Origin of the sequence: Herpetosiphon geysericola (assembly GCF_001306135.1) — a bacterium.
Lineage (GTDB): Bacteria > Chloroflexota > Chloroflexia > Chloroflexales > Herpetosiphonaceae > Herpetosiphon > Herpetosiphon geysericola.
Genome location: NZ_LGKP01000013.1, coordinates 1 through 57,671, shown reverse-complemented (window position 1 = coordinate 57,671; position 57,671 = coordinate 1). Strand labels below are relative to the sequence as shown.

Genomic DNA, 57,671 nt, shown 5'->3' with positions numbered 1-57,671 from the left:
TGATCGGTCAACAGCAAACTTAGCGCGAATCCGCTTAATCAATCCAACGCCAGCTCGCAAAGTTGGCTTGCTCTGGCAACGCGATGTCTACCGCTGTCATGCAACCCAAGCGTTTAGCGAGCTTGTGCAAACCGCTACTGCACATTTGCGAGAAGCTTAAGTATGGCCGTGTTCGCCAGCATAGGCATGTTGCAGTGCAACCAGATTCAATTTCATCATGGCGAGCATGGCTATTGGCTACGATAGCCGACTTGAAAGCCATCGCGGCGATAGAGTGCAGCAGGATCAGTTGCCGTGTTATTCCAAATCGGCCCATTTGCCTGCGAAACAACGACCAAAGTTTGGCCTGGAGCCAATGTGCCACTCAGGATTGCATGGCGCTGATTGCCAGTCATCGAACAAATCCACCAGTTGTTTATATCGACTGCTTGGTTCGAGGTATTGCGAATCGTCACGGTTTCTGGATTGCCAGCCTTATTGACATTGGTAATCGCAACTGGATAGTTAGGAGCCGCAGAACTGGCCGCGCCATCACAACTTGGGTTGACCGTGCCCAGCGTAGGCGTTGGCGGAATTGAGGTTGGGGGAATCGGCGTAGCAGTTGGAATTGGCGAAGCGGTTGGGATGGGAGTTGGGGTGGCGGTTGGCGGTGGCGGCGCTTTGACCACGATTGGCAAATAGTTATCAAGGCTAATAGGCGCAGCAGTTGGAATTGCGGTGGGCGTGAGCGTTGCCGTGGGAGTTAGTGCAAGCGTAGGCGTTAGCGTTCCACCACCAAGCCTAGCCATTGCTGGTGCTGAATTTGCGGTGGATTGACCAGCAAGCGCATGCTGAATCAGCAATAATCCCCCTACAATACTGAGGCCAACAACCAAAAGACGACGAAGCATAAAAGCCTTCCTAGATTGCATTCCATTGCGGGATACAAGCTAAAGCACACGCAGCACAATTTGTTCACACTGCGTGGCATGCTAACTGTAAGCGTCCGTATTCTAGCGCATGTCTTCCTAGTTGACACATCAGGTTTGCTTGGTGTAGCATGCTAGCACTAATTGAATTCCGACCACCAAATTTTGGGGACGGCCATCATATAGACCGACAGGTCTATTGATGCCGTCCCCTTTTTGTTGGAGCGGTCAAAGGAGTAGTCGCAATGCAGATTCAGTTCCAAGCACTCACCCAGGCCATGGTTGAGGCACTGGCCACCATCGATGCTGAGCAGGCAAGCATCACCAGAGCCTATGCAAACGCCGCCATTATCCCAAATGCCCAAATTCGGGCCATCGTCGAGCAAGAAGCGCAGCAGCTGGTTGGAGTGGTAGTCGAAGGCACGGCGATCGCTGATGGCCGCTGGTGGCTCTACGATCTGATCATCGATCCGCAGTTGAGACGAAGGGGCTATGGCCGCGCGACAATTGCCGCCTTGCTTACAGAGCGCGCCGCTGACTATAGCATTCAACAGTTATATGCAACCTATCCAACCAGCAATCAGCTGGCTCAACAATTTTTGGCAGCGCTTGGGGCACAAGCTAGCCCAAGCGACCCAGCGGAAGCGCTAACTGTGGCGCTGGCAGTACCACCACGTTCGAAACCGAGCGCAACAATCAGCCTGCAACCAATTACCCTCGCCAACGCACGTGCCTGTTTGGCATTAAGCGTCGCGCCCCATCAACAACAGTTTGTCGCCAGCACCGCAGCCTCGTTGGTCCAAGCACACTTCGAGCCACATTGGGAAACCCAAGGCATTTACGCTGATACAACGCTGGTTGGCTTCATGATGTATGGCAATGATCCAGACTACGGCTGGGGGTTACTGCGGCTCTTGGTTGATGCAATATTTCAGGGTCGGGGTTATGGACGGATGGCAATTCAACTCATGTTGGCAACAATTCGTGCAGCTGGAGGTCGCTCGGTAGCAGTCAGTTATGAAGATGCGAACCATGTCGCCCGCCGTTTGTATCAATCGCTAGGCTTTGTGGAAACCGACGAACAGCCATTCGGCGAGCCATTTGCCGTTTTGCAGCTTGATCAATAAAGCGGCAGGTTAAAAAAACCCCTTGCTTGTTCGCTCCTAGCAAGGGGCAAGTTGTGCAACACTGTGCTTCGCTATGCAGATTACTTGCGTTCCTCATGTGCAGCATGGTAGCCAGCAGGAAAGCGATCAGCAACGAGGTTTAGAGCAATGCCATGTTCAAGCCATGCCTTAAGCCCTGCCAGCACCAAACAAAAGCCTTCGGTTGAATCAACTAATTGTTGCTGAATAGCCTCAGCTGTTCCTGTAAAGCCACTTTCAGCAACCTCTACATAGGTTGTTTGGTTGGGCAGTGCTTGCAAAGACCAAGTAACCTGGGCTAGACCAGCATAGCCAGGCCATTCAATCACAAGTTGGCTTGGTGGCTGAACAACAAGCGGCGTTACCTCAACCGCAACATCATACATAGCCCATTCCCATGTAACCGTTTTGCCCTGCTCAAGCCAACCACTACTTGCAGTAAACCAAAATTGGGTGGTCAGCGCAGGATTGACGAGCGCTTCAAACACGAATTCAATCGGTTTACGAATCAGCATACCAGTTTTTGAATGTAGGTTTTGGCTCAAATGTAGCTCGCTCATTGTCTGCTCCTTCATCATTAACCAATCGGTACATCTTTGCTGAGATGACTCATTATGAGATCATATGTTCGTAAAATACAAGTGTTTAGCGCTAATGTTGGCGACTATTGTCCTCGCCAAATCATCAAGCATCGATTATCGTACTAAGTATCGATGATTATGGTTGGTTATGATGTTCACTATTGCCCTCCATACCTGGATCAATAAAGGAAATACTTATGCGGCGGATAACGACTGTTAGCGAGGTTGAAGCGCTGATTGGTTCACCTAACGAATTGGTTTTGATGAAAACGGTTACGAGGCTCGACGACGATTGCCTTGCGATTCTGGCGATTGCTCCCATCGCTGGTTTAGGCTTTCATGATGCAGCAGGCCAGTCGCAGACAACAATTATTGGCGGAACTGCTGGCTTTATGCGGGCCGAATCAGCAACCCAAATAACCTTTGATCGCCCAAGCACGCTCGCGCTCTCCGAGCACTATCCCAGTGTTTCGTTGCTCTTCTTTTTGCCCGGAACCCACGGCGAAACGCTGCGGGTCAATGGCAAGCTGGCTGAAATTACGCCAAGCCAGATAACGCTTGCGGTAGAAGAGGCGTTTGTACATTGTGCCAAGTGTATTTTACGTTCAAAGCTTTTTGATGCGAGCACAACGATTACGTCAGGTAATTTTGGTACTCAGCCCAGCGCAACCAGCCTCAACGATCCGCTCATTAGCCAATTTTTGGCTCAATCGCCGTTTGTGCTGCTTTCATCGTGGGATGCCAATGGCGGCAGCGATACCAGCCCCAAAGGCGATACAGCGGGATTTGTGCGGGTACTTGATGACCACACGCTGGCGATTGCTGATCGCAAAGGCAACCAGCGGGCAGACACCGTGCGCAATCTGTTGCAATCGGACCAGATTGGGCTGGCATTTTTGGTTCCAGGCCGTGAGGAAGTGTTGCACATCAACGGCACTGGCTATCTCACCGATGATCTAGCGCTATGTGCAAGCATGGCCTTAGGCGAAAAGCCGCCGCATGCAGCCTTTGTGATTGAAGTGCAACACATCAGCTTACAAACCAACTCAGCCTTGCAACAAGCCAAGCTGTGGGATGCAGCCAGCCAAGTGGCCCAAGAAGCCTTACCAACCCCCAATTTGTTGGCAATCGTCGCCCGCCACATCACCAAAAACAAACAGTATGCCGCTCAAACAGCGCTCAACCCAGCAGTTGATCAAGAATTAACCTTTGCTGCTGGCGAAGCAATCATCAGCCCAAGCGTGCGACAAGCCTACCAGCAATCGCTTGAGAACGAAGGCTATTAAACAAAAAGCCCGCCAGTCGGTGTGACTGGCAGGCTTGCGATTGAAACGTGAAAGGTTATTTGCTTGCTGCGACTGGTTGCAGACCAAAGCGTTTGGCAACTTCTGGCGTAATCAAGCCTAGTAAGGCATAACCAAGGCCAGTAATAATGATGCCCAGAACCAAGAAGCCAAGCCCAAGGGCGATTGCGCCATACGAAGCGCCAAGTGCCATTGCTGAAAGGCTCAGTGATGTTACCAGCCCAGCAGCCGTCAATTGGGTGTTGCGAGCTTGGTTGGCAACTGGTTTGCCATTCGCATCTTTCAAGGCTTCGTCAGCATTGTTCGTACCAGCTGGTGCACCATCGGGAGTCGAGAAGCGACCCATTTGCGCATACGACAGACCTTGTGAGCTATCAGCTGCGTGGTGTTGAATGATGTCGGCCATGCTCAAGGCAGTTGCAATATCGTTGACTGGTGCATTTGGAATCGATGCATCTTCAGGTGTCGTGATTTGTTGCGCTTCAAGTTTATCGCCAACAAAATTATTGATATAGATGCCGGCCCCCATCGTCACTGCGCCACCTAAGGCAAAAATGATCCCGACGACAATGACCAGTTTAGGAAACAAACGTAAGGCTTTCATAACATCCCCCTATATTTGAATGTTGTTGTATATCGCACCGCTGTTTGACTATTGCTTGTTATCGATTTCACTGTTCGAACGTTGTTTGTTATCGATGTATGCAGTATATAGTCGAAAGTAGCATTGCTAAGTTAAGAGTCGACAACCACAGGAGAACGCGTCACTTACCTATAATCAAGTGCTGTTTAATCGTTCATTTTCACGAACGTGTAGCCCAAAACCGCTGGTTTCTCGCTGAAGAAGGAGCGTCAATGGATTCGAATTCAATTGCATTGATCGCTGAGATTGACCATGAGTTACGTCATCGATCGCATGCGGCGTTGCTGCTCTTAGAGAAGATTAGGCCGCATGACGAGCCAGCTCAACAAGCAACCTATGATTTGTTGCATCGCTATCTACAACAAAATGTAGCTCTCGCCGAGTCGATCCACGCTTGGCTATTGGCTCGTATGAATAATCGAACTGCTGATTAATTGGTTTGTTCAGCAGACATATCTTTATTAAACTCAAGCGGCTCCAGCATGGCCAAGGCTTTGGTTGCCATGCGCTGAATCAGGGTGCGTAATGCTGGTGGTTGCAACACAACCAAGGGCACATCAAGCTCCAATAGCAAAAAGGCTACCCACTCCAAATGCCCTGCGCCCCGCCGCAACAGTACGCCCTGCGCGGTTGCCTCAAGCGTCGCGATCTGTGGCGAAATCAGCTGTTGGGCGTGATCGAGACTCGTTTTGAGCAATACCTCGACGTGCTGCTGATCAGGGGCAGCATTCAAGGAAGCAAGTAGTATATCGACGATATTAATTGACGCTGGGCGCTCGAAATTGGTGGTTAACGAGGCTAGGTTGCGAATTCGATCAAGGCGGAAGATGCGGATGGCGCTGCGCAAATGGCAATAGCCAACCACATACCATGCTCCCTTATTAAACACAATGCCATATGGATCGATGCTGCGTGTGCTGAGCTGCTCGCTATAGGAGCTATATTCAAGCTGCACCTGTTGTTGTTGCAGCACCGCTAAACTGAGCTGCATCAGCCAAGCAGGCTCGATCCGCTGCCGATGAAAGTCATGCTGAATGCTAATTGCCGCCTGAATTGCCCGAGCATGGTGAATTAAGTGCGCTGGCAGCACGCGCTCGATCTTGGCCAAGGTTGTTTCAACAATCGCCCGATCAACCGGAAATTGCAACTCGCGAATCGTCAATAAGCCCAAGGTCAGGGCATGCGTTTCCGCTTCGCTGAATAAGAGCGGGGGCACGCGCTGAGCGGGCTTAAGCTGATACGCGCCGTAGATGCCACGTTCGGCCTCAACCGGAATGCCCATATCTTGCAGCTGTTGAATATAGCGGCGCACAGTGCGCTGATCAACTTCAAGCCGTTGGGCCAGCTCGGCTCCGCTAATTTGTTGGCGCGCTTGCAAGAGTTCGAGCACCGCCAAAAGCCGCAATGTTGGTGAATACATCGTAATTGCTCCAAATTAGGGCCAATTCTGTCCTAATTTTATTTTATGCTCAGGCTATCAATCAATAGCAAGGAGCAGCATAATGAGCTATGTACCAGCAGGCTATGCCACCGTCAATCCATTTATTATTACGAATGATGCTCAGCACTTGAGCCAATTTCTACAAACGGTTTTTGGGGCGCAGGCAGTTGAGGCCGCCCATACGCTTGATACTGATGGCCTCTGGCTGCATTCTGAATTTAAAATTGGCGATTCGACGCTGATGGTCGTTGATCGCAAGCCAGATTGGCCATGGACACCAAGCTTTTTGCAAATTTATGTTGTCGATTTGGCCCAAACGTTGCAAACCGCAGTTGCCAATGGGGTCACGATTGTGACCGAGCCAACCCCAATCTTTGGCGAGCTATTCTCGCGCATCCTCGACCCATGGCACAATCTGTGGTGGGTGTATCAGGTGCTCGAAGCCGAACCGATGTGGGAATCAAGCTCATCCGAGGGTGATAGCTGGAATACCGAATCGCCGGAATTAGCCTATATTTATACAACATTGATGGAATTTATGCCTCGTTTAGGCCAACCTAAAGCCCAGTAATTCGCTTAGCACAACGCAGGATGCTGCTAAAATCAAGCTAGTATCCTGCAAGGATGAATCAATCAGCCATTCCACAATAGCAGCCGCTTAATCATTGCTTAATTAGTTGTATAATAAGCCTTGCTGTTTTGTGGAAAGGAATATCTATGCGTTTTGGTCGTTCATGGGTGATCATTTTTGCAGTGGTAAGCATTGCCCTGATTAGTGTGATCACGGCAACTGCAATGGTTACACCCAGCGTCAGCTCATCTGATGGGCTATGGGCGAATGTTGCTGAACAGAGCATTCAACAAAAAGGCTCGCGCGAAATTATTCCAACGGTCTATCGCACGGTTAGCCTCGATTTGGCCTTGCTCGAACAACACTTGAGCCGCGTGCCACAAGAAGCCCAAACTAAAGTTCAAAAATCTGGGCTGATTTTGGATTTGCCCTTGCCCAACGGCCAATTTGGTAAATTCCGAGTCGTCGAATCGCCAATTATGGCGCCAGCCTTGGCCGCCAAGTTTCCCGAAATTCGCACCTTCTTGGCCCAATCAATCGATCAACCAAGCACCAGTGCGCGGCTTGATCTGACGCCACGCGGCTTTCATGGCATGATTTTGAGCGAATCAGGCCGGATTTTTATCGACCCCTACAGCCGCAACGACACCAGCAACTATATTGTGTACGATAGCCGTAACTTTATGGCTGATCCCAATAAGTTGGCCGAACGCACAGGCATCGATTACGAGCCAAATCTATTGGATAACGCCCCATTAACCGTGCCAGAACGCTATTCAATTGGCGAAACCTTGCGCACCTATCGCTTGGCCATGGCCGCCACTGGCGAATATACCGCCTTCCACGGTGGCACAGTCAGCGGTGCAATGGCGGCAATCGTCACCAGCATGAACCGCGTCAATGGCATCTACGAACGCGATCTGTCAGTGCGCATGGAATTGATCGCCAACAATGATCTAATTGTCTATACCAACGCCAGCAGCGACCCCTACACCAACAATAGCGGTAGCACGATGCTTGGCCAAAACCAAACCAACTTAACCAGCGTGATCGGCAGCGCCAACTATGATATTGGCCACGTCTTCAGCACTGGTGGCGGTGGGGTTGCCTCATTGCGCTCAGTCTGTTCAACCAGCAACAAAGCTCGTGGCGTAACTGGCTCAGGCTCACCAGTTGGCGACGCATTTGATGTTGATTATGTTGCCCACGAAATTGGCCATCAATTTGGTGGCAACCACACCTTCAACGGCACAACTGGCAGCTGTGGCGGCAGCAATCGCTCAAGCGGTGCGGCCTACGAACCAGGCAGCGGCTCGACGATTATGGCCTACGCAGGCATCTGTGGCTCCGAAAACTTGCAGCCAAACAGCGATTTTGATTTCCACGTCAAGAGCTTGGAAGAAATTTCGGCCTTCATCACCACTGGTGGCGGCGCAACGTGTGGCACGACCCAACAAACTGGCAATACCCCACCAGTCGCCAACGCAGGCAGCGATTACACGATTCCTGCTAACACACCATTTGAATTGACCGCCAGCGCGACCGATGCAGAAGACAATAGCCTGACCTACGATTGGGAACAATATGATTTGGGAGCTGCTTCGCCACCAAATACCGATAACGGCACCCGCCCAATCTTCCGCAGTTTCAATTCAACTGTGAATAATGTGCGCACCCTGCCTAAACTCAGCGATATTTTGAACAACACCAGCACCATTGGCGAAGCATTGCCAACCACCAACCGCACCTTGACCTTCCGCTTGACTGTGCGTGACAATCACGCTGGGGCTGGTGGCTATGGCTTGGATACAGCGGTGCTGACGGTCAACAATAGCGCTGGCCCCTTCCAAGTAACTGCGCCAAATACAGCAATTGCTTGGACAGGCGATGCTAACGAAACCGTCACCTGGGATGTAGCCAATACCACAGCGGCGCCAATTAACTGTGCCAATGTGAATATTTTGCTCTCAACCGATGGCGGCACCAGCTTCAATGCCTTGGTGAGCAATACGCCAAATGATGGCAGCGAAACCGTGGTTGCCCCAAACGTCAATGCAGCTGCTGCGCGGATCAAAGTGCGTTGTGCAGATAATATCTTCTTTGATATTTCCAACGCCAACTTTACAATCAACGGGGTCAATATCACGCCAACGCCAATTACCCCAACGGCGACGGCAACCACAACCCCAACTCGCACACCAACCGCAACGCCAGCAACGGTTAGCCCAACCGCAACCAACACCGCAACCCCAACGGCGAGCGTTACTCCAAGCGCCAGCGTCACGCCAAGTGTAAGCGTCACGCCAACGCCAACGGAGCAAAAGGTCTACTTGCCAATCGCAAGCAAGCAATAAGCTGCTTAACAACCATCCAACTCCCCAATTGTACGTAGTATGCTGCGTACAGTTGGGGAGTTTTTTTATGCCTGTTATTTGTTGGTTCCGACGCGATTTACGCTTGGCTGATCATCGCGCCTTGCATGCTGCGGTCGCGGCAAGCGCTGGCGAGGTCATTCCAGTTTTTATTTTCGATGATGCGATTTTGCACGATGGCTATGTGGGAGCAGCCTTAACTGGCGTGACCCTCGCCATGCTCACAGCGCTCGATCACGATTTGCGTCAGTTGGGCAGCCGCTTGATTGTGCGCCATGGCCAACCGCTAGCCGAATTGCAAGCCCTCGTGCGCGAAACTCAAGCCAGCGGCGTATATTGGAATCGCGATTATTTGCCGTATGCAATTAAGCGCGATACTGCGGTCAAACTCTGGCTACGCCAAGCAGGCCTGCAAGCCCATTCGTTTCACGATAGCGTTTTAGTCGAGCCTGAAGGGCTAAAAACCAAAGGCCAGCAAAAGCCGTATCTGGTGTTTGGATCATATGTCAAGCGCTGGAGCGAATTGGCTTATGCGCAGGCCGAGCAACTTGTGCCAGCGCCCACCAAGCTTGTTCCTCCGGATGCTGATTTAAGCAGCTTGCCAATTCCAAGTTTGGCCGATTTGGGTTTTGAATTGCAGCAAACGCTGCCTACGCTTGGCGAAGCAGCAGCCCAACAGCGCTTAAGCCAATTTTTTGATCGGCGACGCAGTTTATCGGTCTTGAAGTATGACGATGCCCGCGAGCTACCCGCCGAAGCTGGCACCTCGCAGCTTTCGGTCGATTTGCGCATGGGCAGCATTTCGATACGCCAATGTCTGCAACGCGCCGTCGATCTGCTGACCGAGCCGCTCAGCGCGGAGCAGCGCCAAGGCGTCGATACCTGGATCAAAGAATTGGCATGGCGCGATTATTACACCCAATTGATCTATCACAATCCGCAGATGCTCAAACAGTCGCTCGATCCGCGCTACGATCAGATTGAATGGCGCAACGATCCTGCCGAATTTAGCGCATGGCAACAGGGCCAAACTGGCTATCCAATTGTCGATGCAGGCCAACGCCAGCTCAACCAAATGGCGTGGATGCACAATCGGGTGCGGATGATCAGCGCCTCGTTTTTAGTCAAAGATTTGCTGATCGATTGGCGGTGGGGCGAGCGCTATTTTATGCAGCAATTATGCGATGCAGACCCGACCGCTAATAATGGCGGCTGGCAGTGGGCGGCAGGCTCAAGCGGGCCATCGGCTCAACCCTATTTTCGCATTTTCAACCCAATTGCCCAGAGCAAAAAGCACGATCCGCACGGCACATACATTCGGCGCTTTGTGCCCGAGCTAGCCAACGTGCCGAATCGCTATATTCACGAGCCATGGACAATGCCGCAAACCCTGCAAGAACACCTTGGCTGTGTGATTGGCCGCGATTATCCAGCGCCGCTGGTTGATCATGGTTTTGCCCGCGAACGAGCACTTGCCGCCTATCGCGAAGCCTTGCAGCAACCAGCAGAGGAATAATTATTCAACTTGATGTTGGCGTGGCCAAGGGCGTAAAAACTCCATATTGCCATCATCGAGCCTACCCAGCCGCAACATGAGCAAATCGAGCAGGTAATTTTGATAGAGCTTCCATGGGCGGTTGCGGCCTTGGCGTGGCAAATGACTGATCACTCGTTGCACATAACTGGAAGTAAAATTCAGCGCTGGCTCGCTGGCCATGGCTGGATTAAAATTCTTGGGCACACAATACGCATAGCCATGGCGATCCATATACTTCAACAAACGGCACACATACATCGAAGTTAATTCGCATTTGAGCGTCCACGAAGCGTTGGTATAGCCAAAAGCCAAAGCCAAATTCGGCACATCGCTCAGCATCATGCCTTTGTAATTCAGGGTTGTGCCCAGCTCGACCTTGCGCCCATCAACCAGCACTTCAATCCCGCTGAGCAAGCGCAAATTCAGGCCAGTGGCAGTCACAATTAGATCAGCACTCAAGGTTTGGCCCGATTTAAGCTGAATGCCGGTTGGGGTGAAATGCTCAATCTGATCGGTCACAACGCTGGCGTGGCCCGCTTTCAAGGCCTTGAAAAAATCGCCATCAGGCACTAAACACAGCCGTTGATCCCATGGATTGTACTTTGGCGTAAAGTGCAGTTTAGCATTGTAGCTTTCGCCAAGCTCCTGCTGGGCCATTTTGATCAAAGCGCGTTTGGCAACGCTCGGCAAGCCACGCATCAACAGATAATAGAAGATACTTTGGATAATCGCGCGCCAGCGAATCACATGAAAGGCCAATGTGGCTGGCAACCAACGCCGAATGCGCTCAGCACTTTGATCATGGGCTGGCTGAGCCACAACATAGCTTGGCGAACGTTGGAGCATCGTCACATGGGCTGCTTGCTTGGCCATTGCTGGCACCAAGGTAATTGCGGTTGCGCCACTGCCAATTACAACCACGCGTTGATCGCGATAATCGAGCTGCTGTGGCCAGGCTTGGGGATGCACCACCCGCCCTTGGAATTGGCTTAAACTCGGCCATTCTGGCGTGTAGCCTTGGCTATAATCGTAGTAGCCACCGCACATATAGAGAAAATTACAGCGATATTGCACCCAATCGCCTTCAGCCAAGCGCTCAACCTCGACCGTCCAAAGCGCTTGCTCCGACGACCAACTGACCCGCCGCACCATCTGCCCAAAACGAATCTGCTGATCAATGCCATAGATTTGGGCAGTTTCACGAATATAGTGTAAAATCGAGGCCCCATCGGCAATCGCCTTGGAGCTGTGCCAAGGCCGAAAGGCGTAGCCCAGCGTATACATATCCGAATCCGAGCGAATGCCAGGATAGCGAAACAGATCCCATGTGCCGCCAATGGCCGTGCGGCCTTCCAAAATAGCATAGCGTTTGTTTGGGCAGCGAGTTTGCACATAATAGGCAGCGCTAATGCCCGATAAACCAGCTCCAACAATCAACACATCAAAATCAAGTGTTTGCATTGCCAACCTCATCAAACCAATAGCCCATTATACCAAGCGTTGGGCTATTCAAGCCATGGAAAGCCATCTGGATTGGCGGTAGCGCGCTCGATCAGGGTTGCAAGATTGTGGCTACGCACCTGATCAAGAAATGGGAAATCGTAGGGTTCAACCGTAAGTTTGGCAATTGGCGCAACCTCGTGCACACTCGCCCATTCCATAATTTGCAGCGTCATGCCGCGTTTATAACTGCGTGGTTTGGCCACAAAGCCAGCGCGCGTCAGAATGTAAATCGTGCCTGCCCGCCATGGCTGGCGCTGATGCGCCTGATCATCGATGGAGAAGAAATAATGGGGATCAGCGAAGCTACCATCTTCATTAACACTGCGAAAACAGGCATTCAACAACGAAACCTCTGCTTGGCCGCGCTCAAGAATGGCATAAAAAATGGGCCAAATACCATCAGAGGCCGCATACACTGCCAACTGGTTACCAAACTCGACAATATCGCTCGCTTGACGTGGCACAAGCGTCGCTAAATTTGGGTTGCCAGAGCCATGAAACAGCACCGGCTTGTGTTCTGCAAGATAGGCCAAAAATTGCCAGCGCGGCGAATCAACCAATGCGGTTAGGTCGATCAGCGTGGATGAGGCTTCGATTGTGGCCCAAATTGCCTCGAATTGGGCAAGTTGGCTCGGCTCGTTTGGCAAGCTAGGCCGTCGTAAGTAGTAACTAGGCTGCATACTCCTCCTTTGCAAATTGCGCTTGGCTACTGGTGTTTTGGCTGCCTTTAGCGTTTAAACCCAGCCAAATCTATACCAAAATTGAAACTTAAAAATGATTGACAAATCTCAAGCGATCAACTACCCTATACCGTGAAAGAAGGGGATTTCCCCATACACTAACTCAATCAATGTTGTCAAATTCATAGCAATCGTCACTACTCATGCTCAATCCACCCATAAACGGGTTTGGGTTAATTATGCAGCATGGTGTGGGCAGATGCGCAACAGTTCATAGCATGCATTTGTGCCCGCGTTGGCAATGCTATTGGGCAGTAGCAGGAAAGGAAGCCGTTGATGGGCAAAACCAAACATCTGCGCTGGTTGCTTGCTGGCCTTGGATTGCTGCTCGGCGGCATCATTATCGCTGCCATCTTGCCCGAAACATGGTTCGCGCGCCCAACCACAACCGATGTGTGTGGCAATGCGATTGTGCCCGTGCCCATGGCCACCCAACGTGCCATGCAAACAACCATGTATTCAATGGATATTTTACGCCAAGCCTTTGCCGAAGGCCGGATTAGCCGCGATCAGTTCTATCTTTACCAGATATATCTCGTGGATTATCGCGAGAAGTATCCTGACGCACTCCGTGGCAATCATAGGGACCCTTGGAACCCACGCGAACGGGGATTTGAGCGCGACACGTTTCTAGACACACGAGAGAAATTCTGTACGTTTAGCCCCTGTGTACAACAGAAGTTAAATAGCATCCGTTTTCAATCAAAGCTGCACTGTCAGCAGGGCCAGGCTGTCACGATCACACCGTTACTGGAACGCACACCAACGCCATAATGCAGAAAGGAAGTCGTTGATGGGCAAAAACAAACATCTGCGCTGGTTGCTTGCTGGCCTTGGATTGCTGCTCAGTGGAATCATTATCGTTGCCATCCTGCCCGAAACATGGTTCGCGCGCCCAACCACAACCGATGTGTGTGGCAATGCGATTGTGCCCGTGCCCATGGCCACCCAACGTGCCATGCAAACAACCATGTATTCAATGGATATTTTACGCCAAGCCTTTGCCGAAGGCCGGATTAGCCGCGATCAGTTCTATCTTTACCAGATATATCTCGTGGATTATCGCGAGAAGTATCCTGACGCACTCCGTGGCAATCATAGGGACCCTTGGAACCCACGCGAACGGGGATTTGAGCGCGACACGTTTCTAGACACACGAGAGAAATTCTGTACGTTTAGCCCCTGTATGCAACAGGAGTTAAATAGCATCCGTTTTCGATCAAAGTTGCACTGTCAGCAGGGCCAAGTTGTCACGATCACACCGTTACTGGAAGGCACGCCAACGCCATAATCGGGTGTTGCGATGAATGATTGAATGTCTCAATTGCTAGAGACTCATTGCTCTCTAGCCATAGCGCTGGAGTTGTTGCTCGACCCATGGAACGCCATCGAGCAAAGCGATCGAGAGCCAAGGGTTGGTGGAATCAAGCGCTTCCACGATTGTGCGCAGTTCCCATAGTTCAGCGGCAACAGCGCAATTACGCCATACAGCATAAATAAGCTGGATACTTTCGGCGATTTGTTGCTGTTCAACATAGTAAGCAACAATCTGGCGTAGAGCTTCGATTCGTTTGGATAGCGAATTAAAGCTCGGCACAAGCTCATAGGCGCTAATAGGATCAGCAGCTTGTAACAACGCTGGCACTAAATATTCCAAGACAAAATCTTTTTCTTCCCAAGGATCGCCATTTATAATCAACTCCTTAGCAAAGGCCAAATCGCCACATTTGGCATAGGTCATGGCGACAGTTTCAAGCCCCAAATTAAGAGCCATTTGGTGTATTTCAGCAATCAGCGCTTGGAGTGCAGGCCGATTATCAACATCGGCATAGCCATTGGCAACTGTTCTAAGCGCCCGCGCACGTTTCTGAACCTCTGAAATTTGCAATGCATACTGATAGGCTTTGGTAAAGAACTCAGCATGGCCACGCACTGCGTAATCAGTACAAATCTCAGTCAAGCAATTAAACAGATCGTCTGCATAGCTGCTTGGTTTTATGCCATCGGCGAGGCTTAGCAGATCAGTCAAAAATGCTTGGGTATCTGTATCAGGAGCATGGTTAAGATAGGTTGCAGCAACGTAGCGGTAAGCAACAACTTTGGGTCGGGTTTGGCTAACAATCGATTGGGAAATGGTATGCGCATAGCGCAACCAATCAATACACGCAGCATAATTGCCTTGCTTCGCATAGGCTCGGGCAATTTCACAAAGAACGCCAACATAAACATACTCTTTTGATACTGGGTAGCGCATAGTTCTGATGGAATTTAATAATTTGCTAAGATAGTGATTGGAGCCATAGTAAATTTGAAGCAACGCCAGATCCTTAATCTGCTGAAGCTTGCGGATTGGATCGGGTATCTGGTTACAGGCAGCAATAACTTCCGCCCAATAGGCTTGCGCCTGCTTGGCCAAACCAAGTTTATGCGCTTGAATGACAATTCCACAGAGATTTGACCGATAGTCGTCGGGATGAAATGATCCTAACTGTAGAATTGTATAGGCTTGCTCAATCTCGCCACTAGCAGCATAACGACTACTGAGGTATTGAATAATACTCGACCGCGATTTCGGTGTAGCCATTGCCTGGATAATCGTACTTGCCTCGGCTAACATCCCATAGGAATGATATTGACGTACAAGCTCTGAACCAGCCCAAGTCTGCCTAGTTTGAGTTTCAATTGTGGGCAATAGCTGGGTAGCTTCACGAAGCATGGTTTCACCGAGTGACTTAAATCCATTGGGCAACGCTGTGATGGCAAGGTTACAAAGCAAACGAATCGGCGTAGTAGAATCAACCGCTTTGGCGTAGGGCAAGGCTGCAAGCAAATAGCGTTGCGTTTGAGCATAATCCTGTTGCTCTATTGCCCGAGTTGCGAGCATTTCGAAAAGGTCAACCGCCAAATATGGCGCTATACCTTGATCAATAATCTGGCGCACCGAATCAATAGCACCATGGTTGAGATAGATCTTGGCTTTCTCAAATTCCAAAGAATATTCAAATGCTGGTTGAAGACCAGTTAACAAGGCAGCTTGAACGACTTGCTGACAAAGATCAGCGTAGTCATAATGCTTGACCATTTGAGCTAACAGTCGCAATAGATACATGTGCTCATTGACGAGTACTCTTGATGTCGCGGTATCAACTATGGTAGCTAATGCCTGCTCAAACGTGCTATGCGCCTGATCGTGCATGGCGTGCTCAGCATAGGTGTTGGCGATGGACAGCAAACTTTTTACAGTATTGTAATTCTGAACATGCTCAGCTAATGCCAGCCGCACAGCAGCAAGCAACTCATCAATTTGTACATAGTTGCCATAGCTGCGCGCCAACGAACAATAACATTCAACCCGCAGATGCGGATCAACAATCAGTTGAATCATTGTTTCTGCAAGATCAGGCTCAGCATGGGTGCAATACCACTCAGCGAGCGCAGCATAGGCTGGATCGCGACTGTGCCAATCAGTAATTGTGGCCGCTAAATCAACGGCAGTTGCTCCATCACTATGCTCAATATAGATCAAAACCAATTCACGCCGAAAACGATCCGATTCGATTGCAGTATGTAAACTCCGAGCTTTGGCCAAATTCCCTTGATTCAAGTAACCCTTAATCAACGCTGGTAGCGCCAAGAGTTGCGATTCATTGTTCAATCGTTCGTTTCTGGCGTGGGCCTTGATCAACAATGCTTGGGCTTGTTGCTGGTTGCCAACGCGCCACTCGACCGTTGCAAGCATAGCGTTGAGTATGACCACATGCTCAGAATAAGCAAAGGGAATAGTTTCGGTTAATAATTGGCGTGCTTGTGCAAATTCAGCAACCGCAATTAACGTCGTCGCCAAAAGTACTGCACTCTTAAGCTGATACTTTGGAACTTGAATCTGCTTAATAATACCCGCAGCTTGGGCTAAATTAACTTGATTGATTGCCGTTTCTACGCAATGAGCCAAGGTTTGATCGCGAGTATCGTCAAGCGTGCGTGCAATTGATAATGCCTGATCTAGCATATCGTTATCAGCATAGGCTAGCGCAAGCTGATGCAGCGCATAATCCCGCTCTCGGTGATCGTGCATACTGCGGGCAACTTGCTCCATGCGCTGAAAGATCGTCAAGCGGCGATCTGGCTCTGCATACGGCACAATCCAAGCCCACAAAAGCACTTGGCGCATTGGATCAGAGCAAATCTCAATCTGGGCCAAGGCTTCGGCTACCCGCCCAACCACTGCTAAAATCACAAACACATAATCATCCCATTGATCTGCATGGCTGGTGAGGTTGGTGCGCAGCAGGCTATAGCGCCACAGTCGCGGCAATAGTTCAAGCTGCTGTTCAAGGCTTTGGCCTGCTGCAATCACACTCTCGCGCGCCCGATCCAAATCGAGGCCATACAAGCGCGTGCTTGGCTCAAAGCGAATTTTCTGCGCTCCATAATCGCCTGCATCAATCACCTGCCACAAATCAGCCCAACGCTCTGCTTGCGCCAAGTGGGTAATGTAATGCTGGCGTGCATACCAGCGCCGTGCCTGTTCGACGGGATCGCTGCTCTCCTGCCAAATTGCATCAAGCTCAGCTCCACACCAGTCGGCCATTCGGCTATGCCATTCGCGCAGTTCAAGGGGCGTAAATTCGTGATCTTGCAAATAGGCATGAAACAACAAATGGCGCAATACTAAGCGCTGATCGGCGGCAGTACTGACCCAACCTGCGAGCAGCGCGATCGGTGCTGACAGCGCTGCGACTGGTTGATCAAGTATTGCTGCGAGCAAGGCGGGCGTCAATGGCTCTTGGCTCACCAACAAAACCGCCAAGCTGGGCCGCATGATCATGTGCCATTCGGTTGGCGCGAGGGCTTGAATCCGTGCCAAACTCAGCCGAAACAGATTGGTCGAATCAGCAATGCTTTGGTCGATGATGGGCACAACTTCAGCAACAGGCATTGTGCTCATAGCCCGCGCTGCCAACTCCACCAACAAGGCATTGCCCTTGAGCGCTTGGGCTAATTGTTGTAATCGGTGCGATTCAAGCGCTGGTTGCAGCATTTGCCAACGGGTAATCGCATCGGCCTCGCTCAAAGGCGGCACGCTGTAAATCACGCCCTGTTCAAGTGCCAGGCTTGCAAGGCTCTCGTTGGGCCTTGCGCCAAGCACAATTACAATCCCCGGCGGCAGCCGCAAGGGCAAAAACGTCAAATCGCGACTACCATCAACTTCTGGTTGCAGCTGATCCAAGCCATCAAGATAGATTGTTTCGGTAATGCCGCTCTCCGAGAGCGTTTGTAGTATGCGCCCAAATTCCAAGCGTAGTGCAGGGTAACTGTCGGTAGGAAAATAGCCATTGGTCAAATTGTGCTTAAGCATTAATTGGGCAACGATGCTGCGCAACAGATCGAGTTGATAGGCGCGGCCCGGGGTAAGGGCAATAAAGTGATGCGGCGTATGCTCCAAGCCTGCACGCACGATTAATTGGGCGATGAGGCTGCTTTTGCCTTCGCCAGCACCGCCAGTCACCAAGACATAGCCGCCTGTCGGGCAGGTTTGGGCGATTAACTGATTAATTGCTGCTTGTTCCGTCACTCGCCCAACGAAGCCAGCTAACCGAAGCTGGAGCAAGCGCACGCTTTCGCGATGCATCGCTGCTGCCCGTAGTTCATGTTCATTAATTGACATTCTGCTTCTCTCTAAGCTACAAAAACAAACTTCGGCCAGCTTGCAGGAAAATTGCGTGGCTGTTGGATCACAAATCATCAACCACGCAATCATCGATCAATATGCGTCCATTAGCGGTGGGCCGCGAGATCGTGATAGGCCCACAGCACATTGACGACCGTCCAGTGATCATTGATTTTGACAATATGCATATAATCGATCCACTCATCAGCGGTCAACTTTACGCTGGCAACAACGCCTTGCACATCGAGAATTTCAACGGTTTTTTGTGGATTTGGCGGAAACTTATCGCCTGCCTGATTGTAACTTGCCGCTAGCAAAATCATCTCTTCGGCGCTTGCTTCGCGCAAATATTCCTTGCCAGTGCCGCGATGCGTCCAGACCGTGCGTTTGACCATGCGCGGATGAATACTGCGCTGCATTTGTTCAGGGTTGAGCGTATGCTGAGATTCCAAATAGTCGAGGGCCGCTTGCTGAATTGCCGCAATGTCGTCGCTAGTTGCCTGGTTCATTCATAACTCCGGTTATGCACCACAATGAGGATTACGCGTGCTGCTCAATCAATTAAGCAACGTTCTTAGTCTAGAAGCTCAAGCCATAGCTTGTCAATCGGTCGTTCGCATGAAAGGTGTCAGGGATGAGCGGTCAGGGATCAGGAACCGCGAAGCAGCTTGTTTGCCACGAATTCCACGAATTGCATGAAGGTGAGGAATGCCAATCAACGCTGGTCTTTCAGCTACCCAATGATAGCACCCCCTAACCCCTGACCCCGATGCCCAACCTCCAACACTCTTGAAAAACCCCTTCAATGCACCTATAGTGGCAGTATAGATTTAATGTGTGGTTGAGGATGTTATGTCAAACGATCAAATTCGCTTCGACGATGGCGCAAGCTATGAGCGCTATATGGGTGTATGGAGCCAACTGGTAGCAGCCAAATTTCTGGCTTGGCTCGCTCCGCAAAACGGCTTAAGCTGGCTTGATGTTGGCTGTGGCAACGGCGCGTTTACCGAAATAATCTTCAAACAATGCCAACCAAGCGCCGTCACGGGGATCGATCCAGCACCAGCCCAAATTGGCTATGCCCGCCAACGCTTGGCAGATTATCCAGTCAAACTGGAGGAAGGCGATGCCCAAAACCTGCCTTTGGATGCTAACAGTGTCAATATCGCCGTTATGCCCTTGGTGATTTTCTTTGTGCCAGAGCCTGCCAAAGGCGTTGCCGAAATGGCACGGGTGGTTGCCCCAGGCGGAACCGTTGCGGCCTACGCTTGGGATATGCTTGGCGGCGGCTTTCCCTATGCCTCGTTACAAGCAGCTTTGGTTAATACAGGCATCAGCGTGCCACGTCCGCCGAGCGCCGAGGCCTCGCAAATGGCGGTTATGCAAGAGCTTTGGCAACAGGCAGGCCTGATGAATCTTGAAAGCGAAGTCATCAGCGTAACCCGCACGTTTGTTGATTTTGCTGATTATTGGCAAACTGTGCTTGGCGCACCCAGCGTTGGCCCACAACTGAATGCCATGAGTGCCGCTGAGCAACAAGCCTTCCAAACCCAGATCCGCGCATCTCTACCGCTTGAAACCAATGGCCAGATCACGCTTCACGCCCATGTCAATGCGATCAAAGGCATTGTAGCGCAATAGTTCAAAGTCACACTGATAGCCAATCAACTATCAGTGTGGCGTTTTTATTTAATGCATGTTGATGGCGCTTGGTTTAGCATCGTTGCAATTGATCGTAAGCTGTAAGCGTGGTGTAATACTCTATTAATATCTCAGCCCTATACTAACAACAGCAACGTGGATCTATTTGGGCTAGCCAAACGTAGGTTGGGTTAGTGGTTGCTAGTTATAAGGATGCTGAGCATGAAAAAGATTCCCTCATCGGAGATAACTCCCGAAGCGTTGTTCCATTCGCGCCGCCAATTTATTAAGGGCGCAGCGGCCTTGGTTGGCAGCGCCGCGCTGTTAGCCGCCTGCGGCAGCGAAGACACCAGCAATCTGCCAGCTGGCGTTGATGTGCAAACTCCCTACGAATCGATCATCAACTACAACAATTTTTATGAATTTAGCACCGATAAAGAAGCAGTTGCCGCAAAATCCAAAAACTTCACTACCACGCCATGGACGGTTGAAGTTGGCGGCTTGGTCAACAAACCCCAAACCTTTGCAATCGAAGATTTGCTTAAGCAGTTTACTCAAGAAGAACGAGTGTATCGTTTGCGCTGTGTCGAAGGCTGGTCGATGGTCATTCCTTGGACGGGATTTAGCCTTGCTGGCTTGTTGAAACAAGTTGAGCCAACCAGCGCTGCCAAATATGTGCGCTTTGAAACCGTGATGCGCCCCGAAGAAATGCCCGGCCAAAATAGCAGCTACTACACTTGGCCCTATGTCGAGGGCTTGCGGCTCGACGAAGCGATGAACGATTTGACCTTGATGGCAACTGGAGTCTATGGTAAGCCTATTTTGCCCCAAAATGGTGCGCCGTTGCGCCTCGCCGTGCCATGGAAATATGGCTTCAAAAGCATCAAATCGATCGTCAAAATTGAGCTTGTGGCCGAGCAACCAACCAGTTTGTGGATGAACGCAGCGCCAGATGAATATGGCTTCTATGCCAATGTTAATCCCGATGTGCCCCACCCACGTTGGTCACAATCCAGCGAGCGCCGCATTGGCGAGGTAGGCCGCCGCCGCACCTTGCCCTTCAATGGCTACGCCGATGAAGTCGCTTCGTTGTACAAAGATATGGATTTAGCTGTCAATTATTAAAAGGTAGCTTGCATGCTCAATCAACTCAAACGTCATTGGCTACGCTATTTGGTCCATATCGGGTGTCTGGTGCCGTTTGGGTTATTGATTATCGATTATCTAAACGATCAGTTAACTGTCAACCCGATTCAGGCAGCAACCTTGCGCACAGGCAAAACTGCATTAATTATTTTGGTGCTCTCACTCGTTTGTACGCCAATCAAGACCTTTACCCCATTTAAACAGGTCACGGCGTTGCGCCGACCATTGGGCTTATACGCTTTTTTCTATGTTTGCTTGCACCTGTTGATTTTTGTGGCCTGGGATTATGGCTTCGATTGGGAGTTTATCGGCGAGGCGATCGGCGAAAAACGCTATATCATCGTTGGCTTAATTGCCTGGCTCTTGCTCATTCCGTTGGCCATTACCTCGACCAAAGGCTGGATGCGGCGGCTCGGCAAGCGCTGGCGGCTTTTACATCGGCTGGTTTATCTAATCGCTGGCTTAGCAGTGTTGCATTATGTCTGGTTAGTCAAGGCTGATGTGCGCGAACCGCTACTGTATGGCCTGGCGATTGTCATTCTCTTATTGTTGCGCTTGCCAGCATTCCGCCGTTGGCAACAGCGCCAACATAAACAGCCAAAACCGCTTGATCGCTCAACTGAAACTTCCTAAAATCACAAGGCGCAACGATTGCAATAATCGTTGCGCCTTGGCTGTTTAGTCGCGAGCGTATCGTGGATAGTCCAGCGTTGGAACTAGCCTACGGTGCAATTGCAGGATACGCGTTGCGAACCAACATGGCGAATTGTGATGAGAACCAGCGCCCTGCGTGGGGTGCTCCCGCCAACGCATTGGTTGGGTACGCGGGGTTGTAGCGGTTTTGGGCATTCGGGTCACACATTGCGTCAAACTGCTTGGCGGGGTCGGTTGGGTCAATCACCCCTGCCGTTGCCACGCCGTCGGATTCGCCTGGAGGCTTGACCCACACATAGGCATCAATCCCCGTCAATGGGGCTGCCGTTGGCCGTTCGCCAATCCCGGCCCCTGCTTGGTTACACCAGCCACCACGGTGTGGGCGCCGATCCAACTTCGAATCGTTGACATAGATTTCCAACGAGTTCGAACTGCTCACCGCCGTTGGCCGAGCGGTGCCACCCCAACCGTTACGGCTGGTATCAATCAACATCCCAATCCCACTTGGGAAGCCGGCGCTGATGAAGGCGTTGCGCATCGCCACCACATAATCCACTTCGTCGAAGTACGGGTTCCATTCGTAGAACAACGACGAGCGAATCGGATTGCCACCACCCAAGGTCAAGCCCGAGTTGGGCAAGAACACTTCGTTCAATGGCGTGTAGTTGGCCGTGTTCGAGATGAAGCCATCGATCCCACTCAAACCTTTGGTCGTACCGCGCACCGTTTGGGTGTACAGCTGAATCGCTGGCGTGAAGTTGCTGTCCCAGCCCAACCAACCAGAGTGGGCAATGTCCATGTAGATGTAGACGTTGCTGGTCACATTCAGTTTGTTGATGGCATATTGGACCCCTTGGACATACGCGCCGCTCGAAATCGCTTCGGCACAGGCCGGAATGTTGGCGTTGGTCACCAAGTTCGAGAGGGAATCTGGTTCCAATACCACCACAATCCGCAACGGTGCATATTTGCTCTCGCCCACAATCGCGGCAATTGGGTCGATATATTCCGCTTTGTAGCGAGCCAAGCCATTTTCCGCAATTTTCAACTCACCGTTTGAAGCCAAAGCGGCACAGTCGCGGTTGGGCAAGTCATAGACGACAATCGTAATCGCAACTTGTTGGCCGCTGGTTTGTTGTTGCACGAGCGCTGCATCCAAGTGACCACGCAAGCCCATCGATTCGCTGCTACCAGCGATGGCGGCAATCCGATCCAACCAGACAGCGGTTGGATACTCAGCAACTTTGCGCATTTGTGAACCAAGTGTGCCACCAGTGGCATCGGCTTCGGCGTTCACGCGGGCAGCATATTCGCTATTGATGTAGCCTTGGGCGCCAACAAAGGGGTTTGGCACGTGGACACCAGGAACGCTGGTTGGGGCTGGTGTGCTCGTTGGGGCTGGCGTGCTGGTTGGAGCAGGCGTGCCAACTGGCGTGCTAGTTGCAGGAACCGTCGTTGCAACTGGAGTTGTAGTTGGGTTGGTCGATTGCGAAATTGCAGGATACGCGTTGCGAACCAACATGGCGAATTGGGCTGAGAACCAGCGCCCTGCGTGGGGTGCTCCCGCCAATGCATTGGTTGGGTACGCTGGGTTGTAGCGGTTTTGAGCATTCGGGTCACACATCGCGTCAAACTGCTTGGCGGGGTCGGTGGGGTCAATCACCCCTGCCGTCGCCACGCCGTCGGATTCGCCTGGAGGCTTGACCCACACATAGGCATCAATCCCACTCACTGGTGCTGCCGTTGGCCGTTCGCCAATCCCGGCCCCTGCTTGGTTACACCAGCCACCACGGTGTGGACGCCGATCCAACTTCGAATCGTTGACATAGATTTCCAACGAGTTCGAGCTGCTTACCGCCGTTGGCCGAGCCGTGCCACCCCAACCGTTACGGCTGGTATCAATCAACATCCCAATCCCACTTGGGAAGCCGGCGCTGATGAAGGCGTTGCGCATCGCCACCACATAATCCACTTCGTCGAAGTACGGGTTCCATTCGTAGAACAACGATGAGCGAATCGGATTGCCACCACCCAAGGTCAAGCCCGAGTTGGGCAAGAACACTTCGTTCAATGGCGTGTAGTTCGCGGTGTTCGAGATGAAGCCATCGATCCCACTCAAGCCTTTGGTCGTGCCGCGCACCGTTTGGGTGTACAGCTGAATCGCAGGCGTGAAGTTGCTATCCCAGCCCAACCAACCGGAGTGGGCAATGTCCATGTAGATGTAGACATTGCTGGTCACATTCAGTTTGTTGATGGCATATTGGACACCTTGGACATATGCACCGCTCGAAATCGCTTCGGCACAGGCCGGAATGTTGGCGTTGGTCACCAAGTTCGAAAGGGAATCTGGTTCCAGCACCACCACAATCCGCAACGAGGCATATTTGCTCTCGCCCACAATCGCCGCAATCGGGTCGATATACTCCGCTTTGTAGCGAGCCAAGCCATTTTCCGCGATTTTCAACTCGCCGTTTGAAGCCAAAGCCGCACAGTCGCGGTTGGGCAAGTCGTAGACGACAATCGTAATCGCAACTTGTTGGCCGCTGGTTTGTTGTTGCACGAGCGCTGCATCCAAGTGACCGCGCAAGCCCATCGATTCGCTGCTGCCAGCGATGGCGGCAATCCGATCCAACCAAACGGCGGTTGGATACTCAGCAACCTTGCGCATTTGTGAACCAAGTGTGCCACCAGTGGCATTGGCTTCGGCGTTCACGCGGGCAGCATATTCGCTATTGATGTAGCCTTGGGCGCCAACAAAGGGGTTTGCAACGTGAATTCCAGGCTCAGTGGTTGGAGCTGGCGTATTCGTTGGGACGTTAGTTGGAACAGTCGTGTTGGTTGGGCGCGTGGTTGCGCTGGCAACTGGAGTGTTCGTCGGAACGTTGGTTGGGCGCGTGGTTGCGCTTGGAACCGGTGTATTGGTTACAACATTCGTTGGAACAGTCGTGTTGGTTGGGCGCGTGGTTGCGCTGGCAACTGGAGTGTTCGTCGGAACAGTGGTGGGAACCGTTGTGTTGGTTGGGACACTCGTTGGAACTACGGTGCCACCACAGGTTACACCATTGAGGGTAAAAGCGGTTGGTTTGGCATTTGCGCCACTATAGGTTGCTTGGAAACCGAAGTTTACCGTGCCACCAGTGCCAATATTGCCATTCCAGCCAGCGTTGCTGACGTTAACATTCGCCCCAGTTTGGGCCACAACCCCACCCCAAAGATTTGAGATGTTCTGGTTGCCTGCGAATGACCAGCCAACTATCCAGTTTGAAACCGCTGAACCAGTGTTTTTGAGGGTTACATCGCCAATAAAACCGCTACCCCAATCGTTAGCAATATTATAGACGACTTCGCAGCTGGTAGCTGCGGCGGTTGGTTTGGCATTAAGTTGGCCTAAGCCACTGCTAACCACGGCGGTTAAAAGAACCAGAATTAATCCACGGGAATTAAAGATCCGAGCCATCGAATTCGCCTCCTTGCGTAGTATGTGTACTCTTCATCGATTAAAACGCGCATGGTTTTATGTACACAAACAATTCATTGTCGTTCAACGTGGAAACTGCTTGAAGTGGATATCCTCCTTTGGAACCGGTCTCATTTACAGTGCTTAATTGCCTGAAAAGAGAGATTGGGATGGAGGCGAGGACGTTTTTTGAGATCGATCCCAAAACTATTACAAAAATGTTAAAGCTTTTAATCAACTTTGTCAATAGGATTTCTTTAGAAATTTTTAAGTAAAAATTGATTAGGCGAAAGTCGGTTTGGTGGCAACGTTTTTGGTACAATAACAACACGCATTTTCAGGACATAAAGGATCAGATTGCCATGCCGAATTCGTTACGAACCGCCGAGCCTCGCGTCGATCAAGCTACGATCACCAACTTACTTCAGAGCTTTGATTGGCGCTCAACGCCGCTTGGGGCAATGGAAACATGGCCAACTACCATGCGCAGCATCGTGGATATGATGCTGGCGGTTCCGGTTGCGATCGCCACGTTATGGGGCAGGCAAGGCCTGCTAATCTACAATGCTAGCTATTCGACCATCGCTGGTTCGCGCCACCCTGAGCTTTTTGGCCGTCCAATTCTTGAAGCGTGGCCTGAAATTGCCGATTTTAATCAAGCGATCCTCGATCAGGTGTTTACAGGCCAAAGCCTGACCTATGAAAAGCACGCTTTGATGCTCCAACGGAATGGGCGTACTGAACAAGCATGGTTTGACTTAAGTTATAGCCCAATCGTTGATCAACAGGGCGAAATTCTGGGAGTTATGGCCTTAGTTGTCGAAATAACGTCGCAAGTGCTGGCTGAGCAACAACGCTATCGCGCCGAAGAACGCTATCAATTAGCCTTAGATGCTGGCTTGTTAATCGGCACATGGGATTGGGATATTGTGGCCGATCGCTGTATCGTCGATCCCCGTTTTGCCGAGTATTTTTCGCTTGATCCGGTGCTTGCAAGCCAAGGCGTGAGCGTCAGCACCATGTTTGAGTCAATTCATCCTGATGATCGCCCAAGCATTGCGCACTTGATCGAATCAGCGATTCATAATGGCCAATCGTATCAGGCCGAATATCGGGTGCGCCACCGCGATGGTGGCTATCGTTGGGTCGAAGCAAGTGGCTTTTGTATTTTTGAAAATAATCAACCACAGCGCTTTCCTGGCGTGCTGATCGATATTACCGAACGCAAGCGCCGCGAAGATGCTTTGGCCCATAGCGAAGCCCGTTTACGAGCAATTTTCGATACCTTGCCAGTTGGTTTGGTCTTTGCCGAAACTCCGACCGGACGAATTACCGATGGCAATGCCCATGTCGAGCGCATTTTGCTACATCCGGTTTTGCCGTCGCCTGCAACCGATGCCTATGGCGAATGGATTGCCTACGACGAAAATAATCAACTTGTACCAATCCACGAATATCCGCTAGCGATTGCCGTGCAAACTGGTCAAGTTTCCGAGCGCGATTTTCACTATCAACGCGGCGATGGCTCGCGGGCGTGGATTAAGGTTATCGGCGGCCCCGTCCGCGACCTTGATAATACGATCACTGGTGGATTAATCACAATTATTGATATTGACCGCGAAAAACGCACCGAAAAACAACTCCAAGCGCTCAATAACGATCTCGAAGGCTTGGTGGCCCAACGCACCCGCGAACGCGACCGCATTTGGTTGGTCAGCCAAGATCTCTTGGGCATTGCCGATCCAGACGGCAATTGGCTTTCGATCAATCCTGCTTGGCAACGCACGCTCGGCTGGGATGATGCAGATATTCTTGGCCGCACCAGCACTTGGCTAGAACACCCAGACGATCAGGAGCGCACCCAGCAAGAAATTACCAAATTGGCGCGGGGAATTCCCACCAGCTCGTTTGAAAATCGGTTCCGCGATCGCGATGGTAAGTATCATTGGCTTTCGTGGACGGCAGTGCTCGACAATAAATACCTGTACTGTGTTGCCCGCGATATTACCAGCGAAAAACAACGCCAAGCTGAAATCGAGGTCATGCAAACCCAACTCCGTCAATCGCAAAAAATGGAGGCAATTGGCCAATTAACTGGTGGGATTGCCCACGATTTTAATAATATTTTGACTAGCATTTTGGGTGGGCTTGATTTGTTACAACGTCGGATTAATGCTGGCCGTTTTGATACGATTGAACGCTATATCAATAGCGCAGTCAAATCGGCCAAGCGCGCAGCAGCCTTGACCCAACGCCTGCTTGCCTTTTCGCGCCAACAAGCGCTCGATGTGCAGCCAATCAATGTTAATAGCCTAATTCAATCGCTTGACGATTTGCTCCAACGCAGCCTTGGCGAACAGATTCAGGTCGAAACCACGCTTGGCAGCGATGTTTGGCGGGTACAAACTGATGCCAATCAATTGGAAAACGCCCTACTCAACTTAGCGATCAATGCCCGCGATGCCATGCCATACGGCGGAACGCTGCGGATTGCAACCAGCAACCTCAACGCTCAACAAGCCATTCAACAACAGCTTGACCCAGCAGACTATGTGTTGATCGAGGTTGCCGACACTGGGACTGGGATGAGTAGTGAGATCGTCGAACGCGCCTTTGATCCGTTTTTTACCACCAAACCACTCGGCCAAGGCACAGGCTTGGGCTTATCGATGATTTATGGCTTTATCAAACAAATTGGCGGCCATATTCACATTGACAGCCAACTTGAGCAAGGCACCACGATTAAGCTCTATTTGCCGCGCGATGAAAGCGGCATCGACCCGAATTTTGCTGCCGAATCGGCCCAATCCCGGAGCATTGAAGGGGCAACGATTTTGGTCGTCGAGGATGATGAGGCTGTGCGCATGGTGTTAATTGATGTGCTTGGCGAGTTGGGCTACCATACCCTCGAATCGTATGATGCAACGAGTGCCTTAGCAATTTTTGCCCAAAATATCCCAATTGATTTGATGATTACTGATATTGGCCTGCCCAAAACCGATGGCTACGATTTATCACTCCAGATTCGCCAGCGCTACCCAAACTTACCAATTTTGTTGGTCAGTGGCTATACTGATCGGGCGGCTGTGCGCAGCGGCCAGCTAGAACAATATATGGAATTACTCAGCAAACCATTTGAAATTACCGATTTGGCCAATAAAATTCACGACCTGCTGCAACAAAGCCACTAGCAAGCCCGCTACCTAGAAGCAAGCTCGCCAGTGGCTACCAACATTGAGCGAGCCTGCTGCCTAGAAGCAAACTCACTGCACGAACAATTATGGAGCAACGCTACAAGCAACTCCATTCAAAACAAAGTTGGTTGGCACAGCATTGCTGCCATTATGGCTTGCGATAAAGCCAAAGCTTTGCGTACCATTGGTTGCAATCGTCGCATTCCAATCGGCGCTATGCTTGGCTGTCACTGCTGTGCCAGTTTGCGTCAAAACCGTGTTCCAACTGCTGCTAATTGTTTGACCATTGGCAAAATTCCAGGTCAACGTCCAGCCACCGCTAATCGGCGCACCCAACTTTGTGATTGTTAGATTGCCAGTAAAGCCCGTGTTCCACTGATTGACCGCATAATTGATTCTGCAACCACCAGCCGACGGCGTGGATGTTGCGGTTGGCACGCTGGTTGGCGTTGGAGTCAATGACAGTGCGGTTGGCGTAGTTGTCGCTGGTACGCGAGTCGCTGTTGCAGTGGCTGGCACGCGAGTCGCGGTTGGCGTGTTAGTCGCAGGCACAAAGGTTGGCGTGCCAGTTGCTGGAACCCGCGTCGCCGTTGCGGTTGCAGGCGCACTGGTTGCCGTAGCTGGCACGCTGGTTGCGGTTGCCGTGGCTGGGGCTGGCGTAGTGGTCGGGGTTGAGCCAGCGATATCGCCATAAATAACCCCGCGCCCGTTCGTCCCAATATACACGCGGCCATAAATTCGGGGATCGCCAGTAATCGTTTCATTGGTCGAGCCATATTGATGTTGATCATCGTTGATGCGCACCCAAGTTGTGCCGCCATCATCCGAGCGGAAGAAGCCCTCAGCTCCATCAATCGTGCCAGTAATATAGATTGCCTGATAGCTCTGGCCTGGTGCAGCCTTGCCAAAACCAACCACGTTGGCAACTTGAACTCCAGCAATTTTGCTGAAGCTTGTGCCACCATTGGTCGAATGATACAAGCCATCGTTGCGCCCAGCCAACCAAACATCGCCTTCAATCCCTGGGACTGCTTTGATTTTGGTGGTTTCAGCAGGCAAGTTGCTGGCAACGAGGCTAAAGTTTAAGCCGCCATCGGTGCTGCGGTAGAAGCTACCTGCGGCAATGCCATAGAAAGTTTTGGCATTAACCCGATCGGCAACCACCACTGCGCCACTTGGAATCCCAGCGCTGGCCGTCCATGAGTTGCCACAACCACTGGCCACGCTCACTGGAGCGCTCGTACCGCTCCAAATAAGGTTGGCACCATCGGCGGCAACAGCAACTTTACCGCCACCAACTGCGCCAGTTGGTTCACTCGAAGCATGAGACCAGTTCTTGCCACCATCCCACGAACAGGCTAATTTTTTGGTTGTGCTGCCTTCAGAAACATAGCCAACCCGCGCCATCGTCGTTGGCATCTTTTCAGCAAAATCGATGCCAGTTGATGTACCAAGCTGCAAGCCGTTCGACCATGATGGGGCTACGTTCAGGCTAGTATGGTAAAAACCAGCAATATCGCCCAATGAGCTGACCAAATTCGCGCCCGATGGTGGGCTAATCAAATCGAGCACTGCCGTTTCTTCAAGCCCATGCGCGCGCACATCCAAGTCAACCGTGCCACCAGTGTCCCAAGCGGTCAAATTGCTGGTGCCATAAATGGTTGCGCCTGTGCCATACAGCAGCGTATTCGAATCAAAAGGATCAATTTCGATATCACCGATCATCCAGCCCAATTTTGGTGCAACTTCCGGCGCATTGGCCGTGCCACCAAAATCAAGCCATGGCGCGGTGCTAATAGTTTGGGTATAGCGGAAAATCCGTTCTGGATAATTGCCCCACGACCAAATGCCGCTCCAGGTTGCCCCGCCATCGGTGCTGCGATAGAGCAAGGCATCGGGCCACCATGAATTAAGGCTGCTGACCACCAAGGTATTGGGGTTTTGGGCATCAACCGCCAAGCCGCCATAGCCAAAATAATCGTCGGCGCTGCTCGAAGGAATGGGGCTAATATTCGTCCACGTTTGATTGGCGGTGTTATATTTCCAAACATCACCCTTGCCGCCATCGTAAGGCCCAGGCGTATCGCTGTAGGTGATGTAGAGCATGCCATTGGAGGCCAATGTTGCGTGATGCGGAAAATAGCCAGCAGTTGGTTGGCCCGCCAAGGCAGCCCAAGTTGCGCCGCCGTCAGTGCTGCGATAAATGCTGGTGGTCGTATCGACCACACCTGCATAAATTACCTGCGAAGCGCTGCCATTGCTGCCGCTACGCGGGTCAAATGTCACCCACACAACCCCAGTTCGGTCGCCAAAATAGGGATCGGTGTAGTTGCCGACTGCCGAAAAACTCGTCACTTTGGCCCATGTCACCCCATAATCGGTGCTGCGCCAAAGCCCTTGGCCGCGCGTCCCAAGATAGAGCACGCTATTTTTGTTGGGGTCAATTGCCAAGCGTTCGCCCATCGAGCGGCCTGGCATATTACCACCAAGCTTAAAGGGCAAATCAGTGCGGCTCCAGGTATTGCCTTTATCATTCGAGCGTAAAATTGCACCGTTAGCCGAAGTCCAATCGTTGGTATACGTACCAGCGGCCAAATAGAGGCGATTGGGTTCAACAGGGTCGGTAGCTAAGCTCTCAATCCCTGTCCAATTCCAATCGGTTGCATTAATCCAGTCGGTCAGCGGAATCCAACGTTTGGTCGTTGGGTTCCAACGATAGGCGCCGCCAATATCGGTACGCGCATAGACCAAATTGCGTTCGCTCTGGTTATAAACAATGCCCGGCACAAAACCGCCGCCAACAATCTCAGCATTGGCCCATGTATAGGGCTGGCTGCTTGCCGCCCGCGATTGCGGTACGGCGACCATTGCTTGAATCACGCCTGCAAACAGCACCACTACTGCTGCGGCCATCTTTAGCATACGCATAGATGGGGTCTCCTTTGCACCCTAGGATCAAATCTATTAGGTAAAGCAGCAGGCAAGCACAAAGTATAATCGAAGCAAGAATGGGCTTGGCCTTATGAGGAACAATCTAGAATTTCCCTTGGAATCGATTCCAAGAACTACAGTAGTCTAGAGCTTACTACGCTCAATGAACAAAGAAACCTCCTTCACTATTGACATTATTGGAACCGGTCTCAAAAATTAAATAGCGGTTAATAAAGCATCTTAGTCAAAAAAAGTAACCTGTCAATACTAAAACTTTAGAATTTATTAAAAAGATGCGGAATGCGCCCGATAAGCCCATGTAATCTCTTGTAATTCCATATGGCGCGTATAGATTGTTGGATCATTCGCGAACAAGTACTCACGTTTCACTTCGAATGCAAAACCATGCTCGATCATGAGATCAAGGGTTGCATCAGTCACTTCTCGATATGTATCAAACTGCGCAGGAAATCGTTCTTCATCATACTCCGATAAAACAATAATCGTGTTGCCACTGTTTTGGAGAAGATAAAACGCAATCATCGCGGTAGCCGATGGGGTAATCAATAATTTCCCGTTTTGTGCAAACAGGTAGATGGGTAAAGGCAATATACTCAGCTTTCGTCGGATTAAACAGAAGCTAACAGATCGTCATTGATTTTTCACCTATTTTTCAATCTGCTAAGCATCAAATACCTAGCGCTCAATTAATGTTTGGAGCCACGCATGGGCTTTGGCTAGCAAACGTTGGGCAATGGCTGTACTAAAGGCCCAATTCTGAAACCCATGCGGCCCGCCAACGACAACTTCAAACGTTACGTCAACAGCAGCAGCCTGCAAACGCTCAGCATAGCGCCGATTTTCTTCATAAAACAAATCAATATCGCCAACCCCAATCCAAGTTGCTGGCAACCCAGCCAAATCGGCACGCCGAGCAGCAGCAGCATAGGCTGGAAGCACATCAATGCTCGGTTTGTGGCCCAAATAGGCTTGCCAACCAAGCATATTCTTGTGGTTATTCCAGACAAAATGATCGATTGCCGTCAAACCGCGATCAAGCGTCGTGCGATCATCAAGCATTGGGCATAACAGCAATTGACCCATTGGCTGCGTTTGACCGGCATCAAACAAGCGCTGGGCCAAACTAGCAGCCAAACCGCCGCCAGCACTTTCACCACCAATAATCACCCGCGTTGGATCAACGCCAAGTGTTGCTGCATGCCGTTGCAGCCAATTCCAGCCCGCCAAACAATCATCAAGCGGCGCAGGAAACGGGTGTTCAGGTGCAAGCCGATAATCAACCGAAACTACCACAATCCCCAATTTTTGGGCCGTCGTGGCACAAAATTGATCATCTTGGGCTGCATTACCAATGATCAGCCCGCCACCATGAATCCATACTAGGGCAGCGCTTGAGTGGCAAGCAGCTGGGCGATAGATGCGCAATGGGGGCTTTAAATCGTTGCGTTGTTCAATCATCACGCCAGCAAACTGCTTGCTTGGGAGGCGTTTGCCCAACCAACGCACAAAACGACGCCCCCAATTGCTGCCAAGTGGCAACGGTGGAATCCGGCGAACATAGGGTTGTAATTCAGGATCGACTCTTGAGAGTTGCATCGCACTGGCCTTTCTTGCTTGGATTACCCTGATTTTGAGCATTGTACTAGCGTTTTGTACAGTAAATGGCAGTATTGCACCAGTAAAAATCCATTTTTTCGCCATTTCGGGCAGGTATGCTAAAGCTGGATCACCCAAGGAGCTTTGATTGATAGCGCGTTCAATCCGCAACATTGAGCTACGAAGAGCTAGGCAGAAACTACAGATAGCTATGGAACAAACATGGATATGGTAACGTTTGATAGGTGTGGTCCACACAATGCATTATCAACATTAACTGAAAAGAGGTTGTTATGCGATTCAAACGAGGCAGCATTGTGCTGATCGCACTGATGATCAGCGCTTGTGGGGGAGAAGCGAGTGTTCCAACGTCAGTCAGCGACCCGAAAGCACGCCCAGCGCCACAATCTGAGCCAACCAGCGTTGCGCAACAACCAGCGCCACAAGTCGATCCAAACGGCGGGGCCGAACAACCAGCACCACGGCCAATGCCTACCCAAGCACCAGCTGATGCAGCGGGTGCGCCATTGCCAGATATGCAGGTAATGCCAACCCAACCGCTTGATCCAGGTCGGCCCTACTCAAGTGACCAAGATCAAGAAGTTTTCGACTCGATGTACTTCCAAAATTATGGCACCAATCCATTCGTGCGCACAGAAACTGACCCCTTATCAACCTTTGCGATGGATATTGATAGTGCCTCATATAGCTTAATGCGTAGCAGCATCAACCAAGGGATGTTACCGCCAGCAGATTCAGTGCGGGTCGAAGAATTTCTGAATGCCTTTGATTATGATTATCCACAGCCAGAAGATGGCGATTTTGCAATTTACAGCGAGGTCGCTCCATCGCCATTTGGTGGCACTAACTACGAATTAGTTCAAATTGGCATTCAAGCACGCGACATTGCAGTTGCCGATCGCAAGCCAGCAGCACTGACCTTTGTGATCGATAGTTCAGGTTCGATGGAGCAAGATGGCCGCTTAGAAATGGTCAAAAACGCCTTACTCTATTTGGCTGGCAAGCTGCAACCAGACGATAGCTTGGCAATTGTGGCCTTTAGTAATGAGATGCGGATCGTCTTGCAACCAACTACGGGCGCAAATCAGATGGATATTATTACGGCGATCAATTCGCTGGAACCCAATGGCGGTACCAATGCAGAAGCAGGCCTGCGCGCTGGCTTCGATTTAGCATGGCAAGCCTTCAAACCAGGCGGCATCAACCGGATTTTGATGTGCTCTGATGGGGTTGCCAACAGCGGCATGACCGAGCCAAGCCAACTTTTGGCAACCTTCCAAGAGTATCTTGATGCAGGCGTGCAACTTTCGACCTATGGGGTTGGCATGGGCAACTACAACGATATTCTGTTGGAGCAATTGGCCGATAAAGGCGATGGCAATTATGCCTATATTGATTCCACAGACGAAGCCCAACGCTTGTTTGGCGAGCAATTAACTGGCTCACTGGAAACCATTGGGCGCGAAGCCAAAATCCAAGTTAGTTTTGATCCCACCGTGGTCAAGCGCTATCGCCTGATTGGCTACGAAAATCGTGATGTTGCTGATAGCGACTTCCGCAACGATAGTGTTGATGGGGGCGAAGTAGGTGGTGGGCATAATGTAACCGCGCTGTATGAAATCAAGCGCCATCCTGATGCGCGTGGCCCAATTGCCCAAGTCAATATTCGTTATGTCGACATGGATACAAATGCACCGGTTGAAGAAAGCCTGCTGATTAGCACCGAGCAAATCCATAGCAGCTTTGATCGCTCGAGTGCACGGATGCATTTGGCGGCCAGCGTTGCCGAATTTGCTGAGCTGCTGCGCCATTCGCGCTGGAACAACGACACTGACATCTTAGATGTTTTAGATCTAGCCGAAGAAGCAGCGCTTGATTTGCCCAACAACCAAGGTGCAGCCGAATTTGTGAACTTGCTCAAACAAGCAGAGCGAATGCATCAATAGATAATAAAGAAGCAACGCCCGTTTCAGCAACTGAAATGGGCGTTGTTTAGTAAAATGCCAGTCCAAAAAAATAAGTAACTAGCAAGCAACCTCACGAGCGAGCAGATGGTCATCAAAAATCATGCCATGATCAGCAGTGTTCCAACCCAATGGCCACACCGTGCCAGCGTTATAGCGCGCACCTTGGAGTTCAACATCAGTCAGGATGGCATTGCGCAAATCAGCATCACGCAGATCGGCACCGCGCAAATCAGCGCCAGTAAAGTTCAACTGTTGGCGGGCTGGGTGGGCTGATTGATTGGAGTGAACCCCGAACAATGAAGCGTTGACCAAGCGTGCGCCACAGAATTGAGCTTGGCTCAAATTGGCCCCTGAAAGATCGGCATTGGTGAAATCAGCACCATCACATTGGGCTTGATTCAGATTCGCATCACGGAAATCAGCAGCGATAGCAGCAACCCGATTGAGTCGAGCACGGTGAAAATTACAGCGTTGCAAATTTGCGCCACTTAATTGAGCACGCACTAAATCAGCCAAGTTGAATTGAGTATCTGCCAAGTTTGCATCACAGAGATCGTGGTGGCGCAAGCGGGCAAATTGCATGTTGCTGCGATAGGCCGACGAAACGGGCATTTGAACAGGGTGGTTTTGTACATCCAAAACCAACACATCGCGCAGGGTTGTCATAGCAGTCTACCTTCATTTAACAACGTGGTTAAAAGAGCAAGGGCGAATTATGATGAGCGAAGGTTTGTGGTTAGCGTTTGCCTAAGCAAGAACTATGCTCATCGTTCGGTGACCAAGCCAAAAGGTATCTAGAACACCAGCTACGCTGTTGAACCGAGGCTATTGCAGGCAAGAATGAAACCAAAAGAGCAATTGTTTGGGCAATGATACCAACGCGAACGGATGATTGGTCGGTGAATGTCGCTTCACCGTGGTCTGCTGCGAGACAATACAACATGGTAACTCCAAACATCAGACGGTCAGGGTCTGAGGTAAGAATTTGGTGTGTTTATGCCATATAAACACGGGCCGATACAAATCCCGCCTCCGATAGCTTCTACCACCCTAGGCTAAGGCCTAGTTTATACGATGACAGTAAGCTGCGGTATATCACCCACAATCACCAGCCAAAGTTCCAAATCAGCAACGAGACTATGAGTCTTGTACAGGGTTGCCTGCTAGAACTTTCAGCCCGACACCTTTACCCACAAAGGGGATAAATCGTCAATTGTTGTGGCAGGTTGTGCCACGATAATTTGGTGATGGTTGTTCAGATCCGGTTGGTTTATCTGTGGGTTGTGGGGAAATTATACACAGATTACCCGCCATACCACTAGGTAATTAGAAACCATTTGGATAGTACCAATAGTACCACCTCGTTTCTGACCTAGAGTGTATAGGAACTCAGTACTAGCACTTCTAGAATGAATTACCCATGCTATGGTATAACACTCACAGGGATAATTGGGCAACGAATGTTCTAGTCCTGACTATCAAGTAGTTAGGATCAGTGTAGGCCGTATCATACCAAGAATTGCGAAATTTGTCACATGGAAATCGTGGTACGAGGATGCTTGAACTTCGGGCCTGATATCCAACTTAAATACTATACAACCATAGTCCAGCTATGGTACACTTCTCACACATAAATCCATAGTCCTATACAGCTATTGATATATGTGAAGTGTAAATAGTTCCGCTCAGGATTGAGCCATCACTGCTTGAAATCAACCCATTCTGCGCTTTGCTCCAAGCATTTATTCAAGCAGATTCTTGTGCTGACTGATGGAAGAGTTGTTTAACTTTGGTAGGGCATAGCAGGCGCTATGCTGAAGGAGCACCCATGCAAGCCTCAATCCAGCGCTGGCTTAATCGCATCAATCTTACAGATCCTGTGCAACGGGAGCAAGCCTTTCTCCTACAGATAATGTTAATTGGCTTGAGTATCATTTGTTTTGTTACTGTTCCAACTGCATTTATTGTCTCAAGCACCAGTGGCAGTGCCTTTCGGGCAGGCCTTACTAGTCTTTTAATTTTCATTTTCTTTGTGATTGCCGTAATCAATCTGCGCCAAGGTCATTTTCGGCGCGCAGTGACGCTTGCATCAAGCGGCCTTGTGGTAGGTTTGGCGCTAATTTTGGCGCTTGAAGGCTTACGCAACAGCGCTTGGATTCTTTCGGCCTTTATGATGCCGATCACGCTCTCAGGATTGTTAACTGGTCGCAAGGGCATTAAAACTATTGCTGGCGCAAGCATCGTTGTCATTGCACTCATCGGGGGGTTGCAATTCTTCAATGTGCAATTTATCGGCGCCTATCCACGGCTTGGCGATCTGTTGCCACCCACAATTAGCACCTTTGTGTTTAGTGTTTTGATCGTGGGCTTCTTTTTTCATCGTTTTAGCGCCTCTTTAAATGATGCGCTAAGCCGCGCTTTGCAGCGTGAATCTGAATTACAACAGATTCGCGATAAGCTTGAAATTTTGGTCGATCAGCGCACCGCAGCCCTGCAAGATGCCTTACACGCAGTCGAAGAACGCGAAGGTCGGCTTGAAAAAACCAATATCGAGCTAGCAAGCGCCAAAAACGCCGCCGAAGAAGCCAACCAACTTAAATCGCGCTTCTTGGCCAATATGAGCCACGAACTGCGCACGCCACTCAATGCAATTATCAATTTCACCGCCTTTCTTGATCGCTATGGCGATTTTTCTGAACGCCAGCGCGAGCTGCAAGAACGGGTACTGTATAACGCCGATCACCTGCTTGGCTTGATTAACGACATCCTTGACCTCTCGAAAATCGAAGCAGGCAGGATGGAATTGATGTATGAAAAAACCGAGCTTGAACCCATTATTACTGGAGTGATGGCCACCGCCAGCGGGCTGACCCGCGATAAAGGGCTTGAGCTTGACTTAGACATGCCCGAAGAACTGCCAACAATGGTGATTGATAAGGTGCGAATTCGCCAAGTGCTGCTCAATTTGCTTTCAAACGCCGTCAAATTCACAGAGCAAGGCCAAGTTAAGGTCATAATCAGCCAACCAAATCCTGAAACTGTGCAAATTGCCGTCCAAGATAGTGGGATTGGGATCGCGCCAGAGAATCAACAACAGATTTTCGAGGAGTTCCAACAAGTTCAAAACGAAGTGACCCATCAATATCAAGGCACTGGTTTAGGCTTGCCGATTAGCAAACTGTTGGTCGAAATGCACGGCGGTAGCATGTGGCTCGAAAGCACCCAAGGCGAAGGCTCGACCTTCTACTTTAGCTTACCAATTACCAACAGTTTGGCCGAAACCACAACCGTCGATCTTGCTGCGCCACCAAGTTTGATCGAGCTTGAAGCCACATCAAACGACCAAGCGAGCATTGAGATTGTGGTGATCGATGATAACCCTGATGCCCATGAAACCTTTCGGGTTATGCTGGAATCAGGCGGCTATCGGGTGCATAGCGTTTTAGATAGTCGTTTGGCAATTAGCAGTATCAAACAAATTGAGCCACGCTTAATTATTACCGATGTGCAAATGCCAAATCTCGATGGTTGGGAATTGCTGGCCCAAATCAAGAATGATCCAACGATTGCCCATATCCCAATTGTTGTCTGCTCAGTGGTTGATCAAGGTACGATTGGGCTAGTTTTGGGGGCAAGGAAACATATTGTCAAACCTGTACGTGAGGAGGTATTGCTGGCGATTGTGCAAGAATGTGTCGAACCAACTGCTGAGATCTTGGTTGTTGACGATAACCCTGACGCTCGCCAAGTTGTCCAACACATTCTCGCGGCCCGAGATTATGCGATTAGCGAGGCAGCGGATGGGGTTGAGGCATTGGCGCTGATCGCGCAATCCAAGCCCGACCTCGTTATTCTCGATCTGATGATGCCGAATATGGATGGCTTTGAAGTACTCGAAGCCCTGCGGAATAATCCCAACTACGCTGATATTCCAGTAATTATTGTCAGCGCCAAGGATCTTGATCAACAGGAACATGATTGGCTGCGCACCCGCGCCCAAGGGGTCATTGCTAAACGCCAACTTAGTGAGGAAGAATTTCTTAGCCGCATTAACGAGATCTTTAACCAAGGAGTAGAGTATGCCCGTGGCAAGTAATGAATATTTTGTTCCCGTTGTACCCAGCGACGCATCGGTGGTTATTGTCGAAGATAATCCCGATAATCTATTCGTTTTGGAGATTCTGCTCCGCGAAGATTTGCGGGTCAAATATTATAATGGACGGGCCTCTGGCCGCCAATTCTTTAAGTTGCTTGAGGCGAATCCACGCCTGCACCCCGATTTAGTGTTGCTGGACATTCAGTTGCCCTATGAAGATGGTTTTACTGTCTTCAAAAATATGCTTCATGTTCCGCAACTTAAAAACACTCAAGTCATTGCGGTTACGGCCAACGTTATGCCGCAAGATGTGGCCAAAGCCCGCGAGCTTGGCTTCAATGGACTGATTGGCAAGCCGATTAATCGCAATCGCTTTCCCAATCAAATTACCCGCATTTTGAATGGCGAATCGGTCTGGGAACCCTACTAGATCGCGGTAGCCCAACCAGCGTTTGATTGCTCTACGCTGGTTGGGCTGCTATTCAGAAAGGAGTAGGGTTGAGATTACGACCTTGTGTAGGATCTCGATCCTTTGCCTATGAGCTTAATTCTTGACATTTTACTCAATGATTTGCGGGCATTAATTCGCGACCTTGGTCAAAATGGCGGCCTGATGAGTCCATCGGTCTATGATACTGCTCAAGCGTTGCGCTTATACCCAACCCCCAACGAAGATCATGTTTGGCCAGCAGTTAATTGGTTAGTAAGCCAACAACATGCCGATGGAGGTTGGGGCAATCCGGCTATGCCATTAAGCAGGGCAGTGCCAACTTTGGCTGCGATTTTGGCGCTGCGTCACCATTGTCAACGCCGCTCAACCTTCGATGGCTTGCTCGAAGCCAAGCGTTTTTTGCGCCGCCAGCTTGAATATTGGGAAAAACCACTGCCCGATAATCTGCCAGTGGGCATGGAATTGCTGCTGCCCTATATGCTCAAAGAGGCCTACCGCGAGGAACATGCCGATGATGCTGATGGGATTCCGATTAAATTACGCCTCGATATTCCACTTGCGCCTTATCGCGAATTAATCGCCTTGGGCGAACACAAACGGGCGTTGATTCAGCAAAAGAAGCCGCGCGCGGGCACTGCTCCCGTCTATTCGTGGGAAGCATGGGCGAGCCATGCAGACTCTGGCTTAATTGATGGTTCTGGTGGAATTGGACATAGCCCTGCTGCCACTGCCGCATGGTTATTTGCCGCCAACCATAACCCCAGCCTGCACCAAGAAATCGCTGGGGCAGAAAGTTATTTGCGCCAAGCATCGTTGGCCACCTCGGAAAGCGCACCTTGTATTATGCCAACTGCCTGGCCAATTCCCCGTTTTGAGCAATCATTCAGCCTCTATGCCTTGGTAACCGCAGGAATTCTCGACTTTCCGAGCATTCAAGATGTGCTCAAACCGCAAATTGCCGATTTGCAGCAAGCGCTCAAGCCCAAAGGCATTGGATTTAGCGATGATTTTATGCCCGATGGCGATGATACTGCGGCAGCGGTCGCCGTCTTAATCGCAGCGGGCTATCCCGTCGATCTTGACATATTACGTCAATTTGAGCGCGATCAATGTTTTGTTGCCTATCACGGTGAACTGCAACCGTCAATTTCCTTGACCGCACGAGCGGTGCATGCGCTCGATTTGGCTGGGGTTGATATTTCGCGCTGGTGGAAAATTTTTATTGATGCCCAAAAACTAGATGGCAGTTGGAGCGGCGATAAATGGAATACTTCGTGGCTGTATACCACATGCCACGTCCTGATAGCCTTAAAAAACTCGCCCTACAAAACGGCAATGAAAGAAGCGGTTGCAGCGCTGCAAGTCCATCAACATCCTGATGGCGGTTGGGGCATTATTCAACGCTCAACCACGGTTGAAACCGCCTACGCCGTGCTGGCCTTGCAAAATTTGCGCGAGGCTGGGCTGCTCGATAACGACGACATTCGCATGCTCCAACGTGGCTATAATTGGCTCTGTTCTCATTATCGGCCTTTCCGCATGAAAGAGTATCAATGTTGGCTCAATAAAGAGATTTATTGCCCCCAACGGATTGATCGCGCCTATGAGCTAAGCGCCATGTTAGCAGTCACCTTAGGAGATTTACGGATATGATCCGCGACAGCATTCCAACGCTTGCAGAGTTTCTTCAAGCCCCACTCGCTACAATCCAAGAGGTTGCCCCAGCAACCATGATTTTTTCGAGCGGTGGCAGCCGCCGCAAAGCAGCCTTGGCACACATGCCAGCGAATGGCGAAGACTATGCCCGTTGGTCGCATGGACAATTATTAACCTGTTTAGAGCTTTTTTTCCGGCATGGCATAAAGCATTTATTCTTACCGATGCTTTTGCCCAATCAGTTCCAAGAAACGACTCCCAATTATCGCGAACATATTGAACGCTGGGTTGCTTGGGGCGCAGCTAGCCCAGAAATGCTTGCCTACTATGGCAAGCATAATTGGCGGGTGCGGCTGCTCGATACCCAACCATCACCTATAATCGCCGAAGCAGCCCAAGGCCTGCACCAAGCATCAGACCACCGCGAACAACCAACCTTGTGGTGGTTTATCGTGCGCGAAACTGATGATCCATGGCAAGCTATCTTTCAAGCCGCCCATCAGACCGCTTTTAAAACCCGCAAGCAGGCAATTGAGGCGATCTATGGCGAGGTAATTCCACCAGCTGAGCTACTGGTTTCATTCGGTAAGCCGCAGGTTAACCATGATCTCCTGCCGCCGCTGTTGGTGGGCGATTTGCAATGCTACTGGACACAAAAACCAGGCTATGACCTGAGCGAAGCCGAATTTCGCCAGATTTTGTATGATTTTGCTTACACGCGCCAAACTTGGCAAAGCGATAAAACCGAACGCACCAAGGCTGCCTTGGAATTTCGCCAGCACTGGGAGCGCGGCCCGATTCTCGGGCTTGGCCAACAACTAGGGCCGTTTTGGTATCCACAATCAACCAGCATCGAATTAGAGTTGTAGCAGCGTTTTAAGGAGAATTGTGTATGACAGTCTTAGCAACCGATCTTTCGGCACCCAACGCCCCAAGCATCAACGATGTCGAAGCTTATTACGACGCAATGGGACCGTTTTATAAGCTGATTTGGGGTGATAGTGTTCATGGTGGCTATTGGCCAGCAGGCTTGGAAGATGTATCGTTGCCAGAGGCCCAAGAACATCTGACCAATTTGCTGATTGAAAAAACCCCAATTGCCGCTGGTCAACAGATGCTTGATCTTGGTTGTGGCACAGGCTTGCCAGCAATTCGGATAGCCGCTGCCAAACACTGCCACGTTCATGGCATCACCGTCGCTCATGGCCAAGTCGCCGAAGCCCAAACCACGATTCAAGCCATGCAGATGCAGGAAAAGGTGCAGATTGCTTGGGGCAACGCCATGGAATTGCCCTTTGTTGATGGGTTCTTCAACGCCGCCTGGGCCTTTGAATCAATCTTCCATATGCCCAGCCGCCTGACTGTCTTACAAGAGGCAAATCGCGTGTTGCAACCAGGCAGCTATTTGGTGCTGACTGATATTGTTGAGGTCAAGCCGCTGAGCCTTGAGCAAAAACAAATCTTTTATCCTGCATTTCAGATCAATACCCTGACCACCAAGCAGGGCTACCTTGAGCTTTTTGACCAAACTGGCTTCGAACAGCTTGAATTGATCGATTTGACCGCAGGAATCGCCAAAACGCTTGTCCACACCAAACTTGGCATCGCCCAAAAACGGGCCGAACTTGAGGCACTGTATCCCCCACCAATGTTGGCGATGATCGAACAAACGTGGCCGATGGTTGAGAAAATTTATGCAGAATTTGTGCGCTATGTGTTAATTGTGGCGCGCAAACGTGGCTAAGTTCAGCCATCACTAATTCAATTGTTGTGCTCATTTTATCAATTCCATATCCCAGATCAGCGACAACGATTTACGTCAATACTTCCGGTTATCAATCAATTAATCGATTCACGAAGGAGTTAATTGTATGTCGCTGATTCAAAAAATGACCAAAGCATTTGTGCTAATTGTTGAAGACAATATCGATAATATGCTGGTATTAACCGAATTATTGAATGTTATGCCAGAAGTGAGCTATAGTAAGGTGCGGCCATCAGGTCGGCAGCTGTTTGCTTTGCTCGAAAATGATACAGTGCCAACAATTAATTTAATTTTGTTGGATATTAATCTGCCGCGTGAAAATGGCTATGTACTGTTGCCCAAAATTCGTGCCCATCCAAAATTATCGAATGCGGTCGTGATTGCAGTCAGCGCCCAATCTGAACCCCAAGAAGTGGCCAAAATGCGCGTTGCTGGCTTTGATGGTTTTCTTGCTAAACCGCTGCATTTTCAACGCTTTCCCGACCAATTGCGCCGCATCATGAATGGCGAGCAAATTTGGGAAGGCCGTTAAACTGGATATCCAAATAGATCATTCTTAAGTATTGTGCCCAATAAATTATAGAATTGCCAGAGCCAATATATTTGCTAGCTATATAGCTTATTTCTTGGTTTGTCAATAAAATTGCATCAAAATTTGAACTAAATTTAACCAAACTTAGTTTTTTTTGACGTATAATACTAGTTGATCTGTGTGTCCAGGAGAAACAATTCATGGATTTTGCAATGTGGCATAACGTGAAAAGCAAAGTAGGTGTTCTACTTGGCTTGACGCTGTTGGCCGGCTCAATTGGCCAAGCTGCTCCAACCAAAGCCGCCGAGCAGCTGTGTTTCGACCAGCCAGGCGTCGTTGAATGTATTGCTCCCGAGTTCCGCGATTACTGGGAAAAGAACGGTGGGCTGCCCGTTTTTGGCTATCCCCAAACCGCAGCCTATGAAGAAGCCACTCCTGAAGGCAAGTTCTTGGTGCAATATTTCGAGCGCCAACGGCTTGAATATCACCCTGAAACTCCAGCTCCCTTTACGATTTTGCTCGGACGGATTAATGATGAAGTGCTGTTGCGCGAAAACCGCGTCTGGCGCGATTTCCCCGCCGCGCCGCAAGCTAACGGCTGCCAATTGTTCAGCGAAACAGGCCACAGCGTTTGTGGTGAGTTCTTGAAATATTGGAACTCGCAAGGCTTGGATTTGGGCGAAAATGGCATTACCTACGGCGAATCGTTAGCCTTATGGGGCTTGCCACTCTCTGACCCTCAAGAAGAAATTAATATCGATGGCGATAAAGTTGTAACCCAACACTTCGAGCGTGCGCGCATGGAATGGCACACCAAAGATGGCAAGAACCAGATCTTGCTGACCCGCCTTGGTGTGACCTTGGTGCCAATGCAGCTCAAAATGTTGGCAATCAACGACTTCCACGGCCAAATTTCAACTGGCCGCAAAGTGAGCAACAAAGATGTTGGGGGCGCTGCCTATTTGAGCAGCTACATCAAACAAGCGCGCGCCAAAGCCCGCTACTCCTTGACGGTACAAGCAGGCGATATGGTTGGTGCAAGCCCTCCAAGCTCGGCCTTATTGCAAGACCAACCAACCATGGAATTCTTGAATACCTTGGGTGTAAACGTTGGTACGATCGGCAACCACGAGTTTGATGAAGGCACTGATGAACTGATGCGCTTGATCGACGGTGGCTGTCACCCAACCGCTGGCTGCTGGGATGGAGCAAACTATCCTTATATCGCTGCCAACGTGATTGACAAACGCACCAACAAAACTATCTTGCCAGCCTACCATATTGTCAACGTCGATGGCGCACGGATTGGTTTTATTGGGGTCGTGTTGAAAAATACGCCTGAAATTGTGATTCCTTCGGGCGTTGCAAACCTTGAGTTCATCGACGAAGTAACCGCGATCAACCAAGCAGTTACCGATTTGAACGGCCAAGGCGTCCATGCAATCGTTGTTTTGGCTCACGAAGGTGGCACCCAAAACGCTACTAGCGGCGTAATCACTGGTCCAATCGCCGGAATTGCCAATAATGTGAATGATGATGTTGACGTGATTGTCAGCGCTCACACCCACACCTCAATCAGCGGCGAAGTTGATGGCAAATTAATCACCCAAGCGCTGTCGTATAGCACCGCGTTTGCTGATATTGATTTGACGATTGACCGCGCCAAGCGCGATATTGTGGGCAAAAAAGCCACAATCGTCACGACCTTCCACGAAGGTATGACCCCTGATGCTGAAGTTGCAGCGATGGTCAAAAAATATGAAGACCAAGTTGCACCACAAGTTAACCGCGTGGTTGGCTCAGCCTCAATCGCGATCAACAACACCCCCAACGATGCAGGCGAATCGGCCTTAGGCAACTTGATTGCTGATGCCCAACGCAATACCATGAATACCCAATTTGCCTTCATGAATCCTGGTGGCATTCGTGCACCACTCGATGCTGGCGAAATTACTTGGGGCGAGTTGTATGCAATTCAACCATTCAGCAATGATTTGGTTAAAATGACGGTTACTGGCAACGACATTTATACTTTGCTCAACCAACAATGGCAAACCCAAAGCGATGGCACAGTGCGCGCTCGTATCCTGCAAATTTCAGGCTTGAGCTACACCTGGACTGATGCCAACCCAATTGGCCAAAAGGTTTTGGAAGTTCGCGGTAACGATGGCAAAGTCTTGGATAAAGCTGCAAGCTATACCATCACCGTCAATAGCTTCTTGGCCGATGGCGGCGACGGCTTCGTGGTGCTTAAACAAGGCATCAACCGCGAAGTTGGCCCAACCGACCTCGATGGCCTCGTGCGCTACATCGAAAAATTGGCCCAACCAGTCAATGCCAATGTCGAAAACCGCATCATCAAACAATAAGTTATACTATTCGACACACGATCACCAATGCAGCAGGCAAAACCTGCTGCATTGTGTTTTAGGGCAACCAGCGCGGCCAAATCGCATCATCGGCAAATTGGCTGGCAGTCGGCGCAGTGATAGATTGCTGCCAAATTGAATAGCGGGCTTGTTGAGGGTCAAGTCTGCTCCAAAGCAGTTGTTGGCTGTCAGGCGACCATTGGGGGTCGAAATTATCGTAGCGTGGATCATCAGTCAGTTGGCGTGGCGGTTGAGGATTGTTGAGATTTAGCAGCCAAAGATCGCCAACTTCGACTCCCAACAGGCGACGAATATAGGCTAATTGCTGACCATCGGGGGCCAGCCGCGGATAGTAAACATCAGCATCAGCACTTTCCAAAACCACCTGGATTTGCTCGGTCGCTAGATCGTAGCGCACTAAACGGCCAAAACGCCCTGCTGCTGGCTCGGTCAATTGAGCAATAATCAAGGCTTGGCTATCGGGCTGCCAAGTAAACGTACCAGTGAAGGTTAATTCGCGGGTTTCGCCTGTCGCCGCTTGCAAGACTAAATTGGGTCGATCAGCCAATTCATAGATCAGCCACTTGCCATCAGGCGACCATTGTTGGTTCAAGGCAGGCGTTTGGGCCGCATCCAAGCTTTGGGGTTGGCGCTGGTTTAGCGTCGTTTGCCAAATGCTTGGTGGCGCAGGCTCGTCATCAATCAACTCCAACGGCGAACGCAAATAGAGCACTTGATCACTGCTGGGATGGCAGGTGGCTTGGCTCAACACTACCGCAGGATCATCAACCAAGGTTTCGGTTTGGCGCGTATTCACATCAGTTGCAAGCAAACGATTGGTGCTGCTCAGCTTCGTCGTATAAATCAAGCGCCCTTGACTAAAGCAGGCTGGACCATTCACACCCACATCAATTGTACGCAATCCAGCAATACCACTGATGATTAAGTGTGCTGTCGTCAATGGCTGTTGCACATAGCTCAAGCGCCACGTTTGCGGCATAGCAGTTGTGACAGCAGTTGGCAAAATAGTTGGCTCAGCGGTTGACTGCTGCGCGCCACAACTAATTAAACTTCCAAGAATGGCAAGCAATCCGATCCAACGCATACAATAAAATTCCTCTAAATAAGTGAATCCGTCAGGCTCACTGTTTTGCAGCGGCCATGACGGATTATACGCCAGCAGAATAACAATTATTTATAGCGAATGTGTAAGTGATTATCGTGATTTGGGTATGAAGTCGTCAAGCCTTCGCTAATCAACACTGGATCATTGAAATAGATCACGGTAATTTGGCCGGGTGCGGCGGCACGAATCGCTTTGACCAAATTGCGGGTTGCAGCCCGATCGTAGGTGCTTGATTGCCATGTAATCCGACTGCCACTACATTGATTGCTATCGCTGCGAATTGGCCAAATATCTACATCAAGCCCAGTTTCGTGCGACGCATGGCCTGGAATATCGCCGCCATGCTCGAAGCTAATATCGCCAAGCGGCACTTTGCCCTTGCCAAAGCTGGCAAAATTACTGGTTGCTTCTTCGAGTTGGGCGACGGTCGAGGCTACGCCCCAGTTGGCATTGCCATTGCCATCGGGATCTTTATCGCAGATATTGGCGCTAACGTCGGCATATTCATAGTGCCAAATCAAATTTTTCCAAGTGGTTGGGCCAACCACGCCATCAGCGCTTAAGCCAGCGTGGCTCTGAAAACTCTTGACAGCGCTTTCGGTGCCAGCGCCAAAATCGCCATCGACCGTCAAGCCTGCGTTGCGTTTGGCGTTCAACAAGCTTTGCACAGCCTTCACCGCGTTGCCATTATCGCCACGCCGCACGGTGACGACCAACGCGCCCCAGGTATTTGGGCCAACGATGCCATCGGCTCCAAGGCCTTTGCTCGATTGAAAGCTCTTGACTGAGCTTTCGGTGCCTGAACCAAATACGCCATCGGCACCGATATTGAGCAAATATTGCATGGCTTTGACATCGCTGCCACGATTGCCCTTGCTGACGGTGTGGAAAAATGCGGCTGAAAAGGCGTGAACCGTGTTGATCGAACTCAGCATAATGCCAAGAATTAATGTACAACTGGCGATTCGCCAAACGAGAGCTTTCATGAAGCAACCTCACTACATCGCTAAGTTATTCCAGCTATTCAGGCCAACCACGCCATCAACCGTCAGTTGCCGATTGGTTTGGAAGGCGCGCACCAAGGTATTTACGCCAGTGCCAAAGCTGCCATCAACCGTGGTTGGGTAATTTTGCACGCTCAGTTGATTTTGCAAGGCTTTAACGGCCTCACCAGTATCGTTCAAGCGCAAAGTCATAATCAGTTTTTCCCACGTCGCCGCCCCAACAATCCCATCGGCGGTGAGGCCATTGGCAGTTTGGAAGGTTTTGACTGCGGTTTCGGTGCCTGGGCCAAACGCGCCATCAGCGGTAATCGTCGCGCCGCGCGCCCGCAAGAGATATTGCATGGTTTTGGCAAGGCCAGTTGCTGGCGTGTTGCGGCGCAAAATCGGCCACATGCGGCCAACCGCGCCCCCACTGAGCGTCGTATCGACGGCGGTGCGCAATTGAGGCAACAAACTATAGAGCGTATCGCCCGGGCAGCTGGTGTTATCCAAATCGCGGTGACCAACAATATCGTTGGCAGTAAGGCCATATTGCTGGCAAATATAGGCAATCAAGGCCACCAGCTTATTCCACAGCGGCAGGCTTGGCGTGACGTTCATATACAAGCCTTCGCATTCGATGCCAATATGGGTTTCATTATGGCCATCGACGTGCGCGCCCTGCACATGTTTTGTGCCGCCCTGCAAAATGCTCAAACTTTGATGACGGCCTTCCATAATCCAGCCACCACGACTGATCGTAAATTGCTGGCCGGTATCGATCCAGCCACGATTGAAGTGGCTTTGTTGAATTTGGCGGGCTACTTGCCATGCCTTGTTGCGGGTAAAATCGTTGGTATTGAGGTTGGTGGTGTGGTGAACGACGATGCCAATTGGTTTTTGATTGAGCACATTGATTGGCTCTTTGGCCGCAGCAGCGCCCCAAGCAGTAGTGCCATCGATGGCTGGGGTTGGAACAACGGCATGAGCCGAGCGCAACAAACGCAATTCCGTCCCGCCAACGACCACACTCATTGCGACGCCCATGGATAACTTGCCAAACATTCGGCGCGAAATTTTCTTCATTGCAGGGCTTCCCTTTGTTCAAAAAACAAGCCCCACGTCAGGTAACGTGAGGCTTGCAGGCAAGGTCGATTATGGGCGCGGCCAAGCACAGTGAATGTGGGTGCTGTGGCCGGAATCGCCCGGGCCGAGCACTTCGGTTGCGCCGAGATTTGCGCATTTGTTGCGGAATGATTGTTGGTTGGGGTGGGATGCGCTAACGTGTGAGCCGTTGATCACGTTGACATCGACGGCAACGCCAGCATAGTGGCGGGAGGTTGCGCTATGTGAGCCACCAGCAATTTCGCTGACCGAGTAGCTCCACGATTGCGAGAGGGTGATCATGCCGTTCAAGAGTGAGGTAGCGAGGTAAACCGAGCCACCTGGAGCATTGCCATAGCTACTGCGGCGAGCTGCGCCACCATTTGCGGTGTCGACAATGTTTTGGCGGGCAGTTGCGCTATCAGAAACGCCTGAGGTATGGATGGTTGCCAAGGCAATCCGGCTGCTATCGCGGATGGTGCGGGCCAAATCGGCGCGGCTTGAGCCACCGCCACCGCTGGCATTGCCAGTCAAAGCAGCCCAGGTATCAGCACCAACGATGCCATCAGCGCCTAAGCCTTTGCTCGATTGGAAGCTCTTGACTGCTGACAAGGTGCCAGCGCCAAAATCGCCATCAACCGTCAGCGAGTGGCCGTGCTTGCGCAATTGGCGTTGCAAGGCATTGACAACAATATTGTTATCGCCCGAGCGCACGACAATCACCAATTGTTCCCAAGTATTTGGGCCAACCACGCCATCAGCGCTTAAACCTTTGCTCGATTGAAAGCTTTTGACTGCCGACAAAGTGCCTGGGCCGAAATCGCCATCGACCGTCAAGCTATAGCCACGTTGTTTCAACATTGCTTGCACGGTGTAGACGTTATCGCCAGTGTCGCCATTGCTGACCGTCGCCCAAGTGCGGGCTGCTACGCCGCGGGCTGAGGGGCCAAAACTCGCAAGCACCAAGATCGCCATGGTTAGGCCGCTGAACCAAAATGCCCATCGCTTGTGCATAATCGCTATCCTTCCTTGTGAATGACACCAAAAAAGATCGGGAATGGGACTGTTGCATGATTGTCGAAAAGCGCTTTTCGTAGGTATACTATATACAACGCTTCTTAAAAAATTCTAAAAAACTTGGTATATTTCTAAAAAACATCTTAAGAAGCCTTCAAGGAGCAACGAGCCACTAGGAGGTTCCATGACGCAACAGCCTACGATCTTAGTGATTCAGCCAGATCGCGCCTTGCAAGCCTTGATTGTGCGGGTTTTAAAAACCGCTAGTTTTCAGGTTGTGCGCAGCACCAGCATTCACGAGGCCCAAGCCTTAGTCGAGCAAGAAGCCTTCGATTTGGTGGTGATCGATCAGTGGATGCCCGACCACGACGCTTTAGAATTTTGCCGCAGTTTACGGGAGCATTCGAGCGTGCCGTTGCTGATGGTTGGGGCCAGCAGCGATGCCTATATGCGCGGGATTGCCCTCGATCAAGGCATTGATGATTATGTCATTACGCCGTTTCACGAAAGCGAATTTTTGGCCCGCGTGCGTGCCCTCCTGCGCCGCAGCCAACAAACAACCTTGCAACAACAGCCCAACTATACAGAATGTGGCTCGTTGCTGATCAATTGGCAGGATCAGCAAGTACGCAAACATGGCGAGCTGGTGCATCTGACCAAGACTGAATGGGCTTTGCTCAAATTATTTATTCAATATCATGGCCAAGTATTGACCCACCGCATGCTGTTGCAACAGGTTTGGGGCAAAAGCTATAGCGAAGATCGCGCTTATTTGCACGCCTATATGCGGCGCTTGCGAGCCAAACTCGAAGACGACCCAACCAAGCCGCAGTTAATTCACTCCGAATCGGGAATTGGCTATCGCTTTGCACGCATCGAAGCGCCTAGCTATGCGCCAGTAGCCAATCCAGCGAGCCTTGCTCATTTGCGCTTGCCCTATCCCATTGCTGCGTTGATTGGCCGCCAGCATGAGTTAACCACGCTCCAAGCATTATTGGCCAAACCAGAGGCGCGGCTGATCACGATCACAGGCATGGGCGGTTCAGGCAAAACCAGTCTTGCCAGCTATATCGCCCAAACCATGCACCAAGCGCAACAAATTCCAGTGGTTTTTGTGGCGCTCGACACAGTTAATGACCCAAGTTTGGTGGCAGTAACCCTCGCCCGTGCCGCCGGATTGCGCGACCATGGCGATGACGAATCGCTTGAACGCTTGCAAGATTGGGTTGGCCAGCAAACCATGTTGCTCATTTTAGATAATTTTGAGCAAGTGCTGGCCGCAGCGCCACAAGTTAGCCAATTGCTCCAGCATTGCCCAAATTTAAAAATCGTGGTTACCAGCCGCATTGTGTTAGGCATTTATGGTGAATATGAATTTGTGTTGCCACCGCTGGGCTTGCCCGATTTGCAACAAAGCCCTGAACTTGAGCAAATTGCTGCCAGCCCCGCCATTCAACTCTTTGTCCAGCGCGCGCAGGCAGTTGATAGCCAGTTTCGCTTGACCGCTGAAAACGCTGCCATCGTGGCCGAAATTTGTGTGCGGCTCGATGGTTTGGCCTTGGCGATTGAGTTGGCAGCGGTGCATAGCAAATTCTATCCACCGCAGGTGATGCTGCAACGGCTCAATCAGCGGCTTGATTTTCTCCAGCACAACAGCCCTGATCGCACGCCACGCCAGCATTCCTTGCGCGGCGCAATTGATTGGAGCTACGAACTGCTTGGCAGCTACGAGCAAACGATTTTCCAAGGCATTGGCTTGTTTGCTGGTAGTTTTACCCGCGATGCGGCCCAAGCTTTGTGGCCCAACGACGAACCAAGCAGAATCGAACGCGGTTTGCACCACTTGGTTAATGCTAGTTTGTTGCAACGCGAAACCAGCAGCGATGGCCTAAGCTGGTTTGCCATGCTCGACACAATTCGCGAATATAGCCTAAGCAAATTGCCCAAAGGCGAGGCCCATTGGCTACAACAACAACTACTCGATTATTATGTCGAGTTAATGCAGCAAGCAGAGCAAGCCTTCTTGGTTAGCAACCATACTGGCTGGATCAAGAGGCTCGAACGCGAATTGCCGACGATTCGCAGCATTCTCGCTTGGGGCCTTCAGCAAGATAATGCCTTGGCAGTCTGGCAATTGTGCGCGAGCTTTTGGCGCTTTTGGCACGAGCAAGGCCAGATTAGCGAAGGTCGCGAGTGGCTGACCAAAATCCAACAACTGCAACCAACCAGCATTCCCTTGGCGATTCGTGATAAAGTTCGGCTTGGGGCTGGCGTGCTGGCTTTTATCCAAGATGATTATGCGGCGGCCAATCGGGCGTTTAACGAAGTTCTGGTGGAGCCACGCAGTGAGCATCAACCAAAGGCGATTGCTCATGCGCTGACCAACATTGGCATGGTGGCATATTGGCAAGGTCGCTATGCAGATGCAATTCAAGCCTTGGAAGAAAGCCTGCCTTTGCTCAAAATGCTTGATGATCGTTATGGCTTAGCCAGCAGTTTGCGCCATCTTGGCATGAGCCAACTGGTGCAACATGGCTCGCGTAGTGCCTTGGCCTTGTTAGCCGAAAGCCTCAGTTTTTACCAAGAGCTCGGTAGCAAAAGCGGCATTGGCACCGCAATGGGCTTCTATGGCCGAGCACTCTTAATCTATGGCGACGATCATGAAGCGCAGCAATGGCTAGAACAAAGTATCGCCATGCTTGAGCCGTTGGGCAACTGGCCAGCGGTTGCGCGGAGCCAAACCTTTCTCGCGCGGGTTGCCTTAGCCCAAAAACGCTACAGCGAAGCCCAACACCTGTTGCATGAAAGCCTTGCCACGCTGTATCGCGTTGGCGACCGCGAAGGCGTGGCGGCTTCAATCGAAGGCTTGGCGGTTTGGAGTGCACTCAACCAGCAGCCAGAGCGTGCTCAAGCACTTTGGAGCGGCGCACATTGGCTGCGCGAAGTCCTTGGCGCGCCAATTCCACCAGCCGATTATCAAGCCTTGCGCCGCATGTTACCACCACAATTTAGCTTCGTTCAGCAAGTGCATGCCCCGAAATCGCTGCGTCACTTGGTTGGTTGTGCCTTAGCCGCCGATTGCAGCTCGTTGGGCTGCGCTGAGCATGGGTAGCAAAGAACATAGAACATAGAGCATAGAACATAGATTGTTTTTCATCCACGAAGCGCACGAAGAGCACGAAGGGGAAATGTTACTAGCAGCACATTCCACAACATGAACATTTGGGGTGCAGGGGCTGAAAACCCCTGCGTTTCCCTCCGGCGGAGGGACGGAAGGGTGGTGAAATCCAATGAGATCAAAAAATCCCATGTTCATAAATCTCATTTCAATTTTTGCGGAGACAGATTTTCAATGATCGTCTATCAATCTACCCTTGAACATATTCGTTCAATTATCAAGGCACAAACAAATCTCGATATTATCGATTCAATTAGCATTAAAAATAGCAAAATATCGTTTATCAATAGATTACATTTACCAATTATTCGCCAAATAATGCAAGACTATGCAATTAATCTGAATGGCTTATATTTACTTAAACCAATTTATCTAGTAAACGGTTCAATTAATATCGATACAATTCTTACTGATCAATCGATCAATCGTCCAAATACAATCATCGATAAACACGGCATAGATTATACAATTTGGCTTGAATCTGAGGCAAGTTGGCATGAATTCTATAATCAATTCAATCCAACACTTGATGCTATTAATATGAGTATAAGTTTCGCCGATGGGGATAATTTTAGCTTTAGTATTGAAACATTCGACTTTTTTGATCTTCAATTAACTAAATCAGCTGAATTGGATTTATTTGAAACACCAGATATTTTGATTCAGAGCCTCGATCGGCCAACAATTGAACGCATGGTTGCGCATCTGATTGAGCATAATCAGCTTGATGATAGGTTTTTAACCACATAGGGGAATCTTTTTTAACCACGAAGGGGAAATGTTACTAGCAGCACATTCCACAACATGAACATTTGGGGTGCAGGGGCTGAAAACCCCTGCGTTTCCCTCCGGCGGAGGGACGGAAGGGTGGTGAAACTCAATGAGATCAACAATTTCCACGTTTAGAATAAAAGCCTAGGTTCGGCAACCAATAGTATATCAACCATAACGTTGATCGCGAATCGTAGCCGATAATGGATCAAATATATTTATTCGTGAATCATTCAGATCTAAATAATAATCAAGGTCGTCAATCTGCCATGATTCATCAGGAAATAAAACCTGCCAAACACGCTGCAAAAAAGCTTGAAGATCACTCGGTTGTTTATAAATGCCGTATGGTTGTGACCATTCATGCTCAAGATCGGATTCAATATCAGCATTATACACATTTAAACAGTAACGTAACGATTCTTTAAATTTATACTGAAAGCGAATATCGATCGGATAGTAGGATGTTATAAAATGTGGTGCTATAAATGCTTGAATATAACATTCTTGATTAAGCGGATCATCCATATACAGTGATTGCGGCAAATTCGACTTGTTTGCTTCTGCATCACCTGCTTGCAGATAAGAATAAATCCAATGGCGATTAACAATAATTCGTTTAAACCGCATGATTGGCTTCTCCCATACAATATTTACTTAACAAGTATATCAGTTACTGAGTTCATTCAACAACAATCTACAGATTAAACCAAAAAAGCCAGCGATCATGTGTTGATCGCTGGCCTGTTATTCAAGGCTTATTGGCTAACTTCGATTGGTGCGCCTGCTGGTGGAGCGAAGAAATCGGCTGGATATGAGCCGTTGACTTCAAACACGCTGTATTCAGATTCAACGAACAAATCGCCGTTTGGCTCAAAATATTCCGATTTCAGCACCACAAACAACTCATCGTCGATCCAGAATTTAAGCCGCGTGTTGGCTTGATCGCTACTGTTACCAAGCACACATTCGATGACCAAGGCATCGCGGCCCAAGAAACTTTCTTGACCAACAGTTGAAAGTTGGTCGCCTGGTTGGGCGCACAAACCATCGCTATTGCCATTAGAATCGAGCGAAGCAGTTGGATTGGGAATCACATACAACGCGCCATCCAATTCGCTTGAACTGAACTGGGAAACGGTGCCATCAACCGTATTTGGCTGGCCTGCTGGCGAAATCCAAGCCCAGGCATCAGCGCCATTCATAATTTGGGTTTCGTATTGCTCATCGCTGGTTTCGCTGCCTGGCCAAACGATTTCTTTGCGCAATTTATTTGGTTGCTGGACCCAAATTTTTTCGCTGACCACGCTGCCAGTTGCTGGCACGTGGGTTTCGAGCACGCCATGCAGCGAATCGATGCCAGTTAAGCCAAAGGCGGTTACTTGTTCGGCACGGCGCAAGGCTTCTTTGGCACTAACTTGGCTGACTTGGCTAGGTAGCAAGCCAAAGCCAACTGCGGCCAACGCTACCCCAGTTGCAGCCATCATCGCTGGGCGCAACCAACCCGTCCGGCGAGTTTGTGGCTTGAGGTTAGCTTGTTGTTGCAGTGGTTTGAGCATGTTGAGCGATCCTTCGGGAACTTCGTGTTCTGCCACGTTAGCAAGCGCTTTTGAGATAGTGTTATCGTTATGCATTACAGACTCCTCGACTACAAAGATTCATTAATAATTGGGGCTAAGAGTCGGCGCAGGCGTTCGCGAGCGCCCAACAGGCGCTGTTTGATCGCGCCTGGGCTGGTGGCTGCATCGTGAGCCATTTCGGCTTCGCTCATTCCAAGGTAATAGCGTTGCACAATTGCCGCACGCTGCAACGGCGTTAGTTGATTCAAGGCCTGCACGACGGTTTCGCGCATAGCATCTTGTTCAAGCAAGGCCTCTGGTTGCGGCTCGTTGCTCATCAATTCTTCAAACATTGCCAAACCAGCAGCGTTCGATTGATCAAGTGAGCGTTGACGTTCGCGGCGTTGGGCATCTTTCAAGGCATCGTTCAGCACAATTTTCATAAACCACGGCCCAAAGGCACGTTGGCTATCAAATTGTTGGATGCGCTGCACCACCCGCAGAAAAGCCGATTGAACAATATCTTCGGCAGCAGATCGATCGCGGACAACCAAGATCGCTGCTCGTACCGCCTGATATTGATATTGGTGAACCAAGGGCGCCAGCCCAGCAATATCACCTTGTTTGAGTCGAGCTATAGCCTCGTGATCGTGCATATCCTTCCTTTCAGCCTAAGATTGAGAGCGCTCTCACTCTATATATCCATGTGCAGGCCAAAAAGTTAGGTCATAGCAATAAGAGCATAGAACAATAGGGGATTGGAGATCGAGGAAACAAATCTACTACTATTCAGCCATGAGTATAGTTTATAGAACATTAGTTTATAGCGAGCAAGATATCATGAGAGGCGTATTCCTTACCCAATGCCATACCAAACTCAGCCTTTTGATTTGGCCTTAATAAACACTGATATGGTTTTCACTTTTCTTGATCTTCTGGTGGTAATCCGTAAACATCATCAGAAGATTTCTTTGATGGATCATAATATGATGAAGTCTGTGACATATCAGCACCAATCGTATTAAACATTGAAATATTTGATCCATAAAACGTAGATCCAATTATATCAATAATCTTTTTATTAAACGAGATTTTCTTTATCAAATCCCATATCTGATTTACAATATTAATACTCATAAAACACAAAAGCAATAATCCTATTATTTTTGCTGTATTCCCTAATAACGTTCGTGCATAATTAATTTCTTGTTCTATAAATAAGAATAATATATCTATTCCTATTTGAACGATAAAAAACACAAAGATACCTATAATTAAACGGTTAATTTTATTAACAATATGTTGGCTCTTTTGTTGAGACTGCTCAATAACATCAACATAATTTTCTTTATTTCTTGAATAAATAGAAACTTTTTGGCTGAGATTATCTCTAGTCAAAAACTTAAACCCTACCTTTTGCCCTTTACTCAGTAGCTCAATCATGTATTTTTCTTGATATGGCATTTCGGTTGTGAGATTTAGAGGTGCTTTTGTTGGAATAAAATGGACAGGCCCAACCAAAGGTTGGAGATCAATAATCGTATCTATCAAAATCCTCGTTTTATGATCAAATGAAAATAATATTTCCTGATTATTTATATTTACATTGCCAATATTTTCTATTGTGATATTAAATATATAAATTTTTTCAACATTTTTATTATCAAAGAAAACACTTATTCTATCTTTTATAAGATCATCAGCATCTAGGCTAATTTTATCAGCCTTTATACGATATACTAATTTAGGATTCTTTTCAGAATAACGCTGAAAAAACAATGTGACAATAATCCCTAGAAAGAAAACAATAAATGCGGCAATAGCTTCATCTCCAAAACCTAGAATAGTCATTAATCTACCCTCGCACATATCAATTTAGGATCTGTGATTATTCTAGGCTCTGTCTGATAATTCAGGATACCGATGTCGCTGGTGCAAGGATACGCACCAAGCGTTGAATCATCGCCAGATGGACGAATCCGAGATAGTTCAGGGCCAGTTTCTCAAATCGCGTGGCCAC

General features: G+C 50.0%; 44 protein-coding genes (1 of these 44 running past the window's edge). 23 read left to right on the top strand and 21 right to left on the bottom strand.

Features of this window, described 5'->3' with window-relative positions:
• Nucleotides 1-160, top strand: partial view of a LysR substrate-binding domain-containing protein gene (locus SE18_RS07885; RefSeq protein WP_054533892.1) — the end only. 737 nt of this gene lie to the left of the window's left edge; 160 of the gene's 897 nt are visible here — the last part of the coding sequence; its start codon lies beyond the left edge, outside the window; its stop codon occupies nucleotides 158-160.
• 70 nt (nucleotides 161-230) lie between these two features.
• Here the strand turns inward: SE18_RS07885 and SE18_RS07880 are convergent, their stop codons facing one another.
• Nucleotides 231-890, bottom strand: coding sequence for a lamin tail domain-containing protein (locus SE18_RS07880; protein WP_054533891.1), 660 nt, complete (start codon nucleotides 888-890; stop codon nucleotides 231-233).
• 263 nt (nucleotides 891-1,153) lie between these two features.
• On the opposite strand from SE18_RS07880, the gene SE18_RS26705 reads away from it, so the two are divergent.
• The gene (locus SE18_RS26705) at nucleotides 1,154-2,035 is read left to right on the top strand and encodes a GNAT family N-acetyltransferase (RefSeq protein ID WP_083469778.1); all 882 of its coding nucleotides are present in this window, start codon (nucleotides 1,154-1,156) and stop codon (nucleotides 2,033-2,035) included.
• An 80-nt stretch (nucleotides 2,036-2,115) separates the two neighbouring features.
• Here SE18_RS26705 and SE18_RS07870 read toward each other — a convergent pair whose 3' ends face one another.
• Nucleotides 2,116-2,613: an SRPBCC family protein gene (locus SE18_RS07870; RefSeq protein WP_054533890.1), complete on the bottom strand. Its 498-nt coding sequence runs from the start codon at nucleotides 2,611-2,613 to the stop codon at nucleotides 2,116-2,118.
• A 218-nt stretch (nucleotides 2,614-2,831) separates the two neighbouring features.
• On the opposite strand from SE18_RS07870, the gene SE18_RS07865 reads away from it, so the two are divergent.
• Complete coding sequence (locus SE18_RS07865; RefSeq protein WP_054533889.1) at nucleotides 2,832-3,920, top strand: pyridoxamine 5'-phosphate oxidase family protein; 1,089 nt, start codon at nucleotides 2,832-2,834, stop codon at nucleotides 3,918-3,920.
• Nucleotides 3,921-3,975: 55 nt separating this feature from the next.
• On the opposite strand, the gene SE18_RS07860 is transcribed toward SE18_RS07865, so the two are convergent.
• Nucleotides 3,976-4,542, bottom strand: coding sequence for a hypothetical protein (locus SE18_RS07860; protein ID WP_054533888.1), 567 nt, complete (start codon nucleotides 4,540-4,542; stop codon nucleotides 3,976-3,978).
• 251 nt (nucleotides 4,543-4,793) lie between these two features.
• Between SE18_RS07860 and SE18_RS07855 the strand changes: the two genes are divergently transcribed.
• A complete protein-coding gene (locus SE18_RS07855) occupies nucleotides 4,794-5,015 on the top strand; it encodes a hypothetical protein (RefSeq protein ID WP_054533887.1) in 222 nt (73 codons plus the stop codon).
• On the opposite strand, the gene SE18_RS07850 is transcribed toward SE18_RS07855, so the two are convergent.
• The gene (locus SE18_RS07850) at nucleotides 5,012-6,001 is read right to left on the bottom strand and encodes a helix-turn-helix transcriptional regulator (protein ID WP_054533886.1); all 990 of its coding nucleotides are present in this window, start codon (nucleotides 5,999-6,001) and stop codon (nucleotides 5,012-5,014) included. The genes SE18_RS07855 and SE18_RS07850 overlap by 4 nt on opposite strands.
• Nucleotides 6,002-6,083: 82 nt before the next feature.
• Here SE18_RS07850 and SE18_RS07845 point away from each other — a divergent pair, with 82 nt between their 5' ends.
• The 3 genes from SE18_RS07845 to SE18_RS07835 all read left to right on the top strand — a co-directional run bounded on the left by SE18_RS07845 (nucleotide 6,084) and on the right by SE18_RS07835 (nucleotide 10,481).
• Nucleotides 6,084-6,593, top strand: a complete 510-nt coding sequence (locus tag SE18_RS07845; protein WP_054533885.1) for a VOC family protein — start codon at nucleotides 6,084-6,086, stop codon at nucleotides 6,591-6,593.
• Nucleotides 6,594-6,739: 146 nt separating this feature from the next.
• The gene (locus tag SE18_RS07840; RefSeq protein WP_054533884.1) at nucleotides 6,740-8,947 is read left to right on the top strand and encodes a reprolysin-like metallopeptidase; all 2,208 of its coding nucleotides are present in this window, start codon (nucleotides 6,740-6,742) and stop codon (nucleotides 8,945-8,947) included.
• 67 nt (nucleotides 8,948-9,014) lie between these two features.
• Nucleotides 9,015-10,481, top strand: coding sequence for a cryptochrome/photolyase family protein (locus SE18_RS07835; RefSeq protein WP_054533883.1), 1,467 nt, complete (start codon nucleotides 9,015-9,017; stop codon nucleotides 10,479-10,481).
• Here SE18_RS07835 and SE18_RS07830 read toward each other — a convergent pair whose 3' ends face one another.
• Together SE18_RS07830 and SE18_RS07825 are read right to left on the bottom strand one after the other, a co-directional pair.
• The gene (locus SE18_RS07830; protein ID WP_054533882.1) at nucleotides 10,482-11,963 is read right to left on the bottom strand and encodes a flavin-containing monooxygenase; all 1,482 of its coding nucleotides are present in this window, start codon (nucleotides 11,961-11,963) and stop codon (nucleotides 10,482-10,484) included.
• Nucleotides 11,964-12,007: 44 nt separating this feature from the next.
• Nucleotides 12,008-12,685: a hypothetical protein gene (locus tag SE18_RS07825; RefSeq protein ID WP_054533881.1), complete on the bottom strand. Its 678-nt coding sequence runs from the start codon at nucleotides 12,683-12,685 to the stop codon at nucleotides 12,008-12,010.
• A 336-nt stretch (nucleotides 12,686-13,021) separates the two neighbouring features.
• On the opposite strand from SE18_RS07825, the gene SE18_RS07820 reads away from it, so the two are divergent.
• Together SE18_RS07820 and SE18_RS07815 are read left to right on the top strand one after the other, a co-directional pair.
• Nucleotides 13,022-13,519, top strand: a complete 498-nt coding sequence (locus SE18_RS07820; protein ID WP_054533880.1) for a hypothetical protein — start codon at nucleotides 13,022-13,024, stop codon at nucleotides 13,517-13,519.
• A 19-nt stretch (nucleotides 13,520-13,538) separates the two neighbouring features.
• The gene (locus SE18_RS07815) at nucleotides 13,539-14,036 is read left to right on the top strand and encodes a hypothetical protein (RefSeq protein WP_054533879.1); all 498 of its coding nucleotides are present in this window, start codon (nucleotides 13,539-13,541) and stop codon (nucleotides 14,034-14,036) included.
• 54 nt (nucleotides 14,037-14,090) lie between these two features.
• Here SE18_RS07815 and SE18_RS07810 read toward each other — a convergent pair whose 3' ends face one another.
• Together SE18_RS07810 and SE18_RS07805 are read right to left on the bottom strand one after the other, a co-directional pair.
• Entirely contained in the window at nucleotides 14,091-18,413 is a 4,323-nt protein-coding gene (locus tag SE18_RS07810; protein ID WP_054533878.1) for an ATP-binding protein, read from the bottom strand.
• 110 nt (nucleotides 18,414-18,523) lie between these two features.
• A complete protein-coding gene (locus SE18_RS07805) occupies nucleotides 18,524-18,925 on the bottom strand; it encodes a nuclear transport factor 2 family protein (RefSeq protein WP_054533877.1) in 402 nt (133 codons plus the stop codon).
• Between the two features lie 343 nt (nucleotides 18,926-19,268).
• Here SE18_RS07805 and SE18_RS07800 point away from each other — a divergent pair, with 343 nt between their 5' ends.
• The 3 genes from SE18_RS07800 to SE18_RS07790 all read left to right on the top strand — a co-directional run bounded on the left by SE18_RS07800 (nucleotide 19,269) and on the right by SE18_RS07790 (nucleotide 21,836).
• Nucleotides 19,269-20,057, top strand: a complete 789-nt coding sequence (locus tag SE18_RS07800; protein ID WP_054533876.1) for a class I SAM-dependent methyltransferase — start codon at nucleotides 19,269-19,271, stop codon at nucleotides 20,055-20,057.
• A 213-nt stretch (nucleotides 20,058-20,270) separates the two neighbouring features.
• Nucleotides 20,271-21,182 carry a protein-methionine-sulfoxide reductase catalytic subunit MsrP gene (gene msrP / locus SE18_RS07795; protein WP_054533875.1) on the top strand — a complete coding sequence of 304 codons (912 nt, stop codon included), beginning with the start codon at nucleotides 20,271-20,273 and terminating at the stop codon, nucleotides 21,180-21,182.
• 12 nt (nucleotides 21,183-21,194) lie between these two features.
• Nucleotides 21,195-21,836: a protein-methionine-sulfoxide reductase heme-binding subunit MsrQ gene (locus SE18_RS07790; protein WP_054533874.1), complete on the top strand. Its 642-nt coding sequence runs from the start codon at nucleotides 21,195-21,197 to the stop codon at nucleotides 21,834-21,836.
• 88 nt (nucleotides 21,837-21,924) lie between these two features.
• Here SE18_RS07790 and SE18_RS27795 read toward each other — a convergent pair whose 3' ends face one another.
• Entirely contained in the window at nucleotides 21,925-25,314 is a 3,390-nt protein-coding gene (locus tag SE18_RS27795; protein WP_201783481.1) for a glycoside hydrolase family 6 protein, read from the bottom strand.
• A 362-nt stretch (nucleotides 25,315-25,676) separates the two neighbouring features.
• Here SE18_RS27795 and SE18_RS07780 point away from each other — a divergent pair, with 362 nt between their 5' ends.
• Nucleotides 25,677-28,505, top strand: coding sequence for a hybrid sensor histidine kinase/response regulator (locus SE18_RS07780; RefSeq protein WP_054533873.1), 2,829 nt, complete (start codon nucleotides 25,677-25,679; stop codon nucleotides 28,503-28,505).
• A gap of 87 nt (nucleotides 28,506-28,592) precedes the next feature.
• Here the strand turns inward: SE18_RS07780 and SE18_RS07775 are convergent, their stop codons facing one another.
• The 3 genes from SE18_RS07775 to SE18_RS07765 all read right to left on the bottom strand — a co-directional run bounded on the left by SE18_RS07775 (nucleotide 28,593) and on the right by SE18_RS07765 (nucleotide 33,056).
• Nucleotides 28,593-31,430, bottom strand: a complete 2,838-nt coding sequence (locus tag SE18_RS07775) for a cellulose binding domain-containing protein (protein ID WP_407928476.1) — start codon at nucleotides 31,428-31,430, stop codon at nucleotides 28,593-28,595.
• Nucleotides 31,431-31,724: 294 nt separating this feature from the next.
• A complete protein-coding gene (locus SE18_RS07770; RefSeq protein ID WP_054533871.1) occupies nucleotides 31,725-32,006 on the bottom strand; it encodes a hypothetical protein in 282 nt (93 codons plus the stop codon).
• 129 nt (nucleotides 32,007-32,135) lie between these two features.
• Nucleotides 32,136-33,056 carry an alpha/beta hydrolase gene (locus SE18_RS07765; RefSeq protein ID WP_054533992.1) on the bottom strand — a complete coding sequence of 307 codons (921 nt, stop codon included), beginning with the start codon at nucleotides 33,054-33,056 and terminating at the stop codon, nucleotides 32,136-32,138.
• A 293-nt stretch (nucleotides 33,057-33,349) separates the two neighbouring features.
• Here SE18_RS07765 and SE18_RS07760 point away from each other — a divergent pair, with 293 nt between their 5' ends.
• A complete protein-coding gene (locus SE18_RS07760; RefSeq protein ID WP_054533870.1) occupies nucleotides 33,350-35,023 on the top strand; it encodes a YfbK domain-containing protein in 1,674 nt (557 codons plus the stop codon).
• A 78-nt stretch (nucleotides 35,024-35,101) separates the two neighbouring features.
• Here the strand turns inward: SE18_RS07760 and SE18_RS07755 are convergent, their stop codons facing one another.
• Complete coding sequence (locus SE18_RS07755; RefSeq protein ID WP_054533869.1) at nucleotides 35,102-35,710, bottom strand: pentapeptide repeat-containing protein; 609 nt, start codon at nucleotides 35,708-35,710, stop codon at nucleotides 35,102-35,104.
• Between the two features lie 1,162 nt (nucleotides 35,711-36,872).
• On the opposite strand from SE18_RS07755, the gene SE18_RS07750 reads away from it, so the two are divergent.
• The 7 genes from SE18_RS07750 (at nucleotide 36,873) to SE18_RS07720 (ending at nucleotide 45,913) form a co-directional block, all read left to right on the top strand.
• Nucleotides 36,873-39,140, top strand: coding sequence for an ATP-binding response regulator (locus SE18_RS07750; RefSeq protein ID WP_054533868.1), 2,268 nt, complete (start codon nucleotides 36,873-36,875; stop codon nucleotides 39,138-39,140).
• Nucleotides 39,124-39,570, top strand: coding sequence for a response regulator (locus SE18_RS07745; protein WP_054533867.1), 447 nt, complete (start codon nucleotides 39,124-39,126; stop codon nucleotides 39,568-39,570). Before SE18_RS07750 ends, SE18_RS07745 begins: the two co-directional genes overlap by 17 nt.
• A gap of 108 nt (nucleotides 39,571-39,678) precedes the next feature.
• A complete protein-coding gene (locus SE18_RS07740; RefSeq protein WP_054533866.1) occupies nucleotides 39,679-41,244 on the top strand; it encodes a prenyltransferase/squalene oxidase repeat-containing protein in 1,566 nt (521 codons plus the stop codon).
• Nucleotides 41,241-42,116, top strand: a complete 876-nt coding sequence (locus tag SE18_RS07735) for a (+)-kolavelool synthase (protein WP_054533865.1) — start codon at nucleotides 41,241-41,243, stop codon at nucleotides 42,114-42,116. The genes SE18_RS07740 and SE18_RS07735 overlap by 4 nt, the downstream gene beginning before the upstream one ends.
• 23 nt (nucleotides 42,117-42,139) lie before the next feature.
• On the top strand, nucleotides 42,140-42,991 hold the full coding sequence (locus SE18_RS07730) for an SAM-dependent methyltransferase (RefSeq protein ID WP_054533864.1): 852 nt from the start codon (nucleotides 42,140-42,142) through the stop codon (nucleotides 42,989-42,991).
• Nucleotides 42,992-43,118: 127 nt separating this feature from the next.
• Complete coding sequence (locus tag SE18_RS07725) at nucleotides 43,119-43,544, top strand: response regulator (protein WP_054533863.1); 426 nt, start codon at nucleotides 43,119-43,121, stop codon at nucleotides 43,542-43,544.
• A gap of 200 nt (nucleotides 43,545-43,744) precedes the next feature.
• Nucleotides 43,745-45,913, top strand: a complete 2,169-nt coding sequence (locus SE18_RS07720) for a bifunctional metallophosphatase/5'-nucleotidase (RefSeq protein WP_152976576.1) — start codon at nucleotides 43,745-43,747, stop codon at nucleotides 45,911-45,913.
• A 58-nt stretch (nucleotides 45,914-45,971) separates the two neighbouring features.
• On the opposite strand, the gene SE18_RS07715 is transcribed toward SE18_RS07720, so the two are convergent.
• From SE18_RS07715 to SE18_RS07700, 4 genes are all read right to left on the bottom strand, one after another.
• Nucleotides 45,972-47,018, bottom strand: coding sequence for a TolB-like translocation protein (locus tag SE18_RS07715; protein ID WP_054533862.1), 1,047 nt, complete (start codon nucleotides 47,016-47,018; stop codon nucleotides 45,972-45,974).
• Between the two features lie 86 nt (nucleotides 47,019-47,104).
• Nucleotides 47,105-48,025, bottom strand: a complete 921-nt coding sequence (locus tag SE18_RS07710) for a penicillin-insensitive murein endopeptidase (RefSeq protein WP_054533861.1) — start codon at nucleotides 48,023-48,025, stop codon at nucleotides 47,105-47,107.
• Nucleotides 48,026-48,037: 12 nt separating this feature from the next.
• Nucleotides 48,038-49,108: a peptidoglycan recognition protein family protein gene (locus SE18_RS07705; protein ID WP_054533860.1), complete on the bottom strand. Its 1,071-nt coding sequence runs from the start codon at nucleotides 49,106-49,108 to the stop codon at nucleotides 48,038-48,040.
• Nucleotides 49,109-49,177: 69 nt separating this feature from the next.
• Nucleotides 49,178-50,140 carry a peptidoglycan-binding domain-containing protein gene (locus SE18_RS07700; RefSeq protein WP_054533859.1) on the bottom strand — a complete coding sequence of 321 codons (963 nt, stop codon included), beginning with the start codon at nucleotides 50,138-50,140 and terminating at the stop codon, nucleotides 49,178-49,180.
• Nucleotides 50,141-50,327: 187 nt separating this feature from the next.
• Between SE18_RS07700 and SE18_RS07695 the strand changes: the two genes are divergently transcribed.
• Nucleotides 50,328-53,255, top strand: a complete 2,928-nt coding sequence (locus tag SE18_RS07695) for a winged helix-turn-helix domain-containing protein (protein WP_054533858.1) — start codon at nucleotides 50,328-50,330, stop codon at nucleotides 53,253-53,255.
• Nucleotides 53,256-53,495: 240 nt separating this feature from the next.
• On the top strand, nucleotides 53,496-54,071 hold the full coding sequence (locus SE18_RS07690; protein WP_054533857.1) for a hypothetical protein: 576 nt from the start codon (nucleotides 53,496-53,498) through the stop codon (nucleotides 54,069-54,071).
• Between the two features lie 189 nt (nucleotides 54,072-54,260).
• Here SE18_RS07690 and SE18_RS07685 read toward each other — a convergent pair whose 3' ends face one another.
• The 4 genes from SE18_RS07685 to SE18_RS07670 form a co-directional block, all read right to left on the bottom strand.
• The gene (locus tag SE18_RS07685) at nucleotides 54,261-54,722 is read right to left on the bottom strand and encodes a hypothetical protein (RefSeq protein WP_054533856.1); all 462 of its coding nucleotides are present in this window, start codon (nucleotides 54,720-54,722) and stop codon (nucleotides 54,261-54,263) included.
• Between the two features lie 128 nt (nucleotides 54,723-54,850).
• Entirely contained in the window at nucleotides 54,851-55,726 is an 876-nt protein-coding gene (locus tag SE18_RS07680; protein ID WP_054533855.1) for a LolA family protein, read from the bottom strand.
• 14 nt (nucleotides 55,727-55,740) lie between these two features.
• The gene (locus tag SE18_RS07675) at nucleotides 55,741-56,307 is read right to left on the bottom strand and encodes an RNA polymerase sigma factor (RefSeq protein WP_054533854.1); all 567 of its coding nucleotides are present in this window, start codon (nucleotides 56,305-56,307) and stop codon (nucleotides 55,741-55,743) included.
• A gap of 262 nt (nucleotides 56,308-56,569) precedes the next feature.
• On the bottom strand, nucleotides 56,570-57,502 hold the full coding sequence (locus SE18_RS07670; protein WP_054533853.1) for a hypothetical protein: 933 nt from the start codon (nucleotides 57,500-57,502) through the stop codon (nucleotides 56,570-56,572).
• Nucleotides 57,503-57,671: the final 169 nt, after the last annotated feature.

Bases quoted from the DNA above. Each gene is read 5' to 3' on its own strand.
- SE18_RS07695 (WP_054533858.1), top strand. From the start codon at position 50,328: ATGACGCAACAGCCTACGATCTTAGTGATTCAGCCAGATCGCGCCTTG.
- SE18_RS26705 (WP_083469778.1), top strand. From the start codon at position 1,154: ATGCAGATTCAGTTCCAAGCACTCACCCAGGCCATGGTTGAGGCACTG.
- SE18_RS07825 (WP_054533881.1), bottom strand. From the start codon at position 12,685: ATGCAGCCTAGTTACTACTTACGACGGCCTAGCTTGCCAAACGAGCCG.
- SE18_RS07845 (WP_054533885.1), top strand. From the start codon at position 6,084: ATGAGCTATGTACCAGCAGGCTATGCCACCGTCAATCCATTTATTATT.
- SE18_RS07850 (WP_054533886.1), bottom strand. From the start codon at position 6,001: ATGTATTCACCAACATTGCGGCTTTTGGCGGTGCTCGAACTCTTGCAA.
- SE18_RS07830 (WP_054533882.1), bottom strand. From the start codon at position 11,963: ATGCAAACACTTGATTTTGATGTGTTGATTGTTGGAGCTGGTTTATCG.
- SE18_RS07710 (WP_054533861.1), bottom strand. From the start codon at position 48,025: ATGAAAGCTCTCGTTTGGCGAATCGCCAGTTGTACATTAATTCTTGGC.
- SE18_RS27795 (WP_201783481.1), bottom strand. From the start codon at position 25,314: ATGGCTCGGATCTTTAATTCCCGTGGATTAATTCTGGTTCTTTTAACC.
- SE18_RS07865 (WP_054533889.1), top strand. From the start codon at position 2,832: ATGCGGCGGATAACGACTGTTAGCGAGGTTGAAGCGCTGATTGGTTCA.
- SE18_RS07810 (WP_054533878.1), bottom strand. From the start codon at position 18,413: ATGTCAATTAATGAACATGAACTACGGGCAGCAGCGATGCATCGCGAA.
- SE18_RS07800 (WP_054533876.1), top strand. From the start codon at position 19,269: ATGTCAAACGATCAAATTCGCTTCGACGATGGCGCAAGCTATGAGCGC.
- SE18_RS07790 (WP_054533874.1), top strand. From the start codon at position 21,195: ATGCTCAATCAACTCAAACGTCATTGGCTACGCTATTTGGTCCATATC.
- SE18_RS07685 (WP_054533856.1), bottom strand. From the start codon at position 54,722: ATGCGGTTTAAACGAATTATTGTTAATCGCCATTGGATTTATTCTTAT.
- SE18_RS07755 (WP_054533869.1), bottom strand. From the start codon at position 35,710: ATGACAACCCTGCGCGATGTGTTGGTTTTGGATGTACAAAACCACCCT.
- SE18_RS07760 (WP_054533870.1), top strand. From the start codon at position 33,350: ATGCGATTCAAACGAGGCAGCATTGTGCTGATCGCACTGATGATCAGC.
- SE18_RS07880 (WP_054533891.1), bottom strand. From the start codon at position 890: ATGCTTCGTCGTCTTTTGGTTGTTGGCCTCAGTATTGTAGGGGGATTA.
- SE18_RS07835 (WP_054533883.1), top strand. From the start codon at position 9,015: ATGCCTGTTATTTGTTGGTTCCGACGCGATTTACGCTTGGCTGATCAT.
- SE18_RS07730 (WP_054533864.1), top strand. From the start codon at position 42,140: ATGACAGTCTTAGCAACCGATCTTTCGGCACCCAACGCCCCAAGCATC.
- SE18_RS07740 (WP_054533866.1), top strand. From the start codon at position 39,679: ATGAGCTTAATTCTTGACATTTTACTCAATGATTTGCGGGCATTAATT.
- SE18_RS07870 (WP_054533890.1), bottom strand. From the start codon at position 2,613: ATGAGCGAGCTACATTTGAGCCAAAACCTACATTCAAAAACTGGTATG.
- SE18_RS07860 (WP_054533888.1), bottom strand. From the start codon at position 4,542: ATGAAAGCCTTACGTTTGTTTCCTAAACTGGTCATTGTCGTCGGGATC.
- SE18_RS07680 (WP_054533855.1), bottom strand. From the start codon at position 55,726: ATGCATAACGATAACACTATCTCAAAAGCGCTTGCTAACGTGGCAGAA.
- SE18_RS07670 (WP_054533853.1), bottom strand. From the start codon at position 57,502: ATGACTATTCTAGGTTTTGGAGATGAAGCTATTGCCGCATTTATTGTT.
- SE18_RS07765 (WP_054533992.1), bottom strand. From the start codon at position 33,056: ATGCAACTCTCAAGAGTCGATCCTGAATTACAACCCTATGTTCGCCGG.
- SE18_RS07745 (WP_054533867.1), top strand. From the start codon at position 39,124: ATGCCCGTGGCAAGTAATGAATATTTTGTTCCCGTTGTACCCAGCGAC.
- SE18_RS07815 (WP_054533879.1), top strand. From the start codon at position 13,539: ATGGGCAAAAACAAACATCTGCGCTGGTTGCTTGCTGGCCTTGGATTG.
- SE18_RS07775 (WP_407928476.1), bottom strand. From the start codon at position 31,430: ATGCTAAAGATGGCCGCAGCAGTAGTGGTGCTGTTTGCAGGCGTGATT.
- SE18_RS07715 (WP_054533862.1), bottom strand. From the start codon at position 47,018: ATGCGTTGGATCGGATTGCTTGCCATTCTTGGAAGTTTAATTAGTTGT.
- SE18_RS07855 (WP_054533887.1), top strand. From the start codon at position 4,794: ATGGATTCGAATTCAATTGCATTGATCGCTGAGATTGACCATGAGTTA.
- SE18_RS07780 (WP_054533873.1), top strand. From the start codon at position 25,677: ATGCCGAATTCGTTACGAACCGCCGAGCCTCGCGTCGATCAAGCTACG.
- SE18_RS07805 (WP_054533877.1), bottom strand. From the start codon at position 18,925: ATGAACCAGGCAACTAGCGACGACATTGCGGCAATTCAGCAAGCGGCC.
- SE18_RS07840 (WP_054533884.1), top strand. From the start codon at position 6,740: ATGCGTTTTGGTCGTTCATGGGTGATCATTTTTGCAGTGGTAAGCATT.
- msrP (WP_054533875.1), top strand. From the start codon at position 20,271: ATGCTGAGCATGAAAAAGATTCCCTCATCGGAGATAACTCCCGAAGCG.
- SE18_RS07750 (WP_054533868.1), top strand. From the start codon at position 36,873: ATGCAAGCCTCAATCCAGCGCTGGCTTAATCGCATCAATCTTACAGAT.
- SE18_RS07725 (WP_054533863.1), top strand. From the start codon at position 43,119: ATGTCGCTGATTCAAAAAATGACCAAAGCATTTGTGCTAATTGTTGAA.
- SE18_RS07690 (WP_054533857.1), top strand. From the start codon at position 53,496: ATGATCGTCTATCAATCTACCCTTGAACATATTCGTTCAATTATCAAG.
- SE18_RS07705 (WP_054533860.1), bottom strand. From the start codon at position 49,108: ATGAAGAAAATTTCGCGCCGAATGTTTGGCAAGTTATCCATGGGCGTC.
- SE18_RS07820 (WP_054533880.1), top strand. From the start codon at position 13,022: ATGGGCAAAACCAAACATCTGCGCTGGTTGCTTGCTGGCCTTGGATTG.
- SE18_RS07700 (WP_054533859.1), bottom strand. From the start codon at position 50,140: ATGCACAAGCGATGGGCATTTTGGTTCAGCGGCCTAACCATGGCGATC.
- SE18_RS07720 (WP_152976576.1), top strand. From the start codon at position 43,745: ATGGATTTTGCAATGTGGCATAACGTGAAAAGCAAAGTAGGTGTTCTA.
- SE18_RS07675 (WP_054533854.1), bottom strand. From the start codon at position 56,307: ATGCACGATCACGAGGCTATAGCTCGACTCAAACAAGGTGATATTGCT.
- SE18_RS07735 (WP_054533865.1), top strand. From the start codon at position 41,241: ATGATCCGCGACAGCATTCCAACGCTTGCAGAGTTTCTTCAAGCCCCA.